This window comes from Arthrobacter paludis (assembly GCF_056782315.1).
The window spans coordinates 1-57,671 of record NZ_JBXAEW010000008.1 but is presented as its reverse complement, the minus strand read 5'-3'; the positions used below and the strand labels follow the sequence as shown (position 1 = coordinate 57,671).

Sequence of the window (57,671 nt, the reverse complement as noted above, 5' to 3'; positions counted from 1 at the left end):
AAGACCCTGGGGCTCGAGTCCGTCAAGGGCGGGGTCCACCCGCGCTTCGGGACCCGGAACGTCATCTTTCCGTTGAAGAACCGCCAGTACCTGGAGGTGGTGGAGGTCCTCGACCACCCGGCCAGCGACAAGGCGCCGTTCGGCCAGGCCGTGCGCGCCCGCTCGGAGATGGGCGGGGGCTGGATGGGCTGGTGCGTCGCCGTGGACGACCTCGCCCCGTTCGAGGAGCGGCTGGGCCGCAAGTCGGTGCCCGGCAACCGCAAGTTCCCCGACGGGCAGGAGCTCACCTGGCAGCAGATCGGCATCAAGGGCCTCATCGCGGACCCGCAGGTGCCCTACATGCTCCGCTGGGACGAGGGCACCGAGGCCCTGCACCCCTCCAACGCCATCCCGGACCCGCAGGGCCGGATCTCGAAGGTGTGCATCGCCGGCTCCCGCGACCGGGTCCGCGAGTGGCTGGGCCAGCCGGACCGCTCCCCCGTCGGCGACGACGTCGAGGTCGAATGGCAGGCACCCAACGGCATCCCGGGCATCCTCTCCGTGACGTTCGAGACCCCCACGGGCCCCATCACGCTGTAGCCCCAGGCCGCGCAGTGCTCGACGGCGGTCCCGCGGTGCGGGGCCGCCGTCGCCGCGTCTAGGCCCCGATGCCGATGGCCGCCCCGAAGAGGGCGTACCCGACGAACCCGGCCGCGTCGAGCAGCGCGTGGGCGACGACCAGGGGCATGACGCGGCCCGTGCGCACGTGGAACCACGCGAACACGACGCCCATCGCGACGTTGCCCAGGAACGGGCCGAAGCCCTGGTAGACGTGGTAGGAGCCGCGCAGCAGCGCGCTCGCCGCGATGAACGCGCCGGTGCCCCACCCGAGCGCGGCCAGCCGGTCGCGCAGGAAGCCGACGACGATGGTCTCCTCGAGGATCCCGTGGCGGACCGCCGAGAGCAGCAGGACGGGAACCGTCCACCAATAGGGGTCCAGTGCCGCGGGCACGATCGCCGTCGTCACACCCGCCGCCCGGCCCGCCGCGTACACGCCGAGCGTGCCCACGCCGATCACGGCGAAGAGCAGCAGCCCCCAGGCCGCGTCCCGGCCCGGCCGGCGCAGGTCGAAGCCCATGGCGCGGAACCCGTTGCGGCCGCCCAGGGCGAACAGCAGGAAGACCAGGGCCACGGGCGCGAGGTCGAACGCGATGTCGAGCAACTGGTACGTCAGGTCGAAGTAGCGGCGGTCGCTCAGCGGCGGGTTCATCGTCGTCGTCTGCCCGCCGAGGGGACCGCGCGTCAGCTTGTCCGCGAGCTCCACGACGGCGTAGGCGGCCGACTGGCCCAGGGACAGCGCGAGGACGATGCCGAGTTCGAGCCACGGGACGCGGCGGCTCCCCGGCAGGGCGGTGCGGGCGTCCGGCTCTGGCTGCATGCTCCGATCCTAGGTGCGGAACAATGGCGCCATGACCCGACCGCCGCTGCCCGCCGAGATCGGCCTCGCCGGACGGCTCCGGCCGGGCCCGGACTGGGCCGGCGGCGTGGTCGAGGAGGGTGGCCGCGAACACATGGTGCTCGTGGCGCGCGGCCAGGCGGTGCTGCGCATGGCGCGGACGCCGGCGGCGGCCGCCGACCTGGCCCGGCGCACGGCCCTGGCGGACGCGCTGGCCCCGCTGCTGTCGGCGCGGGTGCCGCGCTCCCTCTCGCCGGTCTGGAGCGGGGACGACGGCGGGGTCCAGACCGCGGGGGCCTCGGGCACCGTCGGTCCGGACGGTACCCCGGGCGTGCGCGCCGCCGTCGTGCTCGAGTACCTGCCTGGCGCCGCGCACCCGCCGCACCGCGGGGAGGCCGCGACCCTGCGCGCCGTGCTCGCGGACCTGGCCCGCGTCGACACGGCCCCGCTGCGCCACCTGCTGGCGCCCCCGTTCGCCTACCGGGGCCCCTGGACTCCGCTGCGCGAGGCGGAGACGCTCGCGGCCCTGCCGCCCGGGCTGCGCGCGGCGGCGGAAACGGTGTTCGCGCGCCTGCCCGGGTTCGCCGGCGTGCCGCCCGGCCTCGTCCACGGCGACCTGGCGGGCCACAACATGCACTGGGACGCCGGCCGCCTCGTCGGGATCCTGGACTGGGACCTCTCCGCGGCGTGGGACCCGGCGGTGAACGCCGCGCACCTGGCGCTGTGGCACGGCCGCGACCTGCTGCCGCTCATCGCCGCGGACGCCGCGGCCGCACGCCGGGCCCGGGTGTGGATCGGGGCGTTCACCCTGGAGGCCGTGCACGACGCCTCGCGCCGCACGGACGCGCCCCGGCTTGACCGGCTGTTCCGCAAGGCCGGGCCCCGGCTGCTGGACGCCGCTGCGGCGGCCCGCTGATCGGTGGGCCGCATCAGGGGGCCCCGGATTCTCAGCGAAGTCACCCGTTCGGCGCAATGTCACCCGTTGCTACGGGTGACATTGCGCCGAAGGGGTGATGTCGAAGGGCGGTGCCGGTCCCTAGTTGAGGGCGGCCAGCGCGGCGTCGTAGTCCGGCTCGGTGCCGATCTCCGGGACCAGCTGCGAATGCAGCACGGTGCCATCGGAGTCCAGGACGACGACGGCGCGGGCCAGCAGGCCGCGCAGCGGGCCCTCGGCCTGCTCGACGCCGAAGTCCTCGCCGAAGCCGGAGCGGAACGCGGAGGCCGCCGTGACGTTCTCGATGCCCTCGGCGCCGCAGAAGCGGCCCAGCGCGAACGGCAGGTCGGCCGAGGCGCACACGACCGCGGTGTTCTCCAGGCCCGCGGCCAGCTCGTTGAAGCGGCGGACGCTGGCCGCGCACACGCCGGTGTCGACGCTCGGGAAGATGTTCAGGACGACGCGGCGCCCGGACAGGTCGGTGCTGGACACGTCGCCCAGGTCCGTGCCGGTCAGGGTGAACTCGGGGGCGGCGGCGCCGACGGCCGGCAGCTCCCCGGTCGTCTGGATGGGGGTTCCTTTGAATGCGGTGGTTGCCATGTCCCCATTCCTACCACGCGGCCGCGCGAGCACCGGATTGTGACCGCCCGCGGGCCGCGCTGCGGCTACGCGGTCCTGCGGCCGGCCTTGTACACGGAGTGCACCATCGGCATCCCGGGCCGGTAGGCCAGGTGCGCGGCCGAGGGCGCGGCCAGCAGCTGCAGGTCGGCGCGCTTGCCGACCTCGAGCGAGCCCGTCTCCCCCGCGAGGCCCAGCGAGACCGCGGCCGTGTGGGTGGCCGCGCGCAGGGCCTCGGCGATGTTCAGGCGCATCTGGAGCACGGCCGTGGCGACGCAGAACGCCATCGAGGAGGTGTAGCTGGAGCCGGGGTTGCAGTTGGAGGCGATGGCCACCGGGACGCCGGCGTCCAGCAGGTCGCGGGCGGGGGCGAGGGGCTGGCGCGTGGAGAGGTCGCAGGCGGGCAGGACGGTCGCGACGGTCCCGGGGGTGCCGGTGCGGGACGCCCCGTCCCAGCCGGACCACGTCCCGGCCAGCGCCTCGACGTCGCCGGGGGCCAGGTGGTTGACGTGGTCCACGGAGGCGGCGCCGTACTCCGCGGCGAGCCGGACCCCGGGGCCGGGCCCGAGCTGGTTGCCGTGCACGCGCAGGCCCAGGCCGGCGGCGCGGCAGGCGTCCAGGACGCGCCGGGACTGCGCCTCGGTGAAGGCGCCCTCCTCGCAGAACACGTCCGCGAACGCCGCGTGGCCGCGCACGGCCTCCAGCATCCCGCCGCAGACCAGGTCGGTGTACGCGTCGGCGTCCCAGCCGGCGGGCACGACGTGGGCCCCGAGGTAGGTCACGACGTCGACGGCCCCGGCGGCGAGGCGCGCGTGCCGGGCCTCCTCCGCGGTGTCCAGGCCGTAGCCGGTCTTCGTTTCCAGCGTGGTGGTGCCGCCCGCCGCGGCCTCGGCGACGCGCCCGGCGAGCAGCCGGGCGAGCTCGGCGTCCGGGGTGGCGCGCGTGGCGTCGGTGGTGGTGCGGATTCCGCCGGCCGCGTACGGCTGGCCGGCCATGCGGGCCTCGAACTCGCCGCACCGGTCCCCGGCGAAGACGAGGTGGGTGTGGGAGTCGACCCAGCCGGGCAGGGCGGTCAGGCCCTCCGCGTCGACGGCCTCGTCGGCGGCCGGGGCGGCGGCGGCGGGGCCGATCCACGCGATGCGCCCGTCCTCGACGACCAGCGCGGCGTCGGTCAGGACCGTGTCCCCGGCGTCGATGGTGCGCAGCTCGGCGAGGCGGGTGAACAGGGTGGCGGTCATGGCAACTCCGGGTGGTTGGTGGACGGGGCGTGCGGCAGGGCGGTGGATGGGGCGGTGGGCGGCGGGCGGGGCGCGGCCGCGCGCGTGGCGTCCGCACCCCCGGCGGCGAGCAGGCCGCGGGCCTCGGCGGCCACGAGCCCCCCGATGCGGCGGACGCCCGCGGCGTCCAGCCGGTAGCTGGGGGCGACGACGGACAGCGCGGCGACGGTGCGGCCGGCGGCGCCGGCTCCGGTGCGCACGGGCGCGGCGATCGCCGTGACGTCCGGCTCGAGCCCCCGGTCGACGACGACGTAGCCCGCGTCGGGCACCTCCCCGGCGAGGGCCGCGCCGGCGGCGGTGCCCTCCAGCGGGATGGCGCGCCCGACCCAGGACGTGTGCCGGACGGAGTGGGTCCCCTCGGCGACGGCGAGGTAGACGCCGTGGCCGGGCGGCCCGCCGGGCACGCTCAGGTACGCCGACTCCGCGGTCGCGGCGACGAGCCGGTCCAGGGGCCCCCGGGCCAGGGCGACGAGCGAGTCGTGTCCGAGCGCCTGGGCGCCGAGCTGGACCAGGCGGAGCCCCGGGCGCCAGGCGCCGCCGTCGTCCTTGCGCACGAAGCCGCTGGACTCGAGGGTGCGCAAGAGGCGCAGGGCGGTGGACGCCGAGAGCCCGGTCCCGCGGGCCGCCTCGGCGAGGCCGACGCTTCCGGCGTCGCACACGGCGCCGAGCAGCTGCAGCGCGCGGTCCACCGTGCGGGTCGGCGTCTCGGCCACGGGGCCTCCTGGGGTCGGCGGGGCGCCGCGCAGGGCACCCGGGTTTCATCCTTTGAAACCCGGATGCCATCCTATGGGAATGCGCCGCGCGCTGCCACTATCGGGCCGCGACGAACGCGCCGACGCACGCCTCGATGTCCTCCTTGGTGTGGGCGGCGGAGAGCTGGACCCGGATCCGCGCCTGCCCGCGCGGCACGACGGGGTAGCTGAACGCGGTGACGTAGACGCCCTCCGCGAGCATGCGGTCCGCGATCCGCGCCGCCTCCGCGGCGTCGCCGAACATCACCGGCACGATCGCGTGCTCGCCGTCGAGCAGCTCGAACCCCTCCTCGGCCATCCGCCGGCGGAAGTGCGCGGCGTTGGCGAACAGCCGCCCGCGCAGCTCGCCCGACCCGGCCACGAGGTCCAGGGCGGCGAGCGCCGCGGCGACGATGGGCGGGGCCACCGAGTTGGAGAAGAGGTAGGGCCGGGCCCGCTGGCGCAGCACGCCGACGATCTCGGCCCGGCCGGACACGTAGCCGCCCGACGCCCCGCCGAGGGCCTTGCCGAGCGTGCCCGTGTACACGTCCACCCGGTCCGCCACGCCCGCGTGCTCGGGGGTCCCGGCGCCCGTGGGGCCCATGAAGCCCACGGCGTGGGAGTCGTCGACCATCACCAGGGCGCCGAACTCCTCGGCCAGCGCGCAGATCCCCTCCAGCGGGGCGAGGTAGCCGTCCATGGAGAAGACGCCGTCCGTCACGACCACGCTCCGGCGGGGGCCGGCGCCGTCGTTCATTCCGCGGGCCTCCCGGAGGCGCTCCCGCAGGTCGTCGAGGTCCCGGTTCGCGTACCGGAACCGGCGGGCCTTGGACAGCCGGATGCCGTCGATGATCGAGGCGTGGTTCAGGGCGTCGGAGACGATGGCGTCCCGCTCGTCGAACAGGGCCTCGAAGACGCCGCCGTTGGCGTCGAAGCAGCTCGAGAACAGGATCGTGTCCTCGGTGCCGAGGAACCGCGAGAGCCTGGACTCGAGGTCCAGGTGCGCGTCCTGGGTGCCGCAGATGAAGCGCACCGAGGCCATGCCGAAGCCACGCTCGTCCAGGGCCCGCTTGGCCGCGGCGACGAGGTCGGGGTGGTCGGCGAGGCCCAGGTAGTTGTTGGCGCAGAAGTTCAGGACGGGACGGGCCGGGGCGCCGACGGCGCCGGCGGCGATGCGCCGGGACTGGGGCGAGTCGATGTGGCGCTCGCGCTTGAGCAGCCCGGCCTCGGCGATGCCGGCGAGCTCCGCCGCGAGGTCGTCCCTCAGGGTCGTGTACATGTTCGGATTCCTCCTAGAAGACGGTCCAGTCCAGGACGACCTTGCCCCCGTGGCCGGAACGGGCCGCGTCGAACCCGGCCCTCCACTCGGTCGCCGGCAGGCGGTCGGTGACGACGGAGGCGACGCGGCGGCGCAGCACCCCGTCCGTCTCGAGCATGGCGCTCATCGCGTACCAGGTCTCGAACATCTCCCGGCCGTAGATGCCCTGCAGGGTGAGCATGTGGGTGACGACCTTCCCCCAGTCGATGTCGATCCCGCCGGCGGGGAGGCCCAGCAGGGCGATCTTGCCGCCGTGGTTCATGTTCTCGATCATCTCCGGCAGCGCGCCGGCGTGCCCGGACATCTCGAGCCCGACGTCGAACCCCTCCACGAGGCCCAGGTCCCGCTGGGCCTGCGCGATACTCTGCGCGGAGACGTCGATGGCGAGGTCGGCGCCCATGGCGCGGGCCATGGCCAGGCGGGGCGCCGAGACGTCCGTGACGACGATCTTGCGGGCCCCGGCGTGGCGGGCGACGGCGGCGGCCATCAGGCCGATCGGCCCCGCACCGGTGATCAGCACGTCCTCGCCCACCAGCCCGAACGCCAGGGCCGTGTGGACGGCGTTGCCGAACGGGTCGAACAGGGCGCCGAGCTCCGGGGCCACCGCGTCGCCCTGGTGGACCCAGACGTTCGCCTCGGGGATGACCACGTACTCCGCGAACGCCCCGTCCCGCTGGACGCCGACCGAGACCGTGTGGATGCACATCTGGCGGCGCCCGGCCCGGCAGTTGCGGCACATCCCGCACACCACGTGCCCCTCGCCCGAGACCCGGTCCCCGGCCTTCACGTGCGTGGCCAGGTACCCCGTCTCCACGACCTCGCCGTAGAACTCGTGGCCGGGCACGAGCGGCGTGGAGAGCATGGCCGCGGCGGCCCGGTCGTAGGCCTCGATGTGCAGGTCGGTGCCGCAGATGCCGGTGGACAGGACGCGGATCTTCACGTCGTGGGCCCCGGGCACCGGTTCGGGCCGGTCGACCAGCTCGAGCCCCGGGTGCGGCCCCGGCTTGTAGAGGGCTTTCATGCGGCCCAGTCTGCACCGCCGCCCGGCGCGGCAACAGGCCCGGGGCCGGCGGGCGGCCCGCCTACCCCGCCTCGGCGACGCGCCGCAGCGCGTGGACGCCGACGGTGTGGAGCGGCTCGGACGCCCCGTGCAGGGCCAGGACCAGCCCCAGGTGCAGCGCCCAGCCGCGGGCCCTGGACCAGACGGCGGGGTCGTGGCCGACGGCGGGCCGCTCCCCCTCGAGCCCGTCGTGGAACGCCGCGTGGCCGGCGGGCGTGAAGTGCAGCCAGGCCGCGGCCAGGTCGGTGGCCGGGTCCCCGCAGGCCAGGTCCCCGAAGTCGCCGACGGCGGCGAGCGTGCCGTCCGGGGCCACGACGCAGTTGTGCGGGTGCAGGTCGCCGTGGATCCAGAGCCGTGGACCGGGGTGGGCGGGGGCGCCGAGGGCGTCCTCCCACACGCGCCGGAGCACGTCGGCCGGCGGGGCGGCCTCGGCGGCGTGCTCCGCCCGGTGGGCGTCCCACCCGGACAGGCGCTGCCGGAACGCCTCGTCGCGCCCGGCCAGGGGCCCGCCGCGGACGGGGTTGCGTGGCGCGTCGCCCGGCGCGGGGACGTGCAGGGCGCGCAGGAACGCCGCGAGGCGCGGGGCGTAGGCGTCCCGGTCCGCCGGCTCCCTGGTGGCGGCGCTGGCGCCGTCGAACCAGGGGACGACGGACCAGTGGTACGGGTACCCGGCCCCGGGACGGCCCCGCCGGACGGGGACCGGGACGGGCACGGGCAGGCGGGGCGCGAGGAACGGCAGCCAGCGCTGCTCGGCCAGCAGCAGCCGGTGCGCGGCCTCGCGCCGCGGCAGGCGCACGGCGAGCCCGTCGCCGAGGCGGTAGACGGCGTTGTCCCACCCGTTGGCCGCCCGCCCGAGCGGCAGTCCCGCGAGGTCGGGGTGCTGGTCGGCGAGCAGGCGGCGGACCAGGTCCCCGGTGATGTCGACGTCGGCCGCGGGTACCGGGTTCATGCCGGACAGCGTACCGGCGCCGGCCCTAGGAGCCCATGGCTGCGATCTGGATGAGGTTGCCGCAGGTGTCGTCGAGGACCGCGGTCGTGACCGGCCCCATCTCGGTGGGCGGCTGGGTGAAGGCGACGCCGAGCGCGGAGAGCCGCTCGTATTCGGCCTGCACGTCGTCGACCGCGAAGGACGTGAACGGGATGCCGTCCGCGACGAGGGCCTCCTTGAACGGCCCGGCGGCCGGGTGCCCGGACGGCTCCAGGAGGAGCTCCACGCCGTCCGGCTCCTCCGGGGAGACGACCGTGAGCCAGCGGTCCGGCCCCATCGGGACGTCCTCCTTCTTCACGAAGCCGAGCTTCTCGGTGTAGAAGGCCAGGGCCTTGGCCTGGTCGTCGACCAGGACGCTGACGAGGTTGATTCTCATGGTGCTCCTTCGGGTTCGGGCGGCGGGCCCGGCGCCCGAACCCCGGAGGGGCGGGCGGCCGGGCCCGCCGTCGGCGGTGTTCCCGGTGGCGGGGTCAGCCCTGGACGCCGAGCTTCTCCAGGACGATCTCGCGCACGCGGCCGGCGTCGGCCTGGCCGCGCGTGGCCTTCATGACCGGGCCGATCAGGGCGCCGATCGCCTGGACCTTGCCGCCCTTGATCTTCTCGACGACGTCCGGCATGGCGGCCATCGCGTCGTCGATCGCGGCGCCGAGCGCGGAGTCGTCGCTGACGACGGCGAGGCCGCGCTTCTCGACGACCTCCGTGGGCGTCCCCTCCCCGGCGAGCACGTGCTCGAGGACCTGGCGGGCGATCTTGTCGTTGATCTTCTTGCCCTCGATGAGGCCGTTGAGCTCGACGATGGTCGCGGGCTCGACGCCCAGGTCGGCGGGGTCCTTCTCCGCGTTCTTCGCGAGGCGGGAGATCTCGCCCATCCACCACTTGCGGGCCACGGCGGGCGTGGTGCCCGCGGCGATGGTCTCCTCGATCTGGTCCATCAGCCCGGCGTTGACCACGTCGCGGAACTCGGCGTCGGAGTAGCCCCAGTCGGCCTTGAGCCGCTTGCGGCGCTCGGCCGGAGGCTCCGGCAGGCGGGCCCGGAGCTCCTCGATCCACTCGGCGGTGGTGACGACGGGGACGAGGTCCGGCTCCGGGAAGTACCGGTAGTCGTCCGCGTCGGACTTCGGGCGGCCCGACGTCGTGGTCCGCGTGTCCTCGTGCCAGTGCCGGGTCTCCTGCACGACCCGCTCCCCCGCGTCCAGGACGCCGGCGTGGCGCTGGATCTCGAAGCGCACCGCGTGCTCGACGGAGCGCAGCGAGTTCACGTTCTTCGTCTCGGAGCGGATCCCGAAGACCTGGGCGCCCCGCGGCATGAGCGAGACGTTGGCGTCGCAGCGGACGTTGCCGCGCTCCATGCGCGCGTCGGAGACGCCGAGGTTCTTGACGATCTCGCGGATGGCGGCGACGTACGCGCGGGCCAGCTCGGGCGCGCGCTTGCCGGCGCCGACGATCGGCTTGGTGACGATCTCGATCAGCGGCACGCCGGCGCGGTTGTAGTCGACCAGCGAGTAGTCGGCGCCCTGGATGCGGCCGGCGGCCCCGCCCATGTGGGTGAGCTTCCCGGCGTCCTCCTCCATGTGGGCGCGCTCGATCTCGATGCGGAAGACCTCCCCGTCCTCCAGCTCGATGTCCAGCCACCCGTCGTGGGCGATCGGGTCCTCGTACTGGGAGGTCTGGAAGTTCTTCGGGGTGTCCGGGTAGAAGTAGTTCTTCCGGGCGAACCCGCAGCGCTCGGCGATCTGGCAGTTCAGCGCCAGGCCAATCAGGATCGCGGACTCGACGGCGGCCTTGTTCACCACCGGCAGGACGCCGGGAAGGCCCAGGTCCACCGGCGAGACGTTGGTGTTGGGCTCGTCGCCGAACGCGTTCGGCGCGGCGGAGAACATCTTGGTCTTGGTGTTCAGCTCCACGTGGACCTCGAAGCCGAGGACCGGGTCGTAGCGGTCCAGGGCCTCGTCGAAGTCCACCAGGGTCTCGGTCGTGGCGGCCATGGCTAGGCGGCACCTCCCTCGTGTGCGGCGGCCAGCTCGGGCGCCTGGTTGATCAGGGGCGCGCCCCAGGCGTCCTCGAGGAGCTTCTCGAGGGCGGCGCCGACGCGGTAGAGGCGGGCGTCCTCGCGGGCCGGGGCGAGGAACTGGATGCCCACCGGCAGGCCCTCGGAGAGGCCGCCGGGCACGGTGATGCCCGGGATGCCGGCGAGGTTCGCCGGGATGGTGGCCACGTCGTTGAGGTACATCGCCATCGGGTCCTCGAGCTTCTCGCCAAGGCCGAACGCGACGGTCGGGGACGTCGGCGAGACGAGCACGTCCGCCTGCGAGAACGCGGTGTCGAAGTCGCGCTGCACGAGCGTGCGCACCTTCTGGGCGGAGCCGTAGTAGGCGTCGTAGTAGCCCGCGGAGAGCGCGTACGTGCCGAGGATGATGCGCCGCTTGACCTCGTCGCCGAAGCCGGCGGCGCGGGTGGCGCCCATGACGCGCTCGATCGTCAGCGGGGGCTCCGTGGGGAGCACGCGGTTCCCGTAGCGGACGCCGTCGAACTTCGCGAGGTTGGAGGAGACCTCCGAGGGCATGATCAGGTAGTAGGCGCCCAGCGCGTACTGGAAGTTCGGGCAGGAGACCTCGACGACGTCGGCGCCGGCGCCGCGCAGCAGCTCGAGCGCCTCCTCGAACCGGGCCTGGACGCCGGGCTGGTAGCCCTCGCCCTGCAGCTCGCGCACGAGGCCGACGCGCACGCCGGAGAGGTCGCCGGCCGCGCCCTGGCGGGCGGCGTCGACGAGCGCGGGGACCGGGTCGTCCAGCGACGTGGAGTCGCGGGGGTCGTGGCCCCCGATGAGCTCGTGCAGCAGCGCCGAGTCCAGCACGGTGCGGGAGACGGGGCCGATCTGGTCCAGCGAGGAGGCCATGGCGATCGCGCCGTAGCGGGAGACGCCCCCGTACGTGGGCTTCACGCCGACCGTGCCCGTGACGGCGCCGGGCTGGCGGATGGATCCGCCCGTGTCCGTGCCGAGTGCCAGCGGGGCCTCGAAGGAGGCCACCGCCGCGGCGGACCCGCCCCCGGAGCCGCCGGGGATGCGGTCCAGGTCCCACGGGTTGCGGGTGGGGCCGAACGCGGAGTGCTCCGTGGAGGAGCCCATCGCGAACTCGTCGAGGTTCGTCTTGCCGAGCATCGGCAGCTTGGCCGCGCGGATCTTCTCGATCACCGTCGCGTCGTACGGGCTCATCCAGCCCTCGAGCATCTTCGACGCCGCCGTCGTGGGCTGGCCCTTGGTGACGATGAGGTCCTTGATGGCGATCGGGACGCCGGCCAGCGGGTGGAGGGCCTCGGCCTCCGGGCCGCCGGCGGCCCGGATGGCATCGACCTCGGCCGCGACGGCGAGGGCCTCCTCCGCGTTGACGTGGAGGAACGCATTGAGCCCGCGCTCGCCTCCGTCGACCTCGGCGATGCGGTCGAGGTGCGCCTGGACGGCTTCGGTGGAGGTCGTCTCGCCGGCGCGCAGCTTGGCGGCCAGGTCGGCCGCGGAGAGCTTCAGGATCGGGTTCACGGGCTACTCCCCCTCCAGGATCGCGGGGACCTTGAAGCGGCCGTCGGCGGCGTCCGGCGCCATGGCGAGTGCCTCCTCGTTGGTCAGCGTCTCGCCGACGACGTCCTCGCGGAAGACGTTCTTCAGCGGAATCGGGTGGCTGGTGGCGGGGACCTCGGGCCCGGCCGCCTCGCTCACGGTGGCGATGGCGTCGACGATCACGGACAGCTCGCCGGTCATCTTCTCCAGCTCGGCCCCGCTCATCTCGATGTGGGCCAGCCGCGCCAGGTGCGCGACGTCCTCACGGGTGATTGCAGACATGTGTCTCCCGGATCGGGTGTGGTGGTATCGGCCCAAGTCTAATGCGGTGGCGCGCGCCGGGCGGCAGCCGCCGGTCCCCGGCGAACCGGCCGCGTCAGACCCCGTCCAGCCGCTTGACGTAGACGACGAGCCGGATGTCCGTGCCCGGGACGAGCCAGTCCCGGTCGGGCGCGTGCTCGAAGCCCTCCGACGCGTACAGCCGGCGGGGCCCCGACCAGACCTCGCCCGTGGTGAGGCTCACGGCCCGCACGCCGTCGAGGGCGCGGGCCCGGTCGACGACGGCGCGGACCAGGGCCCGGCCGGCCCCGGAGCCCTGGACGGCGGGATCGACGGCGAGCATCCGGAACTCCAGCTCGTCCTCGCGCGCGATGTCGGCGTACTCGCTGCCGTGCCGGACCAGGGTCACGGCCCCGACGACGTCGCCCGCGAACTCGACGACGAGGATCTCGGCGTGCCGGTGCCGCTCGGCGACGCGGGCGATGTGCTCCAGGTACGGCGAGGCGGGGTCGAAGTGCCCCGTCGCGGTGTAGGCGGCGACCGTCAGCCGGGCGATGTCGGCGTGGTCCTCCGGCCGGGCGTGGCGGACGACGACGGCGGCCCTGCCGCGTCCGCTCACGGGTGGGCGGAGTCGTCGGGGAGCCGGTCGAAGCCGAAGCGCCCGGCCGCGGACCAGCCGGGCGTCCGCACCGGGCGCAGCACGGGGACCCCGGCCTCCTCGGCGACGAGCGCGGCGGCCGACCAGTCGTGGACCTGCGTCCCGTACTCCGCGTAGCCGTCCAGGGTCCCGTCGGCCACGAGACACAGGTCCAGGGCCGCCGAACCCAGCCGGCGGATGTTGGCGAACCCGGGCATCAGGTCCTGCAGGGCGCCGACCTGGAACGCCCGGCGGGGCGCGTCGTAGCCGAAGCCGGTGGCCAACAGCGGGCCGTCGGTCTCCGGGTCCGGGCCGGCCAGGCGCACGGGGGCGCCGCCGTCGTCCGCCCGCCACGCGCCGCCACCGGCGGAGGCCCAGTAGGCGCGGCGCAGCGCCGGCGCCTCGACGGCGCCGGCCAGCCACGTCCCGTCCGGGGCCGCGACGGCGACGGACGTGCAGTAGAAGGGGATGCCGCGCACGAAGTTCGTGGTCCCGTCGAGCGGGTCGATCGACCACGTGTAGCCCGTCGGCTCGTCCGGGACCGTGGACCCGTACTCCTCGCCGGTGATGGCGTCCCGGGGCCGGGCGGCGGCAATCGCGTCGCGGACGGCGAGCTCGGCCCGGCGGTCGAAGTCGGTGACCCAGTCGCCGCCGCCGCTCTTCGTGTCGGTGGCGACGCGGCCGGCGGGCCGGGCGGCGAGGACCGCGGCGCCGGCGGTGGCCGCGGCGCGGGCGATGGCGAGCAGGTCGTTCGGGGCGGGGGTGGTCATTCGGTCTCCTGCGCGGGTGCGGTGTCGGGTGCGGTGCCGTCGGGGTCGGGGCCGGCGGCGGGTTCGGCGCCGTCGTCCCCCGCGGGGGCCGCGACGGCGTCGGGGCCCCCGGACAGCAGCGCCTTGAAGCCGTCCTCGTCCAGGACGGGCACGCCGAGGGAGACGGCCTTGTCGTACTTCGAGCCGGCGGAGTCGCCGGCCACGACGTAGTGGGTCTTCTTCGACACCGACCCGGAGGCCTTGCCGCCCCGGGCGATGATGGCCTCCTTGGCCTCGTCGCGGCTGAAGTCCTCGAGGCTGCCGGTGACGACGACGGTCAGGCCCTCGAGGGTCCGGGCGATCGAGGCGTCGCGCTCGTCGGCCAGGCGCACGCCGGCGGCCTGCCAGGCGTCGACGATCTCCCGGTGCCAGTCGATGGAGAACCACTCGATGAGGGCGTCCGCGATCGTGGTGCCGACGCCGTCGACGTCGGCCAGCTTCTCGCGGGCGTCCTCCGCGGACACGGCGGCGCGGATCGCGTCCATGGAGCCGTAGTGCGTGGCCAGCGCGCGGGAGGCGGTGGGGCCGACGTAGCGGATGGACAGCGCGACCAGCGCCCGCCACAGCGGCTGCGCCTTCGCCTTCTCCAGCTCGTTGAACAGCTTCTGGGTGTTCGCGGTCGGCGCGGACGGCTTCTTCGCGGTGCCCTTCGTGTAGAAGTACGGAACGAGCTCGAACACGCCCGTGCCCTCGCCCTTGGTGCGCTTTTCGCGCCACACCTTCACGTCGGCGAGGGCCTCGCGCAGGGAGGGGTCGGGATTGCCGGCGGCGAGGTCGAACACCTGGGCCTCGTTGGTGATGACCCCGGGGCCGGAGGGCCGGACGGTTCCCCCGTGCCCGGCGGGGTCCGGCCCGGGGCCGGTCGTCAGTGCCAGGGCGGCCTCGTCGCCGAGGGCCTCGATGTCGAACCCGCCGCGCGAGGCCAGGTGGGCGACGCGCTCGGTCAGCTGCGCAGGGCAGGTGCGGGCGTTGGGGCAGCGGATGTCCACGTCGCCCTCCTTGGCCGGCTTGAGCTCGGTGCCGCAGGACGGGCAGTGGGTAGGCATGACGAACTCGCGCAGCTCGTCCTCGCGCCCCTCCCGCAGCGGCAGGACCGGCCCCACGATCTCGGGGATGACGTCGCCGGCCTTGCGCAGGATGACGGTGTCGCCGATGAGCACGTTCTTCGCCTTGACGACGTCGGCGTTGTGCAGGGTGGCCATCTCCACGGTGGACCCGGCGACCTTCACCGGCTCCATCACGCCGTACGGGGTGACCCGGCCGGTGCGGCCCACGTTGACGCGGATGTCCAGCAGCCGGGTGTGCACCTCCTCGGGCGGGTACTTGTACGCGGCCGCCCAGCGGGGAACGCGGGACGTGTACCCGAGAGCGCGCTGGATCGCGAAGGAGTCCGCCTTGATGACGATCCCGTCGATCTCGTGCACGAGGCTGTGCCGCTTGTCGCCGTGTTCGCGGACGTAGTCGAGGATGCCGTCCAGGTCCTTGGCGGTGCGGGAATACGGCGAGACGGGCAGGCCCCAGGAGGCCAGGAGGTCGTAGGTCTCCGACTGGGAGCCGGCGGCCAGGTCGCCGCGTTCCCCGATGCCGTGGACGAACATGTCCAGCGGCCGCTTGGCGGTTTGGGCGGGGTCCTTCTGCCGCAGGGACCCGGCGGCCGCGTTGCGCGGGTTCGCGAGCTGGGGCTTGCCCTCGGCGACCAGGGCCTCGTTGAACTCCCGGAAGCGGTCCGAGGGGAAGAAGATCTCGCCGCGGACCTCGACCTCCGCGGGCCACCCCTGCCCGGAGAGCTCCGTGGGGATGGTCTTGATGGTGAGCACGTTGTGGGTGACGTCCTCGCCGGTGGTGCCGTCGCCGCGGGTGGCGGCGCGCACCAGCTTGCCGTCGCGGTAGAGCAGGTTCACGGCCAGGCCGTCGATCTTCACCTCGCACAGCCAGCGCAGGGCCTCCCGGGGGGCCCGCTCGGCGGCGTTCGCCGTCGCGCGCTCGACCCAGGCGGTCAGCTCCTCGACGGAGAACACGTCCTCGAGGGAGTACATGCGGCTGAGGTGGCTCACGGGGGCGAACGCCGCGGAGACCTCCCCACCGACCTCCTGGGTGGGCGAGTCGTTGGAGACGATCTCGGGGTGCAGCTGCTCGAGCTCCTGGAGCCGTTGGAACAACCCGTCGAACTCGGCGTCGGAGACGAGCGGGCTGTCCTCGACGTAGTAGGCGACCCGGTGGCGGCGCACGTCTTCGACGAGCTGCTCGTACTCCTCGCGGACCGCGTCGGACGGGATGGCTTCGGCCGGCGGGTCGACCGGGGACTCGTTTGCGGTGGTCACCGGTCCATCATTGCACCGTCGCGGCGCCGGACCGCAGTCCGGCGGGTCCGGCGGGGCGCCGGCCCTCAGTCCTCCGAGGCGGGCCCGACGTCCAGCAGCGGCAGGTCGGCCGGGGTGACGAGGTGGCTGGTCACGGCGTGCTCGACCAGCCGGGCACGGCGGTTGGTCGCGAGCTTCCCGACGCCGCCGCGCAGGCCGGCCACGCCGGACTTGTCCAGCTTGTCGCAGACGTTGTCCAGCTTGCGGTTGAACTTGGTCAGGGGCCAGCCCAGCCGGGCGGCCGCCTGGCCGGAGGACGGCAGCGAGCTCAGCCCGGTGCCGTCGCGGCGGAGCATCGGCTCGGCGAGCGCGACGACGAGCGCGCGCTGCGACTCCGTCAGCAGGACCGGCCCGATGGTCGTCTCGCCGTCGCCGCCGGCGGCACTCCACTCCTGCCGGAACGCGGGCGCCGTCACGTGGACGCCGAACTCGTAGGTGGTCGGTCCGGCGGTGAACACCACGGTCGTGTCGCTGAACACGAGCGGGATCCTCGCCCCGGGGGCGAGCCACGCCTGCAGGCCGCCGGTGGAGTCGGCGATCGTGGCGGACAGCCGGGAGCCCACGTTGGAGAGCCACCAGATGCCGTCCTGGTCCGACACGGTGAGGAACCGCCGGTGCAGGTACGGGTTGTCGTCGATCTCCAGGTCGCCCTCGCGGCCGATGCCGAACACCTCGCCGGGCGCCACGGGGAACCACTCCCCGCAGAAGTCGATGCTCACGGAATCCATGGGTCCTCCCCCTGTCTCCGCCGGGCCCCCGCCCGGCACACTGCTAGTCGCCGGCACAGTACCTGGCCGGGTCGGACGCGGCCCCGCTGGCGCGCACGGTGTACACCTCGACGCACGTCTGGCCGTCGCCGGCGTCGGGGACCCGGGCCTCGGGCACCTCGACCGTGCGGTACTCGCCGGTCTCGGTGACCGTGACCGGCGCCCAGCGGTAGGTGTCGCCGCGCTGCGGGTCCGGGTTGGTCCACGCCACGAGCACGGCGTCCCCCGCCGCCTTCGCGGTGAAGCCGGTGGGCTGCGGCACGGCCCCCTCCAGCCCGGCCAGCGCGTCCGCCGGGCCCTGCGAGAGGACCGGGCCGGTCGACGGGGTCGCGTCCTCCCGGGGGGCCAGCACCGCGTTGGCGACCACGGCGCCCGCCACCCCCGCGACGGCGAGGACGCCGATGCCGGCGACGAGGACCGCGGGGAACCGCTGGCGCGGGGCGTCCCCGGCGGGGGCCTCCTGCGGGACGGGAGGGACCCAGGCCGGGCCCGTCCCGGTGTCCTCCGCCGGCCGGCGGTGCGGCCTGGCGCCAGGCAGGGCCCCGTCGGCCAGCCGCCCGCGCATCAGGGTCTCGGCGCCGTCGGGTTCGCCGGGCGCGGGGTCGATCGAGACGACCTGCCGGACGCGGGTGGCCTCCCCGTCCTCCTCCGGCGCGTCGGCCGGGCCGGCCGGCGCCTCCCCGAGCACCTCGAACGGCGTCACGGACAGGCCGAGCTCGGCCTGGACCCGCTGCAGGGCGAGCGCCAGCTGTTGGGCGGAGGCGAACCGCGCGCCGGGGTCCTTGGCCATGGCCGTGGCGAGGGTCTGTTCCAGGGGCGGTGGCACGTCCGCGCGGTGCAGCGGCGGCAGGGGCGTGTTGGCGATCCGGTTGACCAGCTCGCGCTGCGAGTTGTCGGCGCCGGGGCGGACGAACGGGGAGCGTCCCGCCAGCAGGGTGTAGAGCGTGGCGCCGAGCGACCACACGTCCATGCGCACCCCGCTGGCGGTCTCCCCGGAGAACGCCTCGGGCGGCGACCAGGGGATGGACAGCCCGGCCTCGTCGTCGAGCGCGTCGGTGGTCCCGGAGATTCCGAAGTCGGTCAGGGCCGGCCGGTTGTAGTCGGTCACGAGGATGTTGGCGGGCTTGATGTCCCGGTGCACGATGCCGGCCCGGTGCGCGGTCTCCACCGCGGAAGCGACCTGGATGCCGACGGACAGGACCTCGTCCGCCCCGAGCCGCGAGCGCCGGTAGCGCACGTCCAGGCTGGGCCGGGAGCAGTACTCCATCGCGAGGTACGAGTGGCCGCCGGCCGTCACGTCCGCCTCGTAGATGGTCACGATGTACGGGTGGGAGGACAGCTGGGCCATCAGGTTGGCCTCGGACTCGAACCGCCGGCGGGCGCCTTCGGTCTTCAGGTCCGAGAGCAGCACCTTGACGGCGACCCGGCGCCGCGGTCGGTCCTGCTCGTACAGGTACACGTTGGAGAACCCCCCGGACCCGAGCAGCGACACGTAGCGGTAGCCGTCGATCTCCGGAGGCGGCGCGGGCGGGCGGCGCATGCTCACGGCAGGCCCTCGAAGCGCAGGGAGACGCCGTCGCCGAGGTCGGCGATGTCGCCGTCGAGCAGCAGCATGGACTCGCCCCGGCCCAGCCGCCGGGGCGCCTGCCCCTGGCGGATGAGCACGGTGCCGTTCGTGGCCTCCAGGTCCACGAGGAGCACGTGCCAGTCCTCGAGCCGGACCTCCAGGTGGGAGCGCGAGATGTCCCCGCTGGGGCTCTTGACCTGCACGACGCGTGGCATCGTGCCGGAGGGCATCCGCGCGACCGAGGGCTGCCGACCGACGACGGCGGAGCGGTCCAGCGCGATCCGTTCGCCGGAGGAGACCACCATGGCCCCCAGGGCCGGCCGCCGGACCTGGACCGTGTCCGGCCCGAGCCCCTGGCCGCAGCGCTGGCACGACGACGCCGTCGGCGGGTTCGCATGCCCCTCCGGGCACGTGCGGGCGAGGACCTGCGGACCCGTCGCCGGAGACGGGGCCGAGGCCGCGGTGCCGGGCACGCCCGGCGCGGGACCGCCGGCCGCCAGGCCGGAGCGCAGGACCGTGGTGCCGTCGTGGTCGCCGGGGGCGCCCGATACGGCGGAGGCGGGAGCCGTGGGGGCGGCCCCGGCCGGCCCCGGCTGCCCCTGGCCCGCGGCGTCGGCGGCCTCGCGTTCGGCGCGCAGCCACGGAACCGAGTCGATCAGTCCCGCCCCCGCGGCGGGCGGCCCTTCCGCGGGCGCGGACTCCGGTCCCTGCGGCCCGTCCGCCGGGGGCGCCGACGCGGGCGCGGGGCGGCGGGGCGTGAGGATGGTGTGCTCGTCCTCGGCCTCCTCCGCCGAGGCCAGGGTCGCCTCCGGGGAATCGCCCGCCGCGCCGCCGATGGTCGCCGCGGAGTCGGCCTCCGCGGCGGAGCCGGCCCCCGCGCCAGGCACGGCCTCCCCGTCGGGCTCCTCCCCCGGGCCGGGGGCGTCCTGCCGGCCGGGAACGTCCCCCGCGTCGGGCGGCGTCCCCGATCCGGCGGCACGCGGGCCCCGGTCCCCGGCGGGCAGCGGGGCGGTCGGACCGTGTCCCGGGACGGGCTCGGTGGTGGTGCCGGCCGCCTCCGCGCCCGGCGTGGCCGGGGCGCCGAGCGGCTCGATCTCCGCCTCCCCGCAGGCGGAGGGCAGGACGGCCTCGAGGCGGCCGAAGCGCACGGCGCCCTCCAGGAGGGGAAGGCGGGCGCCGCCGTCGTCCTCCGCGCCGTCGACGGCGACGGTCACGGACTCCTGGCGCGCCAGCCGGCGCTCGACCCACGTGGTGACGCCGGTCCCGGCGGCGTGCGTGCCAACCTCGCGGCCGTGGGCAGCCAGGGAGACCGGCCCGCGCAGGATGACGTGCAGGTCCTCGTCGAGGGCGAGCAGCGCGAACGGCGGCAGCCCAGTCAGCGCCAGCCCGTGCCCCTGGAGCACGGCGGCGAGCAGCGTCTCGACGGACGGGCCCTCCGCCAACGCCTCCCAGAGCCGTTCGGCATCGGCCGGCCCGGCCTCAGGCGGCAGGAGGACGGCGTGTCCGTTGCGGACCAGGGCCAGCCACGGCCCGGGCGCGTACGTGATGGCGGCCCTCACCGGCCCTCCCCCCGGGGTTGGGTGTCGCCGTCGTCCGCGCGGGGAGCCGTGTCTGCGTGGCCGGCGTCGGGGTGCGCATCGGCGATGTCGACGACGACGACCGTGATGTTGTCACGCCCACCCGCCCGGAGGGCGGCGTCGACGAGCGCGTCGACGGCGGCCTGCGGCCGGGCGTGGGCGCGCAGGAGCTGCTCGAGGTCGGCGTCGAGGACCTCGCCGGTGAGCCCGTCGGAGCAGATCAGCAGGCGGTCCCCGTGCCGCACGGGAAGCATCCAGAAGTCGGCGGCGCTCGCGTCCCCGGTGCCCAGGGCGCGCGTGATCACGTGGCGGCGCGGGTGCCGGATGGCCTCCTCCGCGGTGATCCGCCCCGACTCGACCAGCTCCTGGACCTCGGAGTGGTCGACGGTGACCTGCTCGAGCCCCTCGGGGCCGAGGACGTACGTGCGGGAGTCGCCCACGTTGAAGACGAGCCAGTACGGCGCGTCGCCCTCCCACACGAGGGCGGCCCCGGTCACGGTGGTGCCGGCCCGGGAGCCGGCGGCGTCCCGGATCGCCCGGTCGGCCCGGACCATCAGCTCCTGGAGCCACTCGGCCGTCAACTGGCCCGCGGCCTCCTGCTGCCCCTCGGCCAGGGTCTGGACGCAGAGGCTGGAGGCGACCTCGCCGGCCTCGTGGCCGCCCATCCCGTCGGCGACGGCGAAGAGGTGGTGGTGCGCCACGAACGCGTCCTCGTTCAGCTCGCGGCGCAGCCCGCGGTCGGAGGCGAAGCCGTAGTCGAGGCGGAAGTCGTCGCCGCTCACCGGCGCTCGACCCGGAAGAAGCGGTCCCCGAAGTGCACGGTGTCCCCAAAGACGGCCCGCTGGGCGTGGCCGGCGGCGAGCTCGGCACGCGTCCCGCCGGCGGGCTCGATCGCCGAGCCGTTGGTCGAGTTGCGGTCGGTGACCCAGACGCCGGAGGGGTCGGCGGCCAGGTGCAGGTGGGTCTTGGACACGGAGCGGCCCATGTCGGCGTAGTTGAAGAGCGAGTCGACCCGCTCGCCGTCGCGGGCGGCCGGGTTGCGGCCCACGAGCGCGGCACCCTCGAGGTCGAGGACCTGGCCGTCGTCGAAGACCAGGCGGGCGGCCGCCGGGGACGGGATGGACGGGCGCAGCTGGGTGCTCCCGTGCTCCGCGTCGGGGTCGCCCGGGGCCGCGGCTCGTGCGGGGGCCGCGGTAGGGGAGGTTGCGGGCGCGGCGCCCGGGACCGTGCTGATCGGTCCCCCGCCGGCCGGCGCGAGGGCGGGCCACTCGGTGGCCGTCGCAGGCGCGGTGCCGGGCTGCCCGCCGAAGCCGGTCTGCCCGGCAGCCGCGGCGTCCGGGGCGAACGCCGCGGGGCCGTAGAGGCCGCCGGTCCGGATGGGGTTCCGGCCCTGGCGGATGTCGACGACGAGCGTGTGCGCCGCCTTGTCGTGCCAGCCCTGGCGCTGGTGGTTCCCGTCCCACAGGTTGGAGACGAGGACGACGACCGGGCCTGCCACGGGCACGATGCCCGAGAGCCAGAGGATGAACCGGCGGACGAAGGACTTCCCCCATCCCGGGGCGAACCCGTCCTCGTCGGCCGTGCGCAGGCCGAGGGCGAGGTTGCCCGGGCTGTTGCCGGTGGTCGCCTCCCACGCCAGGACGGCGAGCGCGTAGGCGAGCTGGAACGCCAGGAGCGCGACGGTGGCGCCCACGAGTCCGGCGGGCGCTCCGGGGCCGGCCGGCGGCCCGAAGAGGGAGTCCGCGGCGGCTCCCGTGAACACGAGCGAGGCCAGCACCAGCGGCGCGGCGTCCAGCACGCCGGCCGCGAGCCGCTTCCCAGCGGTCGCGTTGACCAGGTTCATCGTTGGTGCCAACTGCTACTCCTTGTGACTGGCTGCCGGGTCTACTCTACGGAACCGCGGCGCGCCGGGCGTCCCCCGCCGTGCCGCGAGCCGGGCCGTTGCCTCCTGGATGAGGGAGCGCGGCGAATACCTGCCCCGCATCCGCTTCCAGAAGCCGACCGACGAGCTCATTCCGGCCAGCTGCTCGTCGACCAGGTTCCAGTAGTCGGCCACCTGGGCCTCGGTCGGCTCGTCCGTGCCGAAGACGACGGCGTCGGCCCGGTGTGCCAGCTGCACCACGGTGCCCTGCGAGGCCGGGAAGTCGGCGCCGAGGGCGCGGGCGTTCTCGCGCCGCGTGTGGCGGGCGTCCGGCCGGGCGCCGAGGTCCGTGGCGAGGCTGACGACCTCGCTCCAGCCCCCGCTGACCCGCTGGCCGGCCGGCCCGGTCCCGTGCCGCCGGCGCCGCCGGCGGGTCTTCAGCCAGGCGACGAGCAGCAGCGGCAGCAAAAGGAGCCCGACCGGCACGAGGGCCAGGAGGACGGCCGTGATCAGCGGTCCCCAGACCGCCCAGAAGGGGCGGTCCTGCTCGTCGGGGTCCTGGGGGTCCGGTGCCGTCTCCGGGGGCAGCTTGGCCGGGTCCTGCGGTGGTGGCGGCGGCTGGAGCACCTGCGGCTGCGGGACCGACTGGGGCTCCTGCTGCGGCGGAACCGGCTCCTTGTCCTTGTCGGGGGTCGCGTCGAAGGACACCCACCCGACGTTCTCGAACGCGACCTCCACCCACGCGTGCACGTCGCCGCCGGTGATCTCCACCGTGCCGCCGGGGTTGTACTCCTCGGGGTAGAACCCCATGACGACGCGGGCCGGCATGCCCTGCTCCCGCGCCATGAGCGCCAGCGCGGTGGCGTACTGCTCGTCGTCGCCGATCATGTTCTCGGCGTCCAGCAGCGCGGCGATCCGGGCGGCGCCGTGGCCCGAGAGGCTCGGGACCTCGTTCTCCTTGCCGTTGGAGAAGTACCCGGAGGTCTTCAGGACCGTGGCCATGTTCTCCAGCCGTTCGGCCGCCGTCGTCCCGTCGCCGGCGTACTCGGTGGCCTTGCCGGCTACGACCTGCGGCACGTTGCCCGCCTCGGGCAGCTGGGCGTCGGAGAGGCCGAAGCCGGCCAGTTCCCGGTCCGGGATCCGGACGGGGAACGCGACGTCCGCCGTGTAGGTGTCGCCCTGCGCCAGCGGCACCGTGCTCAGTGCGGTCTCGAGGTCGGCGTTGTAGTACAGGGACCGGGACAGCACGTCCTCGCGGGGGCCGCCGAGGTCGACGCCCGCGAGCTTCCCGCCGCCGGGCACCCAGACCCCGGAGTACTCGCCGATGGTGATGCTCAGCGTGCCCGTCGCCCGCCGCGGGTCCTCCCCGGCGGCGCCGGCGATGGAGGTCGTGTCCCCGACCGGCGAGAAGTTCCCGCCCGAGCGCGGGTCGACGTTGTAGACGATCCCGTCGTAGGCCTCGAGCGCGGCGAGGCGCACGCGCTGGCCCTCCGGGAGGCCCCCGACGGTGAACAGGGTCTCGTCCGCCCGGTTCTTGGCGTAGTGGCGGAAGCGCATCAGCGGGCTCGGGTAGTCGTAGAGGTCCACGGGCGGGACGACGGCGTCGCGCAGCACGTGCCGGTCCCCCGCCGTCGTCACCGCCGGCGCCGCGACCGCGGTGAGCCCGCCGGCGACGGCCAGCACCACGGCGCCCAGGCCCAGCCGGCGCAGCCGGGTGCCGCGGGCGGCCGGGGCGGGCAGGGCGGCCGCGGGCGCGGACGCCGCCGCGAGGTCGGCGTGGCGGCGCCACGCGAGCCACACCACCAGCGCCAGCACGAGGGCGACGCCGCGCAGCACGGGCACCGGGGCGTCGGTCGTGCCGAAGCCGATGCCGACGACGAACATCGCGGCCACCGGCAGCACCGACCAGAACGGGTTCGCCAGCCGCCACGCCAGCAGCCCGGCCGCGGCCCCGGCGACGAGCGCGGCCAGGTACGGCACGACGAGCATCCCGCCCTGGGTGCCGACGGGCGGGGCGACCGTCAGCATGTCCTTCCAGGCCAGGACGATGCCGGCCAGGAGCGTGCGCAGCGAATCGAGGGTGGGGACGAACCCGGCGAGGGCCTCGCGCGGCGCGGCCAGCGGCGTGCCGGCCACGAGGTAGACGGCCAGGAGCAGGCCGGCCGTGCGGCCGATCCCCCAGCCCAGCCGGACGGACGCGTACGCCGCACCGAGGCCCAGGGCCGCGCCCCCCAGTCCGGCGGCGAGGTAGTGGCCGTTGCCGCCGAACGCGTGGTGCAGGCCGAGGACGTCCATGGCCAGCCCGGTGAACAGGCATCCGGCGTCGATCGCCGCGCGGGCCGGGGCCGTGCGGGCGGGGGCGCCGGCCCGGGCCGTGCCGGGACGGGCGGCGCTCATGCGGCGGCCTTCCGCAGGACCAGGCCCAGGTCGTTGAGGTCGCCCACCGTGACGACCGTCAGCTCCCCGATCGTGGCGCGCCCGGCGGACAGCCCCTGGCCGCAGCGCAGGGCGAAGGCCCGGACCCCGAACGGCACGTGGATGCTGGCCGCGCGCAGCTGCGTGGCGGTGGTGGCGGAACCGGTGACCAGGAAGAAGACGGAGGCGTTCGGAACGGCGTCGGCGGTGGTGCGGGTCAGCACCGTCGCGTCGGCCCGCTGCGGGCGGCCCTCGATCCGGGTCGCGTCGTCCAGCAGGTTCCGCCCGGTCTCCGTGCGCAGGGGCCCGTCCTGGGTGAGCAGCGCGAGCTTGCGCTGCTCGCGCACGGCCTGCAGCCCGATCGACGCGGCGGAGGAGACGGCCAGCTCGAAGTCGGCCTCCGACGCGTACTCGTGGGTGTTGGTGGACAGCGCGACGGCGAGGTGGGAGCGGCGGGTCTCCTCGAACTGGCGCACCATGAGCTCGCCCGTGCGCGCCGTGGTCTTCCAGTGGATGTGGCGCCGGTCGTCGCCGGCCACGTAGTCGCGCAGGGCGTGGAAGGACACGTCGGAGGAGGACAGGTCGCGGGTCGGCAGGCCCTCGAGGTCGCGGATGAAGCCGGAGCTGGACCCGTCGAGCCCGGCGGTGCGCGGGTGCACGAAGAGCTCCTCGGGCCCGGTCCAGCGGATCTGCCGGCGCAGGAGGGAGAAGGGGTCCTGGCGGACGGAGCGGACCGGCCCGACGACGATCACGGCCCGCCGCTGCGTGGGGATCGTGAACAGGTCCTCGTGCCGTTCCCCCGGGTGCAGGCGGGGCACCTCGAAGCGGGCGACCCCGGAGCCGACGGGCAGTTCCATGGCCGAGTGCGCCAGGGTCTTGCCCGCGGCGTTGGCGACCTCGAGCGCGCCGACGGCGCGGTCGCCGACGGCGACGCGGGTGCGCTGCAGGTCCAGCGCGACCTCGTAGACCGGCCGGCCCAGGACGAAGACGACCGCGATGGCCAGCAGCAGGGTGCCCATCAGCGCGCCCACCTTGGACTCCTGCCACCCGAACGCGGCCCCGAGCAGGGCGAGCCCGAGGACGGCGGCGGCCAGCAGCCGCCCCAGGGGCGAGACGATCCCCAGCACCGGGGCCGCGTACCGGTCCCACCAGCCACGGCCGCGGTCGGCGCCCGGCCGCAGGTAGAGCTCGGCGAGGCGCCCGGCCTCCGCCAGCAGCGGGGCGGGGTGGAGACGGGCCGCGACGGCGCGGCGCCGGGCGGCCGCGGCCCGCCGCACCCCGGCGGCCCGGCGGCGCGGCAGCCGGAGACGGCCGGCGCGGGGCCCGGGGCGGGCCCGCTCGGCGCGCCGGCCGGGGGTCTGGGTCGGAGTGCTCATGGGGGTGCTTTCCTGGACTCGGGTCGGCGCTAGGCCGTGGTGGCGCGGTGCTGCGGGGCCGGCGTCGCGGACAGGACCCGGGACAGGACGCCCTGGGGCGTGGCCCCGGCGAACTCGGCCTCGGGGTCCATGACGAAGCGGTGCGTCCACACGTGGGGCGCGAGGCCCTTCACGTCGTCCGGCAGGACGTAGTTCCGGCCCTCCGCGGCGGCCCAGACCTTGGCGATGCGGACCATCGCCAGGGCGCCGCGCACGGAGACGCCGAGGCGGCTCTCGTCGGCGTCGCGGGTGCCCTCGCACAGGTGGGCGATGTACTCGAGGACCGCCTCGTCGACGTGGGTCGTGCTGGCGAGGTCCGCCATGTCGGCGATCGCCTGGGTGGTGATGACGGCCTGCAGGCCCGCGGAGCGGTCCTTGCGGCTCGCCCCGGAGAGGAGGCTGACCGTCGACGCGCGGTCCGGGTAGCCGATCGAGGTCTTGATGATGAAGCGGTCCAGCTGCGCCTCGGGCAGCCGGTAGGTGCCGGCCTGTTCGATCGGGTTCTGGGTCGCGATGACCATGAAGGGGCGGTCCTGCGCGTAGGTCGTGCCGTCGACGGTGACCCGCCCCTCCTCCATGACCTCGAGCAGCGCGGACTGCGTCTTCGGGGACGCTCGGTTGATCTCGTCCGCGAGGACGATGTTGGCGAAGATCGGCCCGCGGTGGAACTCGAACGCCTGCGTCTTCTGGTCGTAGATCGTGATGCCCGTGACGTCGGAGGGCAGCAGGTCGGGCGTGAACTGGATGCGGGAGTTCGATCCCTGCACCGTGGCGGCCAGGGAACGGGCGAGCATCGTCTTCCCGGTGCCCGGCGCGTCCTCGAGCAGCACGTGCCCCTCGGCGAGCATCGCGGAGAGGACCAGGCGGACCACGTCCTCCTTGCCCAGCACCGCCCGGCCCACGTTGTGCACGAGCTTCTCGAACGTGCCGGCGAACCAGTGCGCCTGTTCCTGCGTCATCGTCATCGTGTTGCGTTCCCCTCTGGTGGTGGTCTGGTGCGGCGCTACTGGGTGGGCCATCGGTACGTCTTGTTCGACCAGACGACCTGCCCGTTCCCGGTGTGCGTGAGCTTCACCGACAGCGGCATCTTGTAGTTGGCGCCGTGCCAGCAGTTCAGGGTGTGGGTCCCGTCGCCGCTGACCGTCGGCCGGTAGCTGTTCCACTTGCCGTAGGCGTCGTAGCAGTCCGCGAGCCAGTTGCCGGACGGCAGGTTCTCGGTCCGCACCTTCACCATGTAGCAGTTGACGGTGCACCCGGGCTCGGAGACCTGCTGGCCCGACAGGATGGTGGCCTTCGGCTGCGGTGGGGCCGGCGGTGGCGGGGCGGAGCCGGCCCGCGCGCTGACGGTCCAGGAGCGGGAACGCGGTGCCTCGTCGCCGTTGTTCAGCCTCGCCTTCGCGGTCACCGTCAGGGTGACCCGCTGGTCGTAGTCGAGCCCGGTCACCTTGCCGGTGGAGCGGTCCAGGTTGCCTGCGCTCACGGACACCGAAAGGTCCGTGCCGCGGCCGTTGTTGTAGTCGGACGCGCTCCGGTTCCAGTGGAACGTCACGGACCTCTCGCCCCGGGCCCCGTCCACGCCGCGCCGACCGCCGCCGTCGCGCGGCGGGCCATAGGCGCTCGTGTTGTTCGAGGCCCCGCTGGCGGGGCCCGCGCCCGCGGCGTTCACGGCGCGGACGCGCCAGGTGTGGGCCTGGCCGTTGGCGGAGGACACGGTTCCGGACGTCCGGTTGCCGAAGTCGCGCCAGGCCCCGCCGTCGACGGAGTACTGGTACGCCGTCACGGGCGATCCGTTCGCGCTGGCGGCGGCGAAGCGCAGCCGGACCTCGTCGTTGTTGCCCGTCGCCGTGGCGGTGGGCCGGCCCGGGGCCAGCGGGCGCCCGTACGGGGTCACGGCCGTGGACTGCGCGCTGGGCTCGGACGCGCCGACCTTGTTGTGCGCGGTGACGGAGAAGCTGTAGCGGCTGGTCGTCTTCAGCCCGGTGACCCGCTGCCGGGTCTCCCCGATGCCGGCGATGTCCTTGAGCTTGGCACCGTCCTGGTAGACGTGCAGCGTGTAGGAGGTGATGGTGGCGCCGTTGTTGTCCGGTGCGTTCCAGGCGACGTCGACGACCCCGCCATCGACAGCGGACTCGACGCGGTTCGCCGTGGGGGCGGACGGGGTGAACGGCTTGCCCGCCGGGACCACCGAGCCGGAGTAGCCGCTCCAGTCGGAGGGCTCGTCGGCCTTGTTGTGCGCCTGCACACGGAACTGGTAGGCGGTCCCGTTCGCGAGTCCGGTCCACGTGTGGCCGGTCCCGGTCAGGCCCGTGACCTGGCTGACGCCGTTCGGCGGCGTCGGCGAGATCTCCAGGGTGTACTCCGTGACGGCGGACCCCCGGCTGGCCGGAGTCGTCCAGTTGACCTCGACCTCCTGGTCGCCGGACACCCCGGTCGGCGGCGCTGGCTGCTCCGGCCGCACGTCGGGGCGCGCGTCGGCCGACTCGGCGGACGGCTCCGACTCGCCGACGGCGTTGGTGGCCGTGACCGTGAAGTTGTAGACCTTGTCGTTCGTCAGGCCGGTGAGCGTGCACGTCGTCGCCGCGCATTGCTGCTCGATGCCGCCGCCGCGCACGGTGTAGTGCTCGATCGCGGCCCCGTTGTCGGCCGGGGCGTCCCAGCGCAGGACGACGGTCCGGTCCCCGGCCGACTCGACGAGCGGGATGCCGGGCGCCTCGGGCCGGCCCTTGACGTGGAGCGTGACCGTCCCCTCGACGTGCCGGTCCGCGTCCTCGGTCGCGTCGCCGATCGTGTATTGCACGTTCATGGTGCCGACGAAGTCGTCCGCGGGGGTGACCGCCAGCTGGTCGCCGCGGATCTCGGCGCTGCCCTGCCCCTGCTGGCCCGTCGTGCCGATGATCTCCAGCGGCCGCTCGCCCGCGTACGGGTTGTGGTCGTTGGCCAGGACGTCGACGACCTCGGTCCGCCCCTGGTGGGCGTCCTCGACGACGTCGTCGACGGCCACGGGCAGCTCGCGGGTTGAGCCCAACACGGTGATGGCGACGGTCGCCTCCACGGGCGGGTGGTGCCCGTCGCTCACCGAGACGGTGGCCGTTCCGGTGGTGCCCTTCGGGGTGTCGGCCGGGGCCTTCGCGGTCAAGGCGCTGCCGTCGAGCGCGACGTCCACGCCGTCGATGCCCGAGCGGACCAGCTCGAACGACAGCTCGTCGTCGGGGTCCGGGTCGGTCGCGGACTGGCGCAGGTCCAGGCGGGCCGCGTCCTCGCCCTGGGCGACCGGCAGTTCGTTGGACTGCAGGGTCGGCGGCTTGTTCTCCTCCGGGCGCGGGAGCACCCTGATGGGGACGGAGAGCATGCTCGCCAGCCCGTCCGGGTCGTCCGGGCCGGTGCCGTCCGTGACCTCGAACGTCAGGGACGCCGGACCGGAGTAGTCCTCGGGGGCCTGAAACTCCAGCCCGGTGGCCGAGGCCACGAGCGGAATCCGGCTCTCGGGGACGGAGGCCACCCTGTCCTCCGTGGTCAGGCGCGGGGTCCGCCCCTCGCGGACCCGCACGAGCTGCGTCAGGTCCAGGCCGAGGGTCTCCCCCGCCGTGACCTCGTGGACCCGGTCGCTGGCCAGGACGGGGCGGGCGCCCCCGCTTCCGGGCACGTGCACGAACGCGGTCGAGGCGAGGCCGTCGCGGTCGGTGACGGTGTAGGCCACCACCCGCGGCCGGGCCTGGACGGCAATGGCGAGCCCGTCCTCCTGGACGCGCACGCCCTCGGGGTCGTCGGGCAGCGCGACGACCAGGTCGTCCGCGTTGCCGTCGGGGTCCTCGTCGTTCTCGAGGATCGGGACCACGACCTCCTCGCGGCCCATCGCCTCCTGGGCGGTGGCGCGGTCGTCGCGGGCGATGGGTGCCAGCAGCTTGGCCTCGGGGTCGGACTCGACGGTCAGCGTCGCGCGCGCGGTTCCGCCGCGCCCGTCCGTGGCGGTGTAGCGGACCGAGACGGAGCCCTTCTCGGGCGGCGACGTGAGCACGATCCGCCCGTCGTCGACGCGGGCCTCGACGGCGTTGGAGGTGCCCAGCCCGTCGACCAGCGCCACCGGGTCGCCGTCGGGGTCGCTGTCGTTGGCCAGGACGTCGACGGCGACCGGCCGCTCCGGGCGGACCGTGATGGAGTCGTTGACCGCCACGGGCGCGTTGTTCTCCTCGTCCAGGGGCGCGATCCCGACCATGACGGAGCCGGTGGCCCGGGCCCCGAGCCGGTCCTCCACGACGTACGAAAACGCGTCGGTGCCCGCCGCGGACTTCGCGGCCGTGTATTCGATGGCCCCGCCGACGATCCGGGCGGTGCCCTTCGCCGGGGCGCTGCCGAGCTGGACGAGGGACACGGAGTCACCGTCCGGGTCGATCCCGTTGAGGGGCACGCCGATGTTCGTGGTCCCGCCGGCCAGCACGCGGCCCACCACGCGCTGCGGGCCGGGCGGGGAGTTCTCGGCGGCGTTGCGGGGCAGGATCCGGAACGTGACCCGCGCGTCGGCCTCCTGGCCGTCCGGGCCCGCCACGGTGTAGACCGCGGAGACCTCCCGCGGCGCTTCGGTCTCCCCGGCGCGGAAGCGCACGGACTCGCCGGAGACCGAGGCGAGCGAGCCCTCGCCCAGCTCACCGGCCTCCTTCAGGCGCGGCAGCAGCGTCAGTTCCCCGCCGTTGGGGTGCGTGTCGTTCTCCAAGACGTCGACCGTGGCGACGTCGCCGGCGCGGACGACGACGTCGTCCGGGTTCGGCCGCGGCGGCTCCAGGCGCGGCGGGGCCGGGACGGGGGTGACGGTGATCTGGCCGGTCGACTCCCCGCTGCCGTTGGAGACGGTGTATTCGACGTTCACCGGCTCGGTCAGTCCCCGCACGTCGGTGACGCGCACGAAGCTGTTGCGCTCCACGGACAGGGAGAACGGCGCGCCGTCGGGCGCCTCGACGCCGGTGAGGACCAGGACCCCGCCGGCGGGGTCGGAGTCGTTGCCGAGCACGTTCACCAGGACGTTGCCCCCGGCCGGCAACAGGGCGGTGTCCCGCACCGCGACCGGGTTGCCGGGGTTGGCCTCGGGCTCCCGGACGTCGATGCGGACCAGGCCCGCGGCGCTGGCCGGGCCGTTCGTCGCGACGTACTTGGCGTAGAAGGTCCCGGGCCGGCTGCCCTGCAGGGACACGGCGCCGGAGTCGCGGTTGGCCTCGAGCCGGAGGCCGTCGACGTCGTCGACGCTGGCCAGGCGCAGCCCGCGCCCCGACGGGTCGTCGTCGTTCTCCAGGGGCGAGAACGTGACGCTCTCCCCCACGTTGGCCACGACGTGGTCGGTCGAGGGGACGGGAGGGACCGCGGAGCGGGCCAGGACGTCGACGACGACGCGGCCCTGCGTCCCGGAGCGCCCGTCCGAGACCTGGACGGTGATGTCCTTGGGTCCCACGGTCTTGCCCGAGTCCTGGTAGGTCAGCGTGCCGTCGGGGGTGACGCGGATGGTGTCCCTGTCCTGCGTGGAGCCGCCGAGCAGCTGCAGGTCGTCGCCGTCGGGGTCCCGCCAGTCCGTGAGCACGTTCCGGCTGACCGAGCCGCCCTGCTCGACGCGCAACGTGGCGGTCCGCTCCTGGCGCGGGGCGTTGTTCTCGGACTCCGGAACGACCCGCACGGTGGCGGTCGCGGTGTCCTCCCCGCCGCGGCCGTCCGAGGCGGTGTAGGTGAAGGTCGCGGTCCCGCTGGCGTCCTCGGGGACGACGATCTGGAACCCGGTGCCGTCGTAGATGCGCTGCAGCGTGCCGATCGAAGGCTGCCTGCCGTCGAGCTCGGCGAGGAGCAGGTCGCCGTCCGGGTCGACGTCGTTGAACAGCACGGGCAGCGGGGTGGTGCGTCCCGCGCGCACCCCGAACGCGTCGTCCTTGGCGACCGGCTTCTTGTTCTCCTTGCCGCGGTTGGGCAGCTCGACGGCGTCCGTGATCTCCTTCGAGTCCTCCTTCTTCTGCTCGCCCTTGCCCTGGGGCGGCTCGAGGTCGCTCCAGTTGTTCACGACCTGCATGCCCTCGTTGACGAGCCAGACGTTGCCGCTGGCCACGTCGTTGAGCACCACGACGTCGCGGTTGGTGCGGAACACGAGGTCGGCCCCCGCGCCGAGCTGCGGGATCGTGGTCGACTGGTCGGCCGCGTCGTCGTCGCAGTCCCGCACGTACGTGCCGCTCCCGGACCAGGCTGCGTACGTGCACCCGGCGACGCGCACGGGGCGAACGGGTTCGCCGGTGGCCTTCAGCGGCCGGTAGGCCGGCTCCCCTCCGTCCAGCGGAACCGACGCGAGCTTGTTGCCGAGGGCGACGACGGCGGCGTCGCCCCCGGGTCCGGGCGCCTGCAGCTGGCCGCCGTCCGGATCGACGACGGCGCTGCGCGTCCCGTCCGAGGTGTACACGTCGCCGGACGCCTCGTCGAAGACGACGGCGGTGTCCCCCACGACGCTCAGCTGCGGCTCGGCGACGCCGGCGAGACCGTCCACGGCGCTCTCCCCGGCCGGCTCGAACCCGCCGTCGGGCAGCGCGCGGAAACTGTGGAACGCGCCCGCCTCCACGTCGACGGCCCAGACCGTGTCGTCCGGGCCGACGGCCGCCAGGACCCCGCCCTCGGCGTCGAGCAGCGGTTCGGTGTCCTGGGCCGCGAACGAACCGAGCCGCTCGACGGGCGTCCCGTAGACGGCCCCGTGCTCCGCGTCGGTCACCGCGACCACGTCCGTGCCGAACGAGAACGAGGAGTTGGCGGGCAGCGCGCTCTCCTCGGTGAAGCGGACGGCGGCGGGGTCGATGGTGTTCAGCGAGGCCTGCTCGAGGTTGCGCACGAAGACGCGCTCGCCCTCCTGGGCGAGGTCGTAGCTCGGCAGCGGGGTCAGGACGCCCCCATCGAGGACGCGGGACTGGTAGTTCAGGTGCCCGACCTTGTTGACCGTCTGGTTGACGACCCAGACGCCGCCGTCGTTCAGGTCGACGTCAGCGGTCTCGTGCCCCGGGTAGAGCACCGCACCGGTGACGGCCAGGGCGGTGACGGTCGCCCCGACACCGATCTTCAATCCGGTGGATTTACCGGTCCCGGGTCCCCACTGGGCCATGTGCTACCTCGTGTTGGTGGTTTCGTGACGTCGATGGCGTGGCACTGGCGAGGCGCCCCAACCCCCGTCACCCGTGAACCGCGACCCAGTGTAGTGGACCGAAGGGTCCGCCTCGATGGGCACAACTCCCCATGCGGCGCGCGTCACGGCCGCCCGCTAGTCGAGCGTCAGGCCCTTGCCCTCGCCCGGCTCGAGCAGGAACGGCTGGATGTCGCCGAAGCCGCGGACGGGCGTGGTCTCGAGGGACGTCAGGACGAAGCGCTTGTCCTCGCCCAGCGTCGAGGCCGTCAGCGCGTCCGTCAGCACGGTGCCGGGGTCCGCGAGGGCGGTCAGCCGCGCCGCCAGGTTGACCGTGGGGCCGTAGATGTCCCCGAGGCGGGACAGGACGCGGCCCCAGACGACGGAGACCCGGGCGTCGGGCAGGAACTCGTCCCGGCTGAGCTCCTGCGACAGGGCCAGGGCGATCTGGGCGCCGGCCTGCGGCGTCTCCGCGTTGAACAGGACCTCGTCGCCGATCGTCTTGACCAGGCGCCCGCCGCCGATCGAGATGATCTCGGCGGCCTTGTTCTCGAAGCGCTGCACGAGCTGCGCCAGGGTCCGCTCGTTCATCTTCCGCGAGAGGCTCGTGTAGGAGACCAGGTCCGCGAACCCGACGGCGCGCGCCAGCGGCAGGGGCGCATCGTCCTCGGCGCCGGTCCGGCCCGCCTGGCTGGAGGCCAGCCCCGACTCGGCGCGCAGCCCGAGCCGCTGGACGGCGGCGTTGAGCTGGCGGCGCCACGAGTAGAGGAGGATCTCCTCCATGGGCTCGATCAGCTCGGGCAGCAGCGTGACGAGCTGGCGGCGGGCCTCGGGGTCGGTCAGGCCCTGGTTCTGGACCATGTCCTCGACGAGCGCCTCGATCTGCCACACGACCATCCGGTCGGTCATCTGGCCGATGGCGCGGGTGATGGAGATGGCGGCCTCCTCGGTGAGGCGGCGCTCGCGGACGTTCTGGACGATCGTCGTGATGGCCTTCAGGTCCACCTCGGTGAACGCGACGTCCTCGTCCCCGACATTGGGGAACCCCAAGGCCCGCCAAAGCTTCTTCGCACTCAGGAGGGAGACGCCCGCCCCGGCGGCGACCTCGCGCCGGCGCAGCGTCCGCTCCGCCCCGAGCAGGCGGCGCTCCAGGTCGCGCGCGGACTCCTTGACGGCCTCGCGCTCGAGGGCCTGCCGGAGGGGCAGGGCGCGGGTGAAGGGGCCGGCGCCGGGTCCGACGCTCGGCAACTCGGAGGTCGGGACGTTGGCGCCGGGCCGGGGAAGGCGCGGCAGGGGGGCAGTGTCCGGCGCCCGCCCGCTGCCCGTGCCTTCACCCATGGTCCGTCCAATCCATCCGTTGCTCCCGATCAATTTCTACACCATCGAACATCACCGTTCTGGGCAACGCCTCAATGGCGTCCAGAACCAGTTCCCGCAGGCGGTGGACCGCGGGGACCGCCTCCAGCCGGGCGTCGCCGTTGGCCGTGGCGAGCACGAGCGTCCCGGACCCGCGCCCCCGGCGGAACACCGGCTGGCGCACGTGCAGCTCCCGCACGATCAGCAGCGGCAGCTCCCACTGGGACCGCGCCCCCAGTCCGCGCCGGACCACGACCCGGCGGTTGGTCAGGAACATCCAGGTCCGGCGCCAGCGCAGGTACGGACCCACCGACCACGCGAGCAGCAGCAGCGCCCCGACGGCGGGAACGGCCATGCGCAGCCACGGGACGGCGTCGGCCACCGGCGCGGGCAGACCGTCGCGGGTCAGCCACCCCATGGCGTACGCGGTGGCCGGGACCACGGCGAACCAGGCCACGGCGGGCCGGGCGAGCGTCCGGGCGTGCCTGCGGGTCTTGACGACGACGTGCTCGCCGTCGGCGAGTTTCAGCCGCATGGTCTCCTTCCGCCGGTGGGCCCGGCCACCAGTCTAGGCGGGCGGCTAGGCGTAGCCCCCGTCGGCCCGCCGCAGGTGGACGACGTCGCCGGCCCGGACCGGGTGCACGGCGCCGTCGTCCGCCCGGACACTGAGGGAGCCGTCCGTCTCGAGCGCCTCCGCCACGCCCTCGACGGAGGCGCCTCCGGGCAGCTCCGCCCGCACCCGCGTGCCCAGGGTGGCCATGCGGGAGGAGGCGCGCTCGAGCAGCCCGCGCCGCGGGTCCCCGCCGTCGTCCACGAAGCCGCGGTACACCTCCGCCAGCCGGCGCAGGTAGGCGGCGAGCAGGCGGGTGTTGTCCGGCTCCCGCACCCCCTCGAGGTGCAGGCTCGTCGCCGTCGCGACGGGCAGGTGCTCCGTGTCCAGCGCGACGTTCACTCCCGTGCCGACGACGACGGCCGGCACCGGCCCGGCCGGGACCAGCTGCGCCAGGACGCCGCAGAGCTTGCGCCCGGACGCGAGGATGTCGTTGGGCCACTTGAGCCGCGCCGGCACGCCCGTCTCCGCCTCGATGGCCTCCGCCATGGCGACCGAGCTGACCACGGAGAGCCAGCCGTACGCGTCGGCCGGCAGCGGGGCGCCGTCCACGTCGGGGCGCAGCAGCACCGAAACGGACACCGACGTGCGCGGCGGCGAGGACCATTCGCGGTCCATCCGCCCGCGGCCGCGGCTCTGGTGGTCCGCGGCGAGGACGCACAGGTCGGGCCACGCGCCGGGGTCGGCGGCCGCGGCCGCGGCGACGTCGTCGTTCGTCGAGCCCGTCGACTCGACGGTCTCGATGCGGGCGTAGGGGCCGGCCGGGGCGGCGAGGGCGGCCCGCAGGGCCGCGCCGTCGAGGGGTTGCGGCACGGCCGCGGTGCTGTTCTCCATGGCCCAAGGCTAGGACGGTGCGGGTGCCCGGGCGCAAGGGTTCCCCGGCGCGCCCTACAGGAAGATGTCCGGGGCCAGCTCCGCCCCGGGGTCCCCGACCCGGTACCGGGACAGGTCGCGCACGCCCTCCTCCGCGAGGACCTCTTCGTCGGTGAGGAACCGGCCGGTGCAGGAGCGCGAGGGCCGCGCGAGCACGGCCACGGCCGCGTCGGCGACGATCTCCGCGGTGCGGCACGCGGGGCGCAGCCCCTCCCCGCCGGGCAGGTTGCGCACGGCCGCGGTGTCGATGATCGTCGCGGGCCAAAGCGAGTTCACGGCGATCCCGTCCGCGCGCAGCTCCTCAGCCAGGCCGAGCGTGGTCAGGCTCATCCCGTACTTCGAGAGCGTGTAGGCCAGGTGGGCGCCGGCCCACCGCGGGTCGAGGTTGAGCGGCGGCGAAAGCGTCAGGACGTGCGGGTTCGGCGCGCGCCGCAGGGCGGGCAGGGCCGTCTTCGTGAGCAGGAACGTCCCGCGGACGTTGATGTCCTGCATCAGGTCGTAGCGCTTCATGTCGACGGCGTCGGTGCCGGAGAGGTCGATGGCCGAGGCGTTGTTGACGACGGCGTCGATCCCGCCGAACCGGTCGACGGCCGCGCCGACTGCGCGCGCGACGTCGCGGTCGCGGCGCACGTCGCCGACGACTGGCAGCGCCTCGCCGCCGGCGTCCCGGATGGCGTCCGCCGCGGTGTGCACGGTGCCCTCGAGGGCCGGATGGGGGGCGTCCGTCTTGGCGAGCAGGACGATCCGGGCGCCGTCCGCCGCGGCCCGGAGGGCGATGGCCAGGCCGATGCCCCGGCTGCCGCCGCTCATGAGGATGGTCCGGCCGGCCAGCGGGGCGGCGGCGTCTGGTGTGGCGTGGGTCATGGCGCCCACGGTACGGCACCCCGGGCTCACTTGTTACCACCGGGTAATAAAATGACGTCGCCGCGCCGGGCCCCGGCCGCGCCGGTCCCGGACCCCCGATCCGGTGCGGCCTTTTTGTATGGTTCCTACAACGGGGGCGCCGGGCAGCCTCACTAGACTGGCCCAGACGGCACGCTGTTTGTGCCATTCCCCCAAACGACCCTGCAGACGGGAGCCCACCGTATGAGCGAGACCGGCACGGCCGACGCCACCGAGGCAATCGACCTGACCACCACGGCAGGCAAGATCGCCGAGTTCCGCCGGCGCCAGGCGCTCTCGCTGCTGCCCTCCGGCCAGGCGGCCGTCGAAAAGCAGCACGCCCGCGGGAAGCACACGGCCCGCGAGCGCATCGACCTGCTGCTGGACGAGGGCTCGTTCGTCGAGTTCGACGCGCTCGCGGTCCACCGCACCAGCGCGTTCGGGATGGACGCCAAGCGCCCGCTCGGCGACGGCGTCGTCTCCGGCTACGGCACCGTCGACGGCCGCACCGTCGCCGTCTACTCGCAGGACTTCAGCGTCTACGGCGGCTCCCTGAGCCAGGTCAACGGCGAGAAGATCGTCAAGGTCCAGGAGTTCGCGCTGCGCAACGGATGCCCGGTCATTGGCATCAACGACGGCGGCGGCGCCCGCATCCAGGAGGGCGTGGCGTCCCTGGCCATGTTCGCGGACATCTTCCGCAACAACGTCCACGCCTCCGGCGTCGTCCCGCAGATCTCGCTGATCATGGGGCCGTGCGCCGGCGGCGCCGCCTACTCCCCCGCGCTGACGGACTTCGTGGTCATGGTGGACAAGACCAGCCACATGTTCATCACCGGCCCGGACGTCATCAAGACGGTCACCGGCGAGGAGGTGGACATGGAGACCCTGGGCGGGGCCCGCCAGCACAACGCGACCACGGGCACGGCCAGCTACCTCGCGTCGGACGAGGAGGACGCGATCGAGTTCGTCAAGGAGCTCCTGGACCACCTGCCGTCCAACAACCTCGCGGAGACGCCGCCGGCCCCGTTCGACGAGGAGCCCGAGCTGCTCGACGCCGACCTCGAGCTGGACACCCTGATCCCGGACTCCGCCAACCAGCCCTACGACATGCGCACCGTGATCGGGCACGTCGTCGACGACGGGGCGTTCCTCGAGCTGCAGGCCCTGTACGCCCCGAACGTGCTCATCGGCTACGGCCGCGTCGAGGGCCGCACCGTCGGCATCGTCGCCAACCAGCCGATGCAGTTCGCCGGAACGCTGGACATCGCGGCCAGCGAGAAGGCGGCCCGGTTCGTCCGCCACTGCGACGCCTTCGGGATCCCGATCCTCACGCTGGTCGACGTGCCGGGCTTCCTGCCCGGCAAGGACCAGGAGTTCCAGGGGATCATCCGCCGCGGCGCGAAGCTGCTCTTCGCGTACGCCGAGGCGACCGTGCCGAAGCTGACGGTCATCACGCGCAAGGCGTACGGCGGCGCGTACATCGTCATGGGCTCCAAGAAGCTCGGGGCGGACCTGAACCTGGCCTGGCCGACGGCGCAGATCGGCGTCATGGGCGCCCAGGGCGCGGTGAACATCCTCTACCGGCGCGACCTGGCGGCCGTGGAGGCGGACGGCGGCGACGTCGAGGCGCGCCGCGCGGCGATCATCGAGGACTACGAGGCCGAACTGCTCAACCCCTACCAGGCGGCGGAACTGGGCTACATCGACGCGGTGATCGCGCCGTCGGAGACCCGGCTGCAGGTGGTCCGCGGGCTGCGCGCCCTGCGCGACAAGCACGCGTCGCTGCCGGCGAAGAAGCACGGCAACATCCCGCTCTAGGAGGCCCCGCATGGACACGACCCCCGCTCCGGCGCCCGCCGGGCCCCCGCTGCTGCGCGTGGAGCGCGGCAACCCGACACCGGAGGAGCTCGCGGCGCTGGCCGCCGTCGTCGCCTGCCTCGGCGCGCCCGCGGAGGAGGAGGCGGCGCCCCAGTCGCGCCAGCAGCTGCTGCGGCGCCAGATCCGGCGCGGCCGCCACCTCGCCGCGGCGCCCGGCGCGTGGCGCAGCGGCCGCTTCTAGTTCTTCAACTCCCGCTTCACATCCGGCTAGGCTGGGTCCATGACCCACGCCACGCCGCCGACCCGCCAGGCCACCGAGATCGACGGCGTCGCCGACGCCCACTTCGCCAGGCTCCTGGACCTCTCCCCCGAGTTCGCCACGACCCTCGGCCTGCCCGGGCGCGAGACGCTCTACTCCGACTACTCCCCCGCGGGCACCGCGGCGCGCGCCGCGGCCTCCCGCGCCACGCTGGGGGCCCTCGAGGGCCTCGAACCCCGGGACGCCACGGACTCCGTCACCCTGGACGCGATGCGCGAGCGGCTCGGGCTCGAGCTGGAGATCGAGGCGACCGGGATCACGGAGCTGAACAACATCGCCTCCGCGCCGCAGGACATCCGCGCCGTGTTCGACCTGATGCCCGCCGAGACGGCGGAGCACTGGGAGCACATCGCCGGCCGTCTCGCGAACGTCCCCGCGGCGCTGGAGGGCTACACGGCCTCGCTGGCCGAGTCCATCGACCGCGGCCTGCCCCCGGCGGCGCGCCAGGTGGGCATCGTGGCCGGGCAGACGGCGGCGTACGCCCGGCCCGACGGGTTCTTCGGCGGCCTCGTCGACCGCGCGGGCCCCTCCGGGCTGCCGGACGCGCTCGCCGCAACGCTGGCGGCGAACGCCCGCGGCGCGGCCGAGGCCTACGGCCGGTTCTCGCGGCACCTCACCGAGTCCGTCCTGCCCCGCGCCGGCGAGCGCGACGCGGTCGGGCGCGACCTCTACGCCCTGATGTCCCGGAGGTTCCTCGGCGCCGCCGTCGACCTCGAGGAGACCTACCAGTGGGGCCTCGACGAGCTCGAGCGCCTCGTCGCCGAACAGCACGCCGTCGCGGACGCGATCCTGCCCGGGGCGGGCCTCGCGGAGGCGAAGGCCGCTCTGGACGCGGACCCGGCGCGGCAGCTCAAGGGGACGGGGGCGCTGCGCGAGTGGATGCAGGAGAAGTCCGACGCCGCCATCGCCGCCCTGGCGGGGACGCACTTCGACATCCCCTCCCCGATGGACCGCCTCGAGTGCCTCATCGCGCCCACCCAGGAGGGCGGGATCTACTACACGGGTCCGTCCGACGACTTCTCGCGCGCCGGGCGCATGTGGTGGTCCGTGCCGGCGGGCGAGGACGAGTTCACGACGTGGGCGGAGACGACGACCGTCTACCACGAGGGGGTGCCGGGCCACCACCTGCAGATCGCCACGGCGACCAACCTGCGCGGGACGCTCAACGACTGGCGCCGCCACGCGTGCTGGGTCTCCGGCCACGGCGAGGGCTGGGCGCTCTACGCCGAGCGCCTCATGCTCGACCTGGGGTTCCTTGCGGACCCGGGCGACCACCTGGGGATGCTGGACATGCAGCGCATGCGCGCCGCGCGGGTGGTGTTCGACATCGGCGTCCACCTCGGCCTGCCCGCCCCGGAGTCCTGCGGCGGCGGGACGTGGACGCCGGACCAGGGCCGGGCCTTCCTGCAGCGGCACCTGGCCATCTCCCCCGGACAGCTCGACTTCGAGTTCAACCGGTACCTGGGCTGGCCCGGCCAGGCCCCCGCGTACAAGGTGGGCCAGCGCCTCTGGGAGGAGATCCGCGACGCCTGCCGCGCGGCCGAGGGTCCCGCGTTCGACCTGCGGGCGTTCCACGGCCGCGCCCTGGCGCTGGGGTCGGTGGGGCTGGACACGCTGCGCCGGGCCCTGCTCCCGGCCGCGGGGTAGAGAGCCGCTGGGTAGAGGGGCCCGGCGGGTTCCCGTCGGCGCGCGAACCACTCCCGCCGCCACCGCGGACCGGCGCTTGAGGTTCGTCACACGACGGCGGGGCGGCGGGGGCGGCCTCCCGCGGATTCCGGGAGCGCGGAGCCCGCCCCCGGGGCGGCGCACCCGGCGGCCGCGTCATATTTCGCAACGGCAGGTTCACTTTGGTATAGGGCCGTCCGTACCGTCGTGGGGTGACATCACTCAGCCCTTCCCCCGCGCGCCCGCGCCGCCTGCCGAAGTGGATGACCTCCTTCGGCCCGCAGATCCTCGCCGCCCTGGTCGTCGGCATCGTCCTCGGCCTCGCCGCCAAGTCCTCCGGGCATACGGCGGACACCCCCACCGCCCTGGGCGAGACGCTCGCCACCATCGGCTCGAGCTACGTCAGCCTCCTGAAGACGGCCGTCATCCCGCTCGTGTTCTTCGCGGTCGTCGCCTCCATCTCGAACCTGTCGAAGGTCGCCAACGCCGCCCGGCTCGCCTGGCAGACGCTGCTCTGGTTCGCGATCACCGCCGCCGTGTCCGTGGCCATCGGCATGGTGCTCGGCACGGTCATGCGGCCCGGGGCCAACACCGGCCAGGCCGCGCCCGAGGAGTACTCCGGCCGCACCGGCGACTGGTGGGCCTTCCTCACGGGGCTCATCCCCACGAACTTCCTGGGCCTCGAGGCGAGCACGAAGCTCGCCGAGACGGGTGAGCCGACGACGTCGCTGTCCTTCAACGTCCTGCAGATCCTGGTCATCGCCATCGCCGTCGGCGTCGCCGCGCTGAAGGTCGGCGAGGCCGCCAAGCCGTTCCTCGCGTTCTCCGCCTCCCTGCTGGCCGTCATCCAGAAGGTCCTGTGGTGGATCATCCGCCTGGCCCCGCTGGGCACCGTGGGCCTGATCGGTAACGCCGTCGCCACCTACGGCTGGGACACGATCGGTTCGCTCGGCAAGTTCGCACTGGCCTTGTACATTGGTCTGGCGCTCGTGCTCTTCGTGCTGTACCCGGTGCTCGTCAAGGCCCACGGGCTGTCCGTGCGCGGCTACTTCTCCGGCGTGTGGCCGGCCGTGCAGCTCGGCTTCGTCTCCCGCTCGTCCATGGGCACGCTGCCCCTGACGCAGCGCGTCACGGAGCGCAACCTCGGGGTGCCCGCCGGCTACGCCTCCTTCGCCGTGCCGCTCGGCTCCACGACGAAGATGGACGGCTGCGCCGCCGTCTACCCGGCCATCGCCGCCCTGTTCGTGGCGCAGTTCTTCGGCATCGAGCTCGGCGTCACGGACTACCTGCTGGTCGCGCTCGTCTCCATCCTCGGCTCGACGGCGACCGCGGGCACGACCGGCGCGACCGTCATGCTCACCCTCACGCTGAGCACGCTCGGCCTGCCGCTGGCCGGCGTGGGCCTGCTCCTGGCCGTCGATCCGATCATCGACATGGGCCGCACGGCCGTGAACGTCGCCGGCCAGGCGCTGGTCCCGACCATCGTGGCCCGCCGCGAGGGGATCCTGGACGAGGACCTCTACAACGCGCCGCGCAACGGCGACCCGTTCGCCCAGGACGAGGCCGGCGAGGCCGGGTCCGCCCCGTCGGACGCCGCGGAGGCCGCCCGCGCCTGACCCCCGCGCCACCGAGAGGCCGCCGCCACCCGGATCCCCGAGGATCCGCGGAGGCGGCGGCCTCTCGCTGTGCCCGCGCCACACCGGAATTGCACGCAGTGCAAACTTGCACGTAGTGTATCTCCCGTGAGCGACACCCCCTCCCCTCCGGCGTCCCCCGCCCCCGCGTCCCGCCGCGACCGCAACAAGGCCGCCACGCGCAGCGCCATCGCCGACGCGGCCCTCGCGCTCCTGCGCTCCGAAGGCCCCGCGGCCGTCACCGCCGAGCGCCTTGCGGAGGCCGCCGGCGTCTCGCGGCGCACGTTCTTCAACTACTTCCCCACCGTCGAATCCGCCCTCAACGAGCCCACCGAGCGGCTCCTGGACCAGGCCCTGGCCCGCCTCGACGAGGTGCCCGCGGAGACCCCCGTGACGGACGCCGCCGTCGAGGTCATGCTCTCCCTCGGCGACCGCCGCGCACTCGGCCGGCTCGCGGACCTGTTCGCGGCCACCCACGGCGCCTCCCCCGCGCCGGCGCTGGAGCGGATCCAGCTCGAGTCCTGGAACCGGTGTGCCGAGCGGCTCGTGGAGACGATCTCCGGCCGCCTCCCCGCGGCCGACCCGCTCCACGTCTCCGTCTTCGCCCACGCGGTCATCGGCGCCGGCCGCGCCACCTTCACCCACTGGGCGCTCGGGCACGCCGGCGACACCTCCGACGCCGCCGTCGCCGACCTCCAACGCCAGCTCGCCGACGCGTTCGCCCAGCTGCGCGACGGCTTCCCCCTCCTCCACACCCAGGCCGCCTCGGCCGAGACGCGAAAGGCCTGACCGTGGCCCGCTTCCTGTACCGGCTCGGCCGGCTCGCCTACCGCCGCCGCTGGGCATTCATCGCCGGCTGGCTCGTGGCCCTGCTCGGCACCGGGCTGGCGGCGGGCGCGTTCATGGGCACGCTCACGAACAGCTTCTCCATCCCCGGCACCGAGACGCAGCGCACCCTGGACCGCGTCCGCGCCGAACTCCCCGAGTTCGCGGGCGGCACCGGCTCGATCGTGTACCAAACGGCGGACGGTGCCGCCTTCACGCCGGGGCAGGAGCGCGCCGTGTCCGCCGCGCTCGAACGGCTGTCCGGCCTCGACTCCGTCAGCTCCGTGACGGATCCGTTCGAGCTCCAGCGACAGCTCGATGCGGCGCCGCGGGAACTGGCCGAGGCGCGGCGGCAGCTTGCCGACGGCCGCCGGGACCTTGCAGAGGGCCGGGAGCGGCTCGAGGACGGGCGCGACCGGCTCGCCGGCGGCCGCGCCGAGCTCTCCGCGGCGGAGCGGAAGCTGGCCTCGGGCCGCGGCGACCTGGCCTCGGGGCGGAGCCAGCTCGAGGCGGCCGAGGGGGAACTGTCCTCCGGGCGCGCCGAACTGGAGGCGGCCCGGGCCCAGGTCGAGGACGGGCAGGCCCGGCTGGCCGCCGGGCGCGCCGACCTCGCGGACGGCCAGGAGCGGTACGACGCCGCCGCGGCGCAGCTGGCCGACGGCGAGCGCCGGCTCGAGGCGGGGCGCACCGAACTGGCGCGCCGCGCCGCCGAGCTCGAACAGGGGCGTGCGGACTACGACGCCGGCGCGGCGCAGCTCGCCTCGGCCCTCGGCGTCGACTCCCTCGACGAAGCCCGGACCGCACTCGACGGTCGCTCCGCCGACCTGGACGCCCTCGAGCAGGCCCATGCCGGCCTCACCGCCGAACGCGACCGCCTCACGGCGGTCCAGGACCCCACGGCGGAGCAGCGCGCGCAGCTCGCCGCCATCGAGGCCGAGCTCGAGGGCCTGGCGGACCGGGCCGGCGTGGCCTCGCCCGACGCGGTTCCCGCCGCCGTCGACTCCGGGCGCGACCAGGTGGCGGCCGGACGGGCCTCCCTGCAGTCGCTGCGGACCGCCGACGCCCGGCTCGACGACGGCGAGGCGCAGCTGGCCGCCGGGCGCGCCACGCTCGGGCAGAAGGCCGCGGAGCTCGAGGCGGGCCGGGCCAAGCTCGCCGGTTCCGCGGAGCAGCTCGAGGCCGGTGCCGCCGAGCTGGAGCGCAACGCGGCCGCCCTGGAGACGGCCGCGGCCCGGGTCGCCCGCGGCGAGGCGGAACTGGACGCCGGCGCGGACAAGATCGCCGCGAACCGCACCCGGATCGAGGCGGGCGAGCGGGAGCTGGCCACCGGCGCGCAGGAGCTCGCCGAAGGCAGGCAGACCCTCGAAGAGAAGGCCGCGCAGCTGCCGGCCGCCGAGCGCCGCCTCGCCGAGGGTGCCCGGGAGCTGGCCGACGGCGAGGAGAAGCTGGAGCTCGGCGAGCGCCAGGCCGCCTCGACGGAAGGCATGCGATTCGTCTCGGCGGACGGTACGACCGCCGCCGCGAACGTCACGTTCACCGGCTCGGCCGACGCCCTGACCCCCGAGCAGCGCGAGCGGATCCAGGCCGTGGCCGGCGGGCCCGGGTCGGACGGGGTGCGCGTGCTCTACTCCAAGGAGATCGTCCAGGACCTGAGCTCGATCTTCGGCATCGCGGAGATCATCGGCCTCGGGGTCGCCGCCGTCGTCCTGCTGGCCATGCTCGGCACGCTCGTGGCGGCGGGGCTGCCGCTGGTCATGGCGGTCCTCGGCGTCGCGGCCGGCGTGGGCGGGACCCTGGCCCTGTCCAGCGTGATCGAGATGGCCTCCATCACCCCGGCCCTGGCCCTCATGCTCGGCCTGGCCGTCGGCATCGACTACTCGCTGTTCATCGTGCACCGGCACCGCGGGCAGCTGCTGGCCGGCATGGACCTGGAGGAGTCGATCGCCCGGGCGACGGGCACGAGCGGCAACGCCGTCGTCTTCGCCGGGCTCACCGTCGTCATCGCCCTCGCCGCCCTCGCGGTCCCGGGCCTGCCGTTCCTGACCGTGCTGGGCCTGTCGGCCGCGTTCACGGTCGCCGTGGCGGTGCTGATCGCGCTCACGCTCACCCCCGCCGTCCTCGGCGTCATCGGGCGGCGCCTCGTCTCGCGGCGGGCCTGGCGGCGGGCCGCCGCGCCGGCGACCGCCCCGCGGCGCGCGCTGCTGGGCCGGTGGGGCGACGCCGCCACCCGCCGGCCGTGGCTGACCGCCCTCGCCTCGATGGCGGCGCTGGCGGTGGTGGCCCTTCCCGCCGGGGACCTGCGCACGGCCCTGCCCGACGGCAGCGCCGAGCCCCCGGGCTCCAGCGCCAAGCAGGCCTACGAACTGGTCAGCGAACGGTTCGGCGAGGGCTACAACGGCCCGCTGCTGGTCCTGGCCGACCTCCCCTCCGGGCTCGACGACCGGTCGGCGGAGCTGGCGACCTACGACGTCGCCGACCGGCTGCGGGCCGAGGACGGCGTCGTGGCCGCGGTGCCGGCCGGCACCAACGCGGCGAACACGGTGGCCGTGCTGCAGGTGGTTCCGGCGTCCGGGCCGGCGAGCGCCGAGACGGAGGCCCTGGTCCACACGCTGCGCGAGTCGAGGGACGCCATCGAGGCGGACACCGGCTCCCGGATCGCCGTCACCGGGCAGGTGGCCGCGCAGGTCGACGTCTCGGAGCGTCTCACGCAGGTGCTGCCCACCTACCTGGCGATCGTCGTCGGGCTGTCGCTGGTGCTGATGCTGCTGGTGTTCCGCTCGATCGTGGTGCCGCTGTTGGCCACGGCGGGGTTCCTGCTGTCCCTGGCCGCGGCGTTCGGGGCGACCGTGGCCGTCTACCAGTGGGGCTGGCTCGGGCCGGTGTTCGACGTCTACACGCCGGGTCCGATCATGAGCTTCCTGCCGATCCTGCTCACGGGCATCCTGTTCGGGCTGGCCATGGACTACCAGGTCTTCCTGGTCTCCGCCATGCGCGAGTCCTTTGCCCACGGCGCGGATGCCCGCGACGCGATCCGGGACGGGTTCCGGCACGCCGCGCCCGTGGTCACCGCGGCCGCCCTGATCATGGCCAGCGTCTTCGCCGGGTTCGTGTTCTCCCACCTGACCATGATCCGGGCGATCGGGTTCTCGCTGGCCGTGGGCGTCCTGGTGGACGCGTTCGTCGTGCGCATGACCCTCACGCCGGCCGCGATGCACCTCCTGGGCCGCCACGCCTGGTACCTGCCCCGCTGGCTGGACCGGCTCCTGCCCGACGTCGACGTCGAGGGCGCCCGGCTGGCCCCCGCGCGGACGGCCCCCGACGGCGGCGCCGGTCGGGGCCCCGGCGGCGGAAGCGGGCCGGAGGACGATGGCGGCAACGGCCCCGGTCGCGGTCCCCGCGACGGGTCCGGGGGCGGCCCCGGCGAGGGTGCCGGAGGGGGCCCGGTCGATGCGAACCGCGGCAACGACTGGTTCTTCGCGGGCCGGGGGCGGGGCGTGCGGCGAGGCGGTCGGCGGCGCACTACGGTGGACGCATGAGCGATTCCCCCGAGACCGACGTCCTGCCGCTGCTCGTCCTGGCCTCGGCCTCTCCCGGCCGGGCGCGCATTCTCACGGACGCCGGGATCGCGTTCGACACGGTCGTGTCCTCCGTGGATGAGGACGCGGCCCTCCGCCGGGCCGAGGATGCGGCCGGCCCGCTGGAGCCCGGCGACGTGGCGCTGTTGCTCGCCCGGGCCAAGGCGGAGGCCGTGGCGTCGCTGCCGGAGGCCGACGGCGCCGTCGTCCTCGGCTGCGACTCGGTCTTCGAGTTCGACGGCGAGGCCCACGGCAAGCCGCACACCCCGGACGTGGCGTCGGCGCGGTGGCGGGCGATGTCCGGGCGCTCGGGGGTCCTCCACACGGGCCACTGGCTCGTGGACAACCGCTCGACGGACCCCGGCGACGGCGGCACGGGCGCGACCATCGGCGCGGTCTCCTCCGCCACGGTGCACTTCGCGGAGGTCGGCGAGGACGAGATCGACGCGTACGTCGCCACCGGCGAGCCGCTTCCCTGCGCGGGCGCGTTCACGATCGACGGACGCGGGTCGGCCTTCATCCGCGGGGTCGAGGGCGATCCGCACACCGTCGTCGGGCTGTCCGTCTCGACCCTGCGCTCGCTGCTGGCCGAACTGGACCTGGCGATCACCGACCTCTGGGCGTAGTCCCGCCCCGCACCCCGACGGCCCACCGGCCCGGCCGGCTCCCCGCCGCACGCACCACCCCGGGCCTCTCCCGGCAAGACCACTCCCGGATGAGCCCTCGGCAGGTGGTGACGGACGCCGCAGCCCGTTGCGGCGCACTGCGGCGTCCGTCACCACCTGCAGGTCCGGCTCACCGCCGTCGAGCCCGCCAGGGCGACACCGGGACCCCGGCCGCGTCAAGGATCCCGCGCAGCACCTCGCGGTCCTTGGCCTCGGTCCAGTCCCACCGCACGACGCCCAATCCGGCCCTGCGGATGCGGTTCTCGCGGTCCTTCTCCGCCATCACGACCTCGCCGAGCGTGCGTCCCGATTCCCTGGCAGCACGCTGGTACTTTCCGCGGCCGTCGAACTCCCCCACGAGCCGGGCCCCTGGCCAGTAGAAATCCGCCCTCGCGAACGGCCCACGTTGGTCGGAAATCCAGTGCTGCAACACCGGGGCGTCGAAACCACAGAGGTGGATGTTCGCCCGGCTCAACGATTCACCGGGCGACTCGGCGTCTGGGGACGAGAACTCGATCACGCGCATGGCGGCCTTGCGCAAGGCCGGACGACGGAAGCGGGAGGCCGCGTCCTCCAGTGCCGGCAGGGGAAGGTTCCCCGGTCCCGGCCGACGGGAGCGATCAACAACCGCCACCGCCGCCCAGAATGGCCACCGGGCCGCGCAGTCCATGACGGTTCCGAGTCTGCTCGTGGCCACGAAGCCTCCCACCTGCTCTGTCTCCGCCAGGTCCAGCACGCGGTGGCGAATGCCGAATCCGAACTCGGGCATCCCCGGCGGCGCCGGTACTCCCGGCGCCAACAACCGCCGCGGGGGCTCGGTCCCGGACCGTCCGCGGTCGGCCACGCCGACCACCGCGTGCGTAGGTGGCGACAGCAAGGGGTAGTTCCACAGGTGCGCAGCCGAGTCGAGGGCAAACACCGCCCCTGGCTGACACCGCGCCACGGCCTCGAGGAAGATCCTGTAGCGCTCCCAGACGTTCGCGCACGCCCATTCCCAGACTGGGAAGTAGGCGCCCCTGAGCAGCCGAACGAGCTCGCCGCGCCGATAGGCCCGCCGGACCGCGGCGTTCTCGGCTGACAGCAGCCGCTCGTCGTGCGTCGTGATCATGCCCTGGCCCATGGGAACAGTCTTCCGCCGGCGTTGCGTTTGGACCGCGCGAATGGCGTGACTGTGGATAACGACGGAGCGCCCGCCCGCGCCGAGCAGCCCCCGCGAGTAACGTCGGCGCCGCAGTCTCTGGCAAACGGCGCAGCGCGTTGCAAGGGGCTGCCGTGTCTGCAGATCCCTGCGGTGCCGCAGCAACGCGCGGGCGCCGAGAGCCAGCGGGCGGGGGCGCACGATCCGCGCAGCCCACCGGAGCGTCGCGTCGTTCCGGAGCCCGCGCTCTTTTTGTAGGGACCCTACAAAATCCGCGCGGGGATTCTCCGGGTGGGCGCGGCCGAGGCGTGGGAACCCCACAAGCGGCGGTAGGCTCCAGTGAGCCTAGCGAAGGAGTGCACCCCGCCATGACCCGACTGACCAAGGTCCTCATCGCCAACCGCGGCGAAATCGCCGTCCGCGTCATCCGTGCGGCCCGCGACGAGGGCATCGCGTCGGTGGCGGTCTATGCCGAGCCGGACCGCGACGCCCTGCACGTGCGCCTCGCGGACGAGGCCTACGCGCTCGGCGGCACGACCGCCGCCGACTCGTACCTCGTGATGGACAAGATCCTCGACGCGGCCGCCCGCTCCGGCGCGGACGCCGTTCACCCCGGCTACGGCTTCCTGTCCGAGAACGCCGAGTTCGCCCAGCGCGTCCTCGACGCCGGGCTGGTCTGGATCGGCCCCGGCCCCGACGCGATCTCCAAGCTCGGCGACAAGGTCCAGGCCCGCCACATCGCGGAGAAGGTCGGCGCGCCCTTGGTGCCCGGCACGAAGAACCCGGTCGCCGACACGTCCGAGGTCCTCGAGTTCGCCGACCGCCACGGCCTGCCGCTCGCGATCAAGGCCGCGTACGGCGGCGGCGGCCGCGGCATCAAGGTCGCCCGCACCCGCGAGGAGATCCCCGAGCTCTACGAGTCCGCCGTGCGCGAGGCCACGGCCGCGTTCGGACGCGGCGAGTGCTTCATCGAGCGCTTCCTGGACGCCCCGCGCCACGTCGAGACGCAGTGCCTGGCGGATGCCCACGGCAACGTCGTCGTCGTCTCCACCCGCGACTGCTCCCTGCAGCGCCGCAACCAGAAGCTCGTCGAGGAGGCCCCGGCGCCGTTCCTGACCGACGAGCAGAACGCCCGCCTGTACGAGGCGTCGAAGGCCATCCTGCGCGAGGCCGGCTACACCGGCGCGGGCACCTGCGAGTTCCTCGTGGGCCAGGACGGCGTCATCTCGTTCCTCGAGGTCAACACGCGCCTGCAGGTCGAGCACCCGGTCTCCGAGGAGGTCACCGGCCTGGACCTGGTCCGCGAGCAGTTCCGCCTGGCCCGCGGCGAGGAGCTCGGCTACGGCGACCCGGAGGTCCGCGGCCACTCCTTCGAGTTCCGCATCAACGGCGAGGACGCCGGCCGCGGGTTCATGCCCGCCCCCGGCACCGTGAGCACCCTGAAGCTGCCGACCGGCCCGGGCGTGCGCGTGGACTCCGGCATCGAGCAGGGCGAGACGGTCTCCGGCAACTTCGACTCGATGATCGCCAAGCTCATCGTCACCGGCGCCACCCGCGGCCAGGCCGCCGAGCGCGCGCGCCGCGCCCTGGCCGAGCTGGAGATCGAGGGCATGCCCACGGTCGTGCCGTTCCACCGCGCCGTGATGGCCGACCCGGCCTTCGTGCCCGCCGACGGCCCGTTCTCGGTGCACACGCGCTGGATCGAGACCGAGTTCGAGAACACCATCGAGCCGTGGTCCCCGGAGGGCGCCGGCGAGGGCGAGGAGGCCGGCGAGCTGCAGCGCGTCACCGTCGAGGTCGGCGGCAAGCGCCTCGAGGTCGTCCTGCCGGCGGGGCTGGCGTCGGGCGCGCCGCGGGCCAACGGCAAGAAGAAGAAGCGCTCCGCCCGCACCGCCTCGGCGTCGGCCGCGTCCGGCGACGGCCTCGCGTCCCCGATGCAGGGAACGATCGTGAAGGTCGCGGTCGCCGACGGCGACACCGTCGCGGAGGGCGACCTCATCGTGGTCCTCGAGGCCATGAAGATGGAGCAGCCGCTGACCGCGCACAAGGCCGGCACCGTCACCGGCCTCACGGCCAAGCCAGGGGACACGGTCTCCGCGGGCGCGGTGTTGGCGACGATCGCCGACTAGCCGGCCGCCGCCCCACGGGCCGCGCGCACCCGCACCACGGCGGGGGCGCGCGGCCCTTTTTGCTGGCCGGCCGACGGGGCCCGTCCCGGCGGAGCGCCGCGGCCCCCTCAGCCACGCCTTAAACGACGACGGCGGCGGCACCGCTGGGGTGCCGCCGCCGCCGTGCGGGAGTCCGCGGGACTACGCCACGTAGTTCTCGTAGTCGGTGTCGCGGGTCTCGCGGGTCAGGAGGAGCGCGACGAACGTCAGCACGGCGGCCGCGGCGAGGTAGACGCCGACGAGCACCGTGTTGCCGCCGCCGGCCTGCCACAGGGCGATGGCCACGAACGAGGCCGGGGCCGCGCCGATCACGGAGGAGAAGTTGTACGCGACGGCGGAACCGGTGTAGCGGACGTTGGCCGGGAACAGCTCGGGCAGGATCGAGGCCATGGGCCCGAACGTCGCGCCCATGAGCGCCATCCCGACGATCAGGCCGACCATGGCCGCGCCCTGGCCCGGGCCCCACATCGTCGTCCACAGGACGCCGTACGCGAAGATCAGCGCGGTGATCCAGATGAGGTAGCGGCGGCGGCCGTACCGCTCGGCCAGCGGGCCGGAGACCACCGTGAACACGCCGAAGAACACGACGCCGATGATCAGCATGGTGAGGAACTCGGGACGGGCGACGCCGAGCCCGGGCACGAAGGCGGCCGCGGAGGCGGCGGACCACGTCTTGCCGGAGGCCTCGGCGGCGGCCTGGGCCTGCTCGACCGTGGCCGGGGCGGTGCCGTACGTCAGCGTGAACGAGGTCATCAGGTAGAACAGCACGTACGTGGCCAGCATGATGAACGTGCCCAGCAGCAGCGGCCGCCAGTGGTGGCGCACGGTCGCCTTGAACGGGGACTTCTGGACCTTCTTCTGCGCCACGACGTTCTGGAAGGACACGGACTCGACGAGCTTCAGGCGGACCCACAGGCCCACGGCCACCATCAGGGCCGAGAGGATGAAGGGGACGCGCCAGCCCCAGGCCATGAACTGCTCGTGGCTCAGGCCCAGCTGCAGGCCGACGAAGAGCAGGTTCGCGACGATGAAGCCCAGCGGGGCGCCCAGCTGCGGGAACGTGCCGTAGATGGCGCGCTTGTTCTTCGGCGCGTTCTCCGTGGCCAGGAGGGCGGCGCCGGACCACTCGCCGCCGAGGGCCAGGCCCTGGGCGAAGCGAAGGATGACGAGCATGAGCGGGGCCAGCACCGTGAAGGCGCCGGCCGCCGGCGGCAGGAAGCCGATCAGGAAGGTCGCGATGCCCATGAGCAGCAGCGAGCCGACGAGCGTGCCCTTGCGGCCGAGCTTGTCGCCGTAGTGGCCGAACAGGATCGACCCGAGCGGGCGGGCGACGAACGCGACGCCGAAGATGGCGAAGGCGGAGAGGATCGCGTTGATGTTGGTGGCGTTCGGGAAGAACAGCGCCGGGAACACCAGCACGGAGGCGGTGGCGTAGGCGTAGAAGTCGTAGAACTCGATCGTGGTGCCGATGAGGCTGGCGAAGATCACGCGGCCGCGCGTGTTCTGCGCCGCGGCGGGAGCCGTGGTCTGGTGCGAGGACACAGGCAAGGTCTTTCTCGGGGGGATCCTGATACAGGCTGACATTAGAGATTACAACTACAGCCCGGATCGCGGACAAAGCGTCCGCATGCTGGACACCCCTTGCCCGGCCTCCCGTCAGAGGTGCGTGTGCAGCCTCCGCGCCGCCTCGGAGATCGAACCGGCCAGCGACGGGTAGACGGTGAACGTCTCCGCGAGGTCGTCCACGTGCATCCGCTTGTGCACGGCCAGTGCGACCGGGAAGATCAGCTCCGAGGCGCGGGGGGCGACGACGACGCCGCCGATCACGGACCCGGACCCCCGGCGGGCGATGATCTTCACGAAGCCCTCGGCCACGTTCATCATCTTGGCGCGGGCGTTCGTCGCCAGGTCCAGCTTGATGATGTCCGCCTGGTACTTGCCCTCCTCGACCTCGCGTTCGCTGACGCCGACGGTCGCGATCTCGGGGCTGGTGAAGATGTTGGAGGAGACCTCCTTGAGCTTCAGCGGGCTCACGGCGTCCCCCAGCCAGTGCGAGACGGCGATGCGGCCCTGCATGGCGGCCACGGACGCGAGCGCGAAGACGCCGGTGCAGTCTCCGGCCGCGTAGACATTGGGCGCCGTGGTGCGCGAGACCCCGTCGACGGCGATGTGGCCTGATTCGGCGAGCTCGACGCCGGCCTCCTCCAGGCCCATGCCGGCCGTGTTCGGGATGCCGCCGACGGCGACGAGGCAGTGGCTGCCCTCGATGGTGCGCCCGTCGGTGAGCGTGACGACGACGCCGTCGCCGGCGCGCTCGACGGACGCGGCGCGGGAACGGGCGACGACGTTGAGGCCGTTGCGCTCGAACGCCTCCTCGAGGACGCGGGCGGCGTCGGCATCCTCGCCGGGCAGGACCCGGTCGCGCGAGGAGACCAGCGTGACGCGGGCCCCGAGCAGGTTGTAGGCGGAGGCGAACTCGGCGCCGGTGACGCCGGAGCCGATGACCACCAAGTGCTCGGGGATCTCCTGCAGGTTGTACACCTGGGTCCAGGTGAAGATCCGCTCCCCGTCGGGGACGGCCGTCGGCAGCTCGCGCGGGTGGGCGCCGGTGGCCACGAGCACGGCGTCGGCCTCCAGCCGCTCGGTGCCGCCGTCGGCCAGCTCGACCTCGACGGTGCGCGGGTCCAGCAGCCGGCCGGCGCCGGCCACAATGCGCACCCCGGAGCGCTCGAGCCCGCCGTGGATGTCCTGCGACTGGTCGCGGGCCAGCCCGAGCAGGCGGGCGTGGACGACGCCGAGGTCGCCGCGCGCGTCCTCGGCCTCGATGTTGACGCCGAACTCGCGCGCCCCGGCGACGCGGCGCATGGCGTCGGCGGTCGCGATCAGCGTCTTGGAGGGCACGACGTCGGTGAGCACGGCCGAGCCGCCCATCCCCTGCCGTTCGACGACGGTGACCCGCGCGCCCAGGTGCGCGGCCACGAAGGCCGCCTCGTATCCGCCGGGGCCCCCGCCGAGGACCACCAGCCGCCGTCCGTTCGAATCGTGTTGGAGCGTCACAGTCGACCATTCAACACGACCGCGGTGCCACTTGCACACCGGACCGGCCTCCCGCCGCCGGGGCCCGGCTCCGGGTAGGTTGGTGGCGTGACCGACGCGCAGACCGACCCGTTCGCCCTGGCCGCCGAGGCGGCCGCCCACATCGCGGCCCGCACCGGCGTGGAGCGCCACGACACGGCCCTGGTCCTCGGCTCCGGCTGGGGCGGCGCGGCCGACCTGGTCGGCGAGACCACCCACACCCTGGAGGCCGCCTCCGTCCCGGGCTTCCGCCCCTCGGCCGTGGCGGGCCACGCCGGGACCCTCCGTTCCGTCCTGGCGCCGGACGGGCGCCGGGTGCTCGTCCTGGCCGCCCGCACGCATTTCTACGAGGGGCACGGCGTCCGCCCGGTCGTCCACGGCGTCCGGACCGCCGCGGCCGCCGGGTGCTCCGCCGTCGTCCTGACCAACGGGTGCGGCGGGCTGGACCCGGCGTGGCGCCCCGGCACGCCCGTGCTCATCTCCGACCACATCAACCTCACGGCGGCCTCGCCGCTCGAGGGCGCGACGTTCGTCGACCTGACCGACCTGTACTCGCCCCGGATCCGCGCCCTCGCCCGCGCGGCGGACCCGGACCTGCCGGAGGGCGTCTACGCGCAGTTTCCCGGCCCCCACTACGAGACGCCCGCGGAGGTGCGCTACGCGAAGGCGATCGGTGCGGACCTGGTCGGGATGTCCACGGCCCTGGAGGCCATCGCGGCCCGGCACGCGGGGCTGGAGGTCTTCGGTATCTCGCTGGTGACCAACGCCGCCGCCGGCACGACGGGCGAGCCGCTGAGCCACGAGGAGGTCCTCGAGGCAGGCCGCGCCGCCGGCCCGCGGATTTCGCGCCTGCTCGCCGAGATCGTCTCCCGCCTCTGACCGGCCCACCGGAGGACCCATGCACCCCACCGACCCCGCCGCGCTGCTCGCGGCCGCCCGCGCGTGGGCGGCCGAGGACCCCGACCCGGCCGCCGCGCGCGGGCTCGCCGTGCTCGCGGAGCGCGCCGCGGCGGGCGACGGCGGCGCCCTGGCGGAGCTGGCCGACCAGTTCGCCGGGCCCCTCGAGTTCGGCACCGCGGGGCTCCGCGCGCCGCTGGGGGCCGGCCCGAACCGGATGAACCGCGCCGTCGTCCGCCGCACGGCCGCGGGGCTCGCCGCCCACCTGCTCGACCTCGCCCACGGCCTCTACACCCCGCGGGCCGCCGTCGGCTACGACGCGCGCCACGGCTCCGCGGACTTCGCCCGGGACACGGCGGCGGTGCTCACGGCGGCCGGGATCGAGACGCTGCTCCTGCCGGGGGCCCTGCCCACGCCCGTGCTCGCGTGGGCCGTGCGGGAGTTCGCGTGCGAGGCCGGCGTCATGGTCACCGCCAGCCACAACCCCTCGGCCGACAACGGCTACAAGGTCTACCTCGGCGGCCGGGCCGTGGACGGTCCGGGCCGGGGCGCCCAGATCGTCGCGCCCATGGACCGGGACATCGCCGCCCGGATCGACCACGCCGCGCCCCTGGCCTCCATCCCGCTCGCGGAGTCCGGCTGGCGCACCCTGCCAGGCCCCGGGGAGCCGGGCGACGTGCGGGCCCGGTACGCGGCCGCCGCGGCGTCGGTCGCGGACCGGCGGCGGTTCCCGGCCCGCGGGCTGCGGATCGTGCACACGTCCCTGCACGGCGTCGGGGGAGAAACGACCGCGCTGGCCCTCGGCCTGGCCGGCTTCGGCGACGTGGTCCCGGTCCCGGAGCAGGCACGTCCCGACCCGGACTTCCCCACCGTGTCCTTCCCGAACCCGGAGGAGCCCGGGGCCATGGACCTCGCGCTCGCGCTGGCCGGGCGGGCGGGCGCCGACGTGGTCCTCGCGAACGATCCCGACGCGGACCGCTGCGCCGTCGCCATCCGCGACGGCGGCCGGTGGCGGGTCCTGAGCGGCGACGAAGCCGGGGCCCTGATCGGCGCCCACCTGGTCCGGCGCGCCGCCGCCGGCGGCGAGGCCCCGGGCGTGTTCGCGAACTCGCTCGTCTCCTCGCGGCTGCTCTCCCGGATCGCCGCGGCCGCGGGCGTGCGGCACGAGGTGACGCTGACCGGCTTCAAGTGGATCTCGCGCGTGCCCGGCCTGTCCTACGGCTACGAGGAGGCCCTGGGCTACTGCGTCGCCCCGGGGCTCGTGCGCGACAAGGACGGCATCACGGCCGCCGTGCTCGTGGCCGAGCTGGCCGCGGACCTGCTGGCCGCCGGAGGCTCGGTCTCCGCCGAGCTCGACCGGCTCGCGTCCGAGCACGGCGTGCACGCCACCGACCAGCTCGCCGTGCGGGTGGCGGCCCTGCCGGAGCGGGACGCCCTGCTGTCCCGCCTGCGCGCGGACCCGCCGGCCCGGCTGGCGGGCTCGCCGGTGGCCGTGGCCGCCGACCTGGCCGCGGGGCACGCCGGGCTGCCCCCGACGGAGGGGCTGCTGTTCGAGGCCGCGGACGGGACGCGCGCGATCGTCCGGCCCAGCGGGACCGAGCCGAAGCTCAAGTGCTACCTCGAGGCCGTGGTCCCCGTCGCCGGGGCGGGCGGCGTGGCCGCCGCGCGCGCCGGGGCCGCCGCCCGGCTCACCGCGGTCCGCGCCGAACTCGCGGGGATCCTCGGCGTGCCCGCCTGAACGGCGCCGCGGCCCTCCCCGTTCCCGACCATCCACCCCCATCCAGGAGGAACCATGACCGAGCAGACCACCGGCGCCGCGGCCCGCGACCTGGCCGGCGTCATCGACCACACGCTGCTGGCCCCCGACGCGTCCCGCGAGGACGTGCTGCGGGTCGCCGCGGAGGCCGTCCGCCACGGCTTCAAGTCGGTGTGCGTCAACCCGCTGTGGGTCGCGACGGTGGCCCGGGAACTGGCGGGGTCGGGCGTGCTCGCCTGCTCCGTCGTCGGCTTCCCGTTCGGGGCGACGACGCCCGAGGCGAAGGCGTTCGAGGCGGCCCGCGCGGTGCGCGACGGGGCCGCGGAGGTGGACATGGTCATCGACATCGCCGCCGCGCGCCGCGGCGACCGGGCCGCGCTCGTCGCCGACATCGCGGCCGTCGCCGCCCCCGTGCACGACGGCGGGGCCCTCCTGAAGGTGATCATCGAAACGGTCCTGCTGGACGACGCGGCGAAGGTCCTCGCGTGCGAGGCGGCCGTCGAGGCCGGCGCCGACTTCGTCAAGACCTCCACCGGGTTCGCCGGGGGCGGCGCGACGGCGGCGGACGTCGCCCTCATGCGGAGCACCGTCGGCCCGGGCGTCGGCGTCAAGGCCTCCGGCGGCGTCCGCACCGCCGCGGACGCCCGTGCGATGCTCGAGGCCGGGGCGTCGCGGCTCGGGGCCAGCGCCTCAGTTGCTATTGTGGGAGGCGAGTCCGCCACGGCGGACAACGGCTACTGACGCCGGGCCGCCCCCGGCGCCCCACCGCACCAAGGAGAGACCACGTGTACACCAGCGACGGCAAGAACAAGGCCTACTCGGGCCAGGGGAACTTCGTCGGGAACTTCATCGCCTTCGCCGTGATGTTCATCCTCTTCGCCGCGGGTGTCTACGTGCTCGGCTTCTGGGAGTTCGAGAACGCGTGGATCCCGGGCATCGCGTGCCTGGTGCTCGCCGGCGTGGCCTTCTTCGTCCCGCAGCAGATCCTGGGCCGCTCGGACAGCCACCGCGAGATCGCCCCGGGCCGCGACGCCCTGCGCTAGGCGCACCCGCCCGTCCCGAGGGGAGCCGCACCGTTTCGGTGCGGCTCTCCTCGCGTTTGCGCTGGTCGGGGCGGGTTCGCCACGCCCACCGGCGACCGTGGCGCAGGCGGCGGGGTGTCGCTAGGGTGGGGAGCGCGGCCCGGGACCGGGCCGCCGAAGACCACAGGAGGAGCGAGATGCGCATTCTGACCTTCCTTGCCGGAGCCGCCGCGGGCTATGTGCTCGGCACCCGGGCCGGCCGCGAGTCGTACGACAAGATGAAGACCGGCGCCCGCGAGCTGTGGGAGAACCCGCGCACGCAGGAGAAGCTGAACGACCTCGGCACGACGATCAAGGAGAAGGCCCCCGGCGTGGGCGCCGCCGTCGGCTCCGCCGCCAGCAACGCAGCCCAGAAGGTGCGCGGCGGCCGCCACGAGGCCGACGGCGAGGGCGGAACGGGTGGGGGGACCGGCTCGGCCCCCGGCGCCGTCTCCGATCCGGCGCGGGACGACTCCCTGGCCGGGAACTGGACCACGGAGGGCGGGGCCACTCCGTCCGGTCCCGCCACCGGCCGCTAGCGCCTGCGGGAACCGGGCGCACGCCGCCCGGCCCCTCCCCCGCAGGCGCGCCGCCCCCGGGCGGTGCGCCTGCGCGTCGGGCCCTCCC

General features: G+C 74.5%; 45 protein-coding genes (1 of these 45 running past the window's edge). 15 read left to right on the top strand and 30 right to left on the bottom strand.

Translation table 11 applies throughout. The annotated features are described in order from the left end of the window. On the top strand, positions 1-579 hold the 3' portion of the coding sequence (locus tag AC1Q5D_RS08275) for a VOC family protein (RefSeq protein WP_481738111.1). The gene continues 69 nt to the left of window position 1, outside the view; 579 of the gene's 648 nt are visible here — the last part of the coding sequence; the start codon falls outside the window, past its left edge; its stop codon occupies positions 577-579. A 58-nt stretch (positions 580-637) separates the two neighbouring features. Here the strand turns inward: AC1Q5D_RS08275 and AC1Q5D_RS08270 are convergent, their stop codons facing one another. Then, positions 638-1,417, bottom strand: coding sequence for a CPBP family intramembrane glutamic endopeptidase (locus tag AC1Q5D_RS08270; RefSeq protein ID WP_481738110.1), 780 nt, complete (start codon positions 1,415-1,417; stop codon positions 638-640). A 31-nt stretch (positions 1,418-1,448) separates the two neighbouring features. On the opposite strand from AC1Q5D_RS08270, the gene AC1Q5D_RS08265 reads away from it, so the two are divergent. Beyond that, positions 1,449-2,351: a phosphotransferase gene (locus AC1Q5D_RS08265; protein ID WP_481738109.1), complete on the top strand. Its 903-nt coding sequence runs from the start codon at positions 1,449-1,451 to the stop codon at positions 2,349-2,351. A gap of 120 nt (positions 2,352-2,471) precedes the next feature. On the opposite strand, the gene tpx is transcribed toward AC1Q5D_RS08265, so the two are convergent. From tpx to AC1Q5D_RS08135, 26 genes are all read right to left on the bottom strand, one after another. Then, on the bottom strand, positions 2,472-2,969 hold the full coding sequence (gene tpx, locus AC1Q5D_RS08260; protein ID WP_481738108.1) for a thiol peroxidase: 498 nt from the start codon (positions 2,967-2,969) through the stop codon (positions 2,472-2,474). Positions 2,970-3,034: 65 nt separating this feature from the next. Then, positions 3,035-4,225, bottom strand: coding sequence for an imidazolonepropionase (gene hutI, locus AC1Q5D_RS08255; RefSeq protein ID WP_481738107.1), 1,191 nt, complete (start codon positions 4,223-4,225; stop codon positions 3,035-3,037). Next, positions 4,222-4,977 (bottom strand): IclR family transcriptional regulator, encoded by a 756-nt coding sequence (locus AC1Q5D_RS08250; protein WP_481738106.1) that lies wholly within the window; start codon positions 4,975-4,977, stop codon positions 4,222-4,224. The genes hutI and AC1Q5D_RS08250 overlap by 4 nt, the downstream gene beginning before the upstream one ends. Before the next feature lie 97 nt (positions 4,978-5,074). After that, positions 5,075-6,274: a glycine C-acetyltransferase gene (locus tag AC1Q5D_RS08245; RefSeq protein WP_481738105.1), complete on the bottom strand. Its 1,200-nt coding sequence runs from the start codon at positions 6,272-6,274 to the stop codon at positions 5,075-5,077. 13 nt (positions 6,275-6,287) lie between these two features. Next, positions 6,288-7,334 carry an L-threonine 3-dehydrogenase gene (tdh, locus tag AC1Q5D_RS08240; RefSeq protein WP_481738104.1) on the bottom strand — a complete coding sequence of 349 codons (1,047 nt, stop codon included), beginning with the start codon at positions 7,332-7,334 and terminating at the stop codon, positions 6,288-6,290. 61 nt (positions 7,335-7,395) lie between these two features. Continuing rightward, positions 7,396-8,322 carry an aminoglycoside phosphotransferase family protein gene (locus AC1Q5D_RS08235; protein ID WP_481738103.1) on the bottom strand — a complete coding sequence of 309 codons (927 nt, stop codon included), beginning with the start codon at positions 8,320-8,322 and terminating at the stop codon, positions 7,396-7,398. 25 nt (positions 8,323-8,347) lie between these two features. Next, positions 8,348-8,737, bottom strand: a complete 390-nt coding sequence (locus AC1Q5D_RS08230; protein ID WP_481738102.1) for a VOC family protein — start codon at positions 8,735-8,737, stop codon at positions 8,348-8,350. A gap of 94 nt (positions 8,738-8,831) precedes the next feature. Continuing rightward, a complete protein-coding gene (gene gatB / locus AC1Q5D_RS08225) occupies positions 8,832-10,346 on the bottom strand; it encodes an Asp-tRNA(Asn)/Glu-tRNA(Gln) amidotransferase subunit GatB (RefSeq protein ID WP_481738101.1) in 1,515 nt (504 codons plus the stop codon). A 2-nt stretch (positions 10,347-10,348) separates the two neighbouring features. Next, on the bottom strand, positions 10,349-11,896 hold the full coding sequence (gatA, locus tag AC1Q5D_RS08220; protein WP_481738100.1) for an Asp-tRNA(Asn)/Glu-tRNA(Gln) amidotransferase subunit GatA: 1,548 nt from the start codon (positions 11,894-11,896) through the stop codon (positions 10,349-10,351). A 3-nt stretch (positions 11,897-11,899) separates the two neighbouring features. Next, a complete protein-coding gene (gene gatC / locus AC1Q5D_RS08215; RefSeq protein ID WP_481738099.1) occupies positions 11,900-12,196 on the bottom strand; it encodes an Asp-tRNA(Asn)/Glu-tRNA(Gln) amidotransferase subunit GatC in 297 nt (98 codons plus the stop codon). A 94-nt stretch (positions 12,197-12,290) separates the two neighbouring features. Beyond that, positions 12,291-12,812: a GNAT family N-acetyltransferase gene (locus tag AC1Q5D_RS08210; protein ID WP_481738098.1), complete on the bottom strand. Its 522-nt coding sequence runs from the start codon at positions 12,810-12,812 to the stop codon at positions 12,291-12,293. Continuing rightward, a complete protein-coding gene (locus AC1Q5D_RS08205; protein WP_481738097.1) occupies positions 12,809-13,600 on the bottom strand; it encodes an inositol monophosphatase family protein in 792 nt (263 codons plus the stop codon). The genes AC1Q5D_RS08210 and AC1Q5D_RS08205 overlap by 4 nt, the downstream gene beginning before the upstream one ends. Next, positions 13,597-15,960: an NAD-dependent DNA ligase LigA gene (gene ligA / locus AC1Q5D_RS08200; RefSeq protein WP_481738096.1), complete on the bottom strand. Its 2,364-nt coding sequence runs from the start codon at positions 15,958-15,960 to the stop codon at positions 13,597-13,599. The genes AC1Q5D_RS08205 and ligA overlap by 4 nt, the downstream gene beginning before the upstream one ends. A 65-nt stretch (positions 15,961-16,025) precedes the next feature. Beyond that, the gene (locus AC1Q5D_RS08195) at positions 16,026-16,727 is read right to left on the bottom strand and encodes a hypothetical protein (RefSeq protein ID WP_481738095.1); all 702 of its coding nucleotides are present in this window, start codon (positions 16,725-16,727) and stop codon (positions 16,026-16,028) included. 43 nt (positions 16,728-16,770) lie between these two features. Continuing rightward, complete coding sequence (locus tag AC1Q5D_RS08190) at positions 16,771-18,312, bottom strand: serine/threonine-protein kinase (RefSeq protein WP_481738094.1); 1,542 nt, start codon at positions 18,310-18,312, stop codon at positions 16,771-16,773. Continuing rightward, complete coding sequence (locus AC1Q5D_RS08185; RefSeq protein ID WP_481738093.1) at positions 18,309-19,892, bottom strand: FHA domain-containing protein; 1,584 nt, start codon at positions 19,890-19,892, stop codon at positions 18,309-18,311. Before AC1Q5D_RS08185 ends, AC1Q5D_RS08190 begins: the two co-directional genes overlap by 4 nt. Continuing rightward, positions 19,889-20,692: a PP2C family protein-serine/threonine phosphatase gene (locus AC1Q5D_RS08180; protein WP_481738092.1), complete on the bottom strand. Its 804-nt coding sequence runs from the start codon at positions 20,690-20,692 to the stop codon at positions 19,889-19,891. The genes AC1Q5D_RS08185 and AC1Q5D_RS08180 overlap by 4 nt, the downstream gene beginning before the upstream one ends. Beyond that, positions 20,689-21,765, bottom strand: coding sequence for an RDD family protein (locus AC1Q5D_RS08175; protein ID WP_481738091.1), 1,077 nt, complete (start codon positions 21,763-21,765; stop codon positions 20,689-20,691). The genes AC1Q5D_RS08180 and AC1Q5D_RS08175 overlap by 4 nt, the downstream gene beginning before the upstream one ends. Before the next feature lie 3 nt (positions 21,766-21,768). After that, positions 21,769-24,168 carry a transglutaminase TgpA family protein gene (locus AC1Q5D_RS08170; RefSeq protein WP_481738090.1) on the bottom strand — a complete coding sequence of 800 codons (2,400 nt, stop codon included), beginning with the start codon at positions 24,166-24,168 and terminating at the stop codon, positions 21,769-21,771. Then, positions 24,165-25,562: a DUF58 domain-containing protein gene (locus tag AC1Q5D_RS08165; protein WP_481738089.1), complete on the bottom strand. Its 1,398-nt coding sequence runs from the start codon at positions 25,560-25,562 to the stop codon at positions 24,165-24,167. The genes AC1Q5D_RS08170 and AC1Q5D_RS08165 overlap by 4 nt, the downstream gene beginning before the upstream one ends. 29 nt (positions 25,563-25,591) lie before the next feature. Continuing rightward, positions 25,592-26,566 (bottom strand): AAA family ATPase, encoded by a 975-nt coding sequence (locus tag AC1Q5D_RS08160; protein ID WP_481738088.1) that lies wholly within the window; start codon positions 26,564-26,566, stop codon positions 25,592-25,594. A 38-nt stretch (positions 26,567-26,604) separates the two neighbouring features. Beyond that, positions 26,605-32,709 (bottom strand): Ig-like domain-containing protein, encoded by a 6,105-nt coding sequence (locus AC1Q5D_RS08155; RefSeq protein WP_481738087.1) that lies wholly within the window; start codon positions 32,707-32,709, stop codon positions 26,605-26,607. A 156-nt stretch (positions 32,710-32,865) separates the two neighbouring features. Further along, a complete protein-coding gene (locus tag AC1Q5D_RS08150; protein ID WP_481738086.1) occupies positions 32,866-34,065 on the bottom strand; it encodes an adenylate/guanylate cyclase domain-containing protein in 1,200 nt (399 codons plus the stop codon). Further along, a complete protein-coding gene (locus AC1Q5D_RS08145; RefSeq protein ID WP_481738085.1) occupies positions 34,058-34,618 on the bottom strand; it encodes a PH domain-containing protein in 561 nt (186 codons plus the stop codon). Before AC1Q5D_RS08145 ends, AC1Q5D_RS08150 begins: the two co-directional genes overlap by 8 nt. A 45-nt stretch (positions 34,619-34,663) precedes the next feature. Further along, positions 34,664-35,527 (bottom strand): biotin--[acetyl-CoA-carboxylase] ligase, encoded by an 864-nt coding sequence (locus tag AC1Q5D_RS08140; RefSeq protein WP_481738084.1) that lies wholly within the window; start codon positions 35,525-35,527, stop codon positions 34,664-34,666. 54 nt (positions 35,528-35,581) lie between these two features. Beyond that, positions 35,582-36,430 (bottom strand): SDR family oxidoreductase, encoded by an 849-nt coding sequence (locus tag AC1Q5D_RS08135; RefSeq protein ID WP_481738083.1) that lies wholly within the window; start codon positions 36,428-36,430, stop codon positions 35,582-35,584. A gap of 222 nt (positions 36,431-36,652) precedes the next feature. Between AC1Q5D_RS08135 and AC1Q5D_RS08130 the strand changes: the two genes are divergently transcribed. From AC1Q5D_RS08130 to AC1Q5D_RS08100, 7 genes are all read left to right on the top strand, one after another. Then, positions 36,653-38,266 carry an acyl-CoA carboxylase subunit beta gene (locus AC1Q5D_RS08130; protein WP_481738082.1) on the top strand — a complete coding sequence of 538 codons (1,614 nt, stop codon included), beginning with the start codon at positions 36,653-36,655 and terminating at the stop codon, positions 38,264-38,266. A 10-nt stretch (positions 38,267-38,276) separates the two neighbouring features. After that, positions 38,277-38,507, top strand: a complete 231-nt coding sequence (locus AC1Q5D_RS08125; RefSeq protein ID WP_481738081.1) for an acyl-CoA carboxylase epsilon subunit — start codon at positions 38,277-38,279, stop codon at positions 38,505-38,507. A 39-nt stretch (positions 38,508-38,546) separates the two neighbouring features. Next, on the top strand, positions 38,547-40,232 hold the full coding sequence (locus AC1Q5D_RS08120) for a DUF885 domain-containing protein (protein WP_481738080.1): 1,686 nt from the start codon (positions 38,547-38,549) through the stop codon (positions 40,230-40,232). Positions 40,233-40,513: 281 nt separating this feature from the next. Continuing rightward, on the top strand, positions 40,514-41,866 hold the full coding sequence (locus AC1Q5D_RS08115; protein ID WP_481738224.1) for a dicarboxylate/amino acid:cation symporter: 1,353 nt from the start codon (positions 40,514-40,516) through the stop codon (positions 41,864-41,866). Positions 41,867-41,992: 126 nt separating this feature from the next. Further along, entirely contained in the window at positions 41,993-42,673 is a 681-nt protein-coding gene (locus AC1Q5D_RS08110; protein ID WP_481738079.1) for a TetR family transcriptional regulator, read from the top strand. Positions 42,674-42,675: 2 nt separating this feature from the next. Next, positions 42,676-46,245 (top strand): MMPL family transporter, encoded by a 3,570-nt coding sequence (locus tag AC1Q5D_RS08105; protein WP_481738078.1) that lies wholly within the window; start codon positions 42,676-42,678, stop codon positions 46,243-46,245. Continuing rightward, positions 46,242-46,910 (top strand): Maf family protein, encoded by a 669-nt coding sequence (locus tag AC1Q5D_RS08100; protein ID WP_481738077.1) that lies wholly within the window; start codon positions 46,242-46,244, stop codon positions 46,908-46,910. Before AC1Q5D_RS08105 ends, AC1Q5D_RS08100 begins: the two co-directional genes overlap by 4 nt. 169 nt (positions 46,911-47,079) lie before the next feature. On the opposite strand, the gene AC1Q5D_RS08095 is transcribed toward AC1Q5D_RS08100, so the two are convergent. Further along, a complete protein-coding gene (locus tag AC1Q5D_RS08095; protein WP_481738076.1) occupies positions 47,080-48,069 on the bottom strand; it encodes a hypothetical protein in 990 nt (329 codons plus the stop codon). A gap of 386 nt (positions 48,070-48,455) precedes the next feature. On the opposite strand from AC1Q5D_RS08095, the gene AC1Q5D_RS08090 reads away from it, so the two are divergent. Continuing rightward, a complete protein-coding gene (locus tag AC1Q5D_RS08090; RefSeq protein ID WP_481738075.1) occupies positions 48,456-50,216 on the top strand; it encodes an acetyl/propionyl/methylcrotonyl-CoA carboxylase subunit alpha in 1,761 nt (586 codons plus the stop codon). A 180-nt stretch (positions 50,217-50,396) separates the two neighbouring features. On the opposite strand, the gene AC1Q5D_RS08085 is transcribed toward AC1Q5D_RS08090, so the two are convergent. Beyond that, complete coding sequence (locus AC1Q5D_RS08085; protein ID WP_481738074.1) at positions 50,397-51,839, bottom strand: MFS transporter; 1,443 nt, start codon at positions 51,837-51,839, stop codon at positions 50,397-50,399. Between the two features lie 72 nt (positions 51,840-51,911). Further along, entirely contained in the window at positions 51,912-53,312 is a 1,401-nt protein-coding gene (locus tag AC1Q5D_RS08080; RefSeq protein ID WP_481738073.1) for an NAD(P)H-quinone dehydrogenase, read from the bottom strand. A gap of 87 nt (positions 53,313-53,399) precedes the next feature. Here AC1Q5D_RS08080 and AC1Q5D_RS08075 point away from each other — a divergent pair, with 87 nt between their 5' ends. The 5 genes from AC1Q5D_RS08075 (at position 53,400) to AC1Q5D_RS08055 (ending at position 57,583) form a co-directional block, all read left to right on the top strand. Beyond that, positions 53,400-54,209, top strand: a complete 810-nt coding sequence (locus tag AC1Q5D_RS08075) for a purine-nucleoside phosphorylase (RefSeq protein WP_481738072.1) — start codon at positions 53,400-53,402, stop codon at positions 54,207-54,209. A gap of 19 nt (positions 54,210-54,228) precedes the next feature. Next, positions 54,229-55,965, top strand: a complete 1,737-nt coding sequence (locus AC1Q5D_RS08070) for a phospho-sugar mutase (protein WP_481738071.1) — start codon at positions 54,229-54,231, stop codon at positions 55,963-55,965. A gap of 54 nt (positions 55,966-56,019) precedes the next feature. Further along, positions 56,020-56,724, top strand: a complete 705-nt coding sequence (deoC, locus tag AC1Q5D_RS08065; RefSeq protein ID WP_481738070.1) for a deoxyribose-phosphate aldolase — start codon at positions 56,020-56,022, stop codon at positions 56,722-56,724. 44 nt (positions 56,725-56,768) lie between these two features. Next, positions 56,769-57,026 (top strand): hypothetical protein, encoded by a 258-nt coding sequence (locus AC1Q5D_RS08060; protein ID WP_481738069.1) that lies wholly within the window; start codon positions 56,769-56,771, stop codon positions 57,024-57,026. A gap of 176 nt (positions 57,027-57,202) precedes the next feature. Continuing rightward, a complete protein-coding gene (locus AC1Q5D_RS08055; RefSeq protein ID WP_481738068.1) occupies positions 57,203-57,583 on the top strand; it encodes a YtxH domain-containing protein in 381 nt (126 codons plus the stop codon). The last annotated feature ends 88 nt before the right edge of the window (positions 57,584-57,671 follow it).

What these genes read in the sequence shown, in the direction of transcription:
- hutI (WP_481738107.1), bottom strand. Translation starts at nt 4,225, where the DNA reads ATGACCGCCACCCTGTTCACCCGCCTCGCCGAGCTGCGCACCATCGAC.
- deoC (WP_481738070.1), top strand. Translation starts at nt 56,020, where the DNA reads ATGACCGAGCAGACCACCGGCGCCGCGGCCCGCGACCTGGCCGGCGTC.
- AC1Q5D_RS08195 (WP_481738095.1), bottom strand. Translation starts at nt 16,727, where the DNA reads ATGGATTCCGTGAGCATCGACTTCTGCGGGGAGTGGTTCCCCGTGGCG.
- AC1Q5D_RS08245 (WP_481738105.1), bottom strand. Translation starts at nt 6,274, where the DNA reads ATGTACACGACCCTGAGGGACGACCTCGCGGCGGAGCTCGCCGGCATC.
- AC1Q5D_RS08125 (WP_481738081.1), top strand. Translation starts at nt 38,277, where the DNA reads ATGGACACGACCCCCGCTCCGGCGCCCGCCGGGCCCCCGCTGCTGCGC.
- AC1Q5D_RS08230 (WP_481738102.1), bottom strand. Translation starts at nt 8,737, where the DNA reads ATGAGAATCAACCTCGTCAGCGTCCTGGTCGACGACCAGGCCAAGGCC.
- gatB (WP_481738101.1), bottom strand. Translation starts at nt 10,346, where the DNA reads ATGGCCGCCACGACCGAGACCCTGGTGGACTTCGACGAGGCCCTGGAC.
- AC1Q5D_RS08165 (WP_481738089.1), bottom strand. Translation starts at nt 25,562, where the DNA reads ATGAGCACTCCGACCCAGACCCCCGGCCGGCGCGCCGAGCGGGCCCGC.
- AC1Q5D_RS08055 (WP_481738068.1), top strand. Translation starts at nt 57,203, where the DNA reads ATGCGCATTCTGACCTTCCTTGCCGGAGCCGCCGCGGGCTATGTGCTC.
- AC1Q5D_RS08235 (WP_481738103.1), bottom strand. Translation starts at nt 8,322, where the DNA reads ATGAACCCGGTACCCGCGGCCGACGTCGACATCACCGGGGACCTGGTC.
- AC1Q5D_RS08120 (WP_481738080.1), top strand. Translation starts at nt 38,547, where the DNA reads ATGACCCACGCCACGCCGCCGACCCGCCAGGCCACCGAGATCGACGGC.
- AC1Q5D_RS08085 (WP_481738074.1), bottom strand. Translation starts at nt 51,839, where the DNA reads ATGTCAGCCTGTATCAGGATCCCCCCGAGAAAGACCTTGCCTGTGTCC.
- AC1Q5D_RS08095 (WP_481738076.1), bottom strand. Translation starts at nt 48,069, where the DNA reads ATGGGCCAGGGCATGATCACGACGCACGACGAGCGGCTGCTGTCAGCC.
- AC1Q5D_RS08090 (WP_481738075.1), top strand. Translation starts at nt 48,456, where the DNA reads ATGACCCGACTGACCAAGGTCCTCATCGCCAACCGCGGCGAAATCGCC.
- AC1Q5D_RS08270 (WP_481738110.1), bottom strand. Translation starts at nt 1,417, where the DNA reads ATGCAGCCAGAGCCGGACGCCCGCACCGCCCTGCCGGGGAGCCGCCGC.
- AC1Q5D_RS08160 (WP_481738088.1), bottom strand. Translation starts at nt 26,566, where the DNA reads ATGACGATGACGCAGGAACAGGCGCACTGGTTCGCCGGCACGTTCGAG.
- AC1Q5D_RS08150 (WP_481738086.1), bottom strand. Translation starts at nt 34,065, where the DNA reads ATGGGTGAAGGCACGGGCAGCGGGCGGGCGCCGGACACTGCCCCCCTG.
- tpx (WP_481738108.1), bottom strand. Translation starts at nt 2,969, where the DNA reads ATGGCAACCACCGCATTCAAAGGAACCCCCATCCAGACGACCGGGGAG.
- AC1Q5D_RS08135 (WP_481738083.1), bottom strand. Translation starts at nt 36,430, where the DNA reads ATGACCCACGCCACACCAGACGCCGCCGCCCCGCTGGCCGGCCGGACC.
- AC1Q5D_RS08115 (WP_481738224.1), top strand. Translation starts at nt 40,514, where the DNA reads ATGACCTCCTTCGGCCCGCAGATCCTCGCCGCCCTGGTCGTCGGCATC.
- AC1Q5D_RS08145 (WP_481738085.1), bottom strand. Translation starts at nt 34,618, where the DNA reads ATGCGGCTGAAACTCGCCGACGGCGAGCACGTCGTCGTCAAGACCCGC.
- AC1Q5D_RS08265 (WP_481738109.1), top strand. Translation starts at nt 1,449, where the DNA reads ATGACCCGACCGCCGCTGCCCGCCGAGATCGGCCTCGCCGGACGGCTC.
- AC1Q5D_RS08130 (WP_481738082.1), top strand. Translation starts at nt 36,653, where the DNA reads ATGAGCGAGACCGGCACGGCCGACGCCACCGAGGCAATCGACCTGACC.
- AC1Q5D_RS08155 (WP_481738087.1), bottom strand. Translation starts at nt 32,709, where the DNA reads ATGGCCCAGTGGGGACCCGGGACCGGTAAATCCACCGGATTGAAGATC.
- AC1Q5D_RS08140 (WP_481738084.1), bottom strand. Translation starts at nt 35,527, where the DNA reads ATGGAGAACAGCACCGCGGCCGTGCCGCAACCCCTCGACGGCGCGGCC.
- gatC (WP_481738099.1), bottom strand. Translation starts at nt 12,196, where the DNA reads ATGTCTGCAATCACCCGTGAGGACGTCGCGCACCTGGCGCGGCTGGCC.
- AC1Q5D_RS08070 (WP_481738071.1), top strand. Translation starts at nt 54,229, where the DNA reads ATGCACCCCACCGACCCCGCCGCGCTGCTCGCGGCCGCCCGCGCGTGG.
- AC1Q5D_RS08100 (WP_481738077.1), top strand. Translation starts at nt 46,242, where the DNA reads ATGAGCGATTCCCCCGAGACCGACGTCCTGCCGCTGCTCGTCCTGGCC.
- tdh (WP_481738104.1), bottom strand. Translation starts at nt 7,334, where the DNA reads ATGAAAGCCCTCTACAAGCCGGGGCCGCACCCGGGGCTCGAGCTGGTC.
- AC1Q5D_RS08170 (WP_481738090.1), bottom strand. Translation starts at nt 24,168, where the DNA reads ATGAGCGCCGCCCGTCCCGGCACGGCCCGGGCCGGCGCCCCCGCCCGC.
- AC1Q5D_RS08205 (WP_481738097.1), bottom strand. Translation starts at nt 13,600, where the DNA reads ATGACCACCCCCGCCCCGAACGACCTGCTCGCCATCGCCCGCGCCGCG.